The 48,273-nt window shown below is 47.9% G+C and carries 43 protein-coding genes and 2 tRNA genes (1 of these 45 running past the window's edge); 32 read left to right on the top strand and 13 right to left on the bottom strand.

What is annotated here, in order from left to right; genetic code table 11:
- The 7 genes from CVV54_09270 to CVV54_09240 form a co-directional block, all read left to right on the top strand.
- Nucleotides 1-99: hypothetical protein (locus CVV54_09270; GenBank protein PKL03874.1), on the top strand; the 99-nt coding region annotated here is incomplete at its 5' end.
- Between the two features lie 70 nt (nucleotides 100-169).
- On the top strand, nucleotides 170-319 hold the full coding sequence (rpmG, locus tag CVV54_09265) for a 50S ribosomal protein L33 (GenBank protein PKL03873.1): 150 nt from the start codon (nucleotides 170-172) through the stop codon (nucleotides 317-319).
- 21 nt (nucleotides 320-340) lie between these two features.
- Nucleotides 341-418 (top strand) — tRNA-Trp (locus CVV54_09260).
- 69 nt (nucleotides 419-487) lie between these two features.
- A complete protein-coding gene (locus CVV54_09255; protein ID PKL03872.1) occupies nucleotides 488-670 on the top strand; it encodes a preprotein translocase subunit SecE in 183 nt (60 codons plus the stop codon).
- 72 nt (nucleotides 671-742) lie between these two features.
- Nucleotides 743-1,294, top strand: coding sequence for a transcription termination/antitermination protein NusG (locus tag CVV54_09250; protein PKL03871.1), 552 nt, complete (start codon nucleotides 743-745; stop codon nucleotides 1,292-1,294).
- Nucleotides 1,295-1,401: 107 nt separating this feature from the next.
- Nucleotides 1,402-1,827, top strand: a complete 426-nt coding sequence (rplK, locus tag CVV54_09245) for a 50S ribosomal protein L11 (GenBank protein PKL03870.1) — start codon at nucleotides 1,402-1,404, stop codon at nucleotides 1,825-1,827.
- Nucleotides 1,828-1,914: 87 nt separating this feature from the next.
- On the top strand, nucleotides 1,915-2,628 hold the full coding sequence (locus CVV54_09240) for a 50S ribosomal protein L1 (GenBank protein PKL03869.1): 714 nt from the start codon (nucleotides 1,915-1,917) through the stop codon (nucleotides 2,626-2,628).
- A gap of 87 nt (nucleotides 2,629-2,715) precedes the next feature.
- Here the strand turns inward: CVV54_09240 and CVV54_09235 are convergent, their stop codons facing one another.
- The gene (locus tag CVV54_09235; protein ID PKL03868.1) at nucleotides 2,716-3,429 is read right to left on the bottom strand and encodes a hypothetical protein; all 714 of its coding nucleotides are present in this window, start codon (nucleotides 3,427-3,429) and stop codon (nucleotides 2,716-2,718) included.
- A 441-nt stretch (nucleotides 3,430-3,870) separates the two neighbouring features.
- Here CVV54_09235 and rplJ point away from each other — a divergent pair, with 441 nt between their 5' ends.
- Together rplJ and CVV54_09225 are read left to right on the top strand one after the other, a co-directional pair.
- Nucleotides 3,871-4,398, top strand: coding sequence for a 50S ribosomal protein L10 (rplJ, locus tag CVV54_09230; protein ID PKL03867.1), 528 nt, complete (start codon nucleotides 3,871-3,873; stop codon nucleotides 4,396-4,398).
- A 70-nt stretch (nucleotides 4,399-4,468) separates the two neighbouring features.
- Nucleotides 4,469-4,843 carry a 50S ribosomal protein L7/L12 gene (locus tag CVV54_09225; GenBank protein ID PKL03866.1) on the top strand — a complete coding sequence of 125 codons (375 nt, stop codon included), beginning with the start codon at nucleotides 4,469-4,471 and terminating at the stop codon, nucleotides 4,841-4,843.
- A 110-nt stretch (nucleotides 4,844-4,953) separates the two neighbouring features.
- Here CVV54_09225 and CVV54_09220 read toward each other — a convergent pair whose 3' ends face one another.
- Nucleotides 4,954-5,649, bottom strand: coding sequence for a hypothetical protein (locus CVV54_09220; GenBank protein ID PKL03885.1), 696 nt, complete (start codon nucleotides 5,647-5,649; stop codon nucleotides 4,954-4,956).
- A gap of 587 nt (nucleotides 5,650-6,236) precedes the next feature.
- Between CVV54_09220 and CVV54_09215 the strand changes: the two genes are divergently transcribed.
- The 9 genes from CVV54_09215 (at nucleotide 6,237) to CVV54_09175 (ending at nucleotide 17,556) form a co-directional block, all read left to right on the top strand.
- A tRNA-Ala gene (locus tag CVV54_09215) sits at nucleotides 6,237-6,312 on the top strand.
- Nucleotides 6,313-6,557: 245 nt separating this feature from the next.
- Nucleotides 6,558-7,445, top strand: coding sequence for a PhzF family phenazine biosynthesis protein (locus tag CVV54_09210; GenBank protein PKL03865.1), 888 nt, complete (start codon nucleotides 6,558-6,560; stop codon nucleotides 7,443-7,445).
- A 292-nt stretch (nucleotides 7,446-7,737) separates the two neighbouring features.
- Entirely contained in the window at nucleotides 7,738-11,439 is a 3,702-nt protein-coding gene (locus CVV54_09205; GenBank protein PKL03864.1) for a hypothetical protein, read from the top strand.
- Nucleotides 11,429-12,028 (top strand): bifunctional adenosylcobinamide kinase/adenosylcobinamide-phosphate guanylyltransferase, encoded by a 600-nt coding sequence (locus CVV54_09200; protein PKL03863.1) that lies wholly within the window; start codon nucleotides 11,429-11,431, stop codon nucleotides 12,026-12,028. Before CVV54_09205 ends, CVV54_09200 begins: the two co-directional genes overlap by 11 nt.
- Nucleotides 12,019-12,834, top strand: coding sequence for a hypothetical protein (locus CVV54_09195; protein ID PKL03862.1), 816 nt, complete (start codon nucleotides 12,019-12,021; stop codon nucleotides 12,832-12,834). Before CVV54_09200 ends, CVV54_09195 begins: the two co-directional genes overlap by 10 nt.
- Entirely contained in the window at nucleotides 12,831-13,652 is an 822-nt protein-coding gene (locus tag CVV54_09190) for a Cof-type HAD-IIB family hydrolase (GenBank protein PKL03861.1), read from the top strand. The genes CVV54_09195 and CVV54_09190 overlap by 4 nt, the downstream gene beginning before the upstream one ends.
- Nucleotides 13,652-14,524: a methylenetetrahydrofolate reductase [NAD(P)H] gene (metF, locus tag CVV54_09185; GenBank protein PKL03860.1), complete on the top strand. Its 873-nt coding sequence runs from the start codon at nucleotides 13,652-13,654 to the stop codon at nucleotides 14,522-14,524. The genes CVV54_09190 and metF overlap by 1 nt, the downstream gene beginning before the upstream one ends.
- Nucleotides 14,517-15,200, top strand: a complete 684-nt coding sequence (locus CVV54_09180) for a hypothetical protein (GenBank protein PKL03859.1) — start codon at nucleotides 14,517-14,519, stop codon at nucleotides 15,198-15,200. The genes metF and CVV54_09180 overlap by 8 nt, the downstream gene beginning before the upstream one ends.
- On the top strand, nucleotides 15,181-17,556 hold the full coding sequence (locus CVV54_09175) for a homocysteine methyltransferase (protein ID PKL03858.1): 2,376 nt from the start codon (nucleotides 15,181-15,183) through the stop codon (nucleotides 17,554-17,556). The genes CVV54_09180 and CVV54_09175 overlap by 20 nt, the downstream gene beginning before the upstream one ends.
- A gap of 22 nt (nucleotides 17,557-17,578) precedes the next feature.
- Here the strand turns inward: CVV54_09175 and CVV54_09170 are convergent, their stop codons facing one another.
- Nucleotides 17,579-18,841, bottom strand: coding sequence for a hypothetical protein (locus CVV54_09170; GenBank protein ID PKL03857.1), 1,263 nt, complete (start codon nucleotides 18,839-18,841; stop codon nucleotides 17,579-17,581).
- Nucleotides 18,842-18,880: 39 nt separating this feature from the next.
- Between CVV54_09170 and CVV54_09165 the strand changes: the two genes are divergently transcribed.
- From CVV54_09165 to CVV54_09145, 5 genes are all read left to right on the top strand, one after another.
- Nucleotides 18,881-19,864: a hypothetical protein gene (locus CVV54_09165; GenBank protein PKL03856.1), complete on the top strand. Its 984-nt coding sequence runs from the start codon at nucleotides 18,881-18,883 to the stop codon at nucleotides 19,862-19,864.
- An 87-nt stretch (nucleotides 19,865-19,951) separates the two neighbouring features.
- Nucleotides 19,952-20,569 (top strand): peptidylprolyl isomerase, encoded by a 618-nt coding sequence (locus tag CVV54_09160; protein PKL03855.1) that lies wholly within the window; start codon nucleotides 19,952-19,954, stop codon nucleotides 20,567-20,569.
- A gap of 267 nt (nucleotides 20,570-20,836) precedes the next feature.
- Nucleotides 20,837-22,477 (top strand): AAA family ATPase, encoded by a 1,641-nt coding sequence (locus CVV54_09155; protein PKL03854.1) that lies wholly within the window; start codon nucleotides 20,837-20,839, stop codon nucleotides 22,475-22,477.
- 25 nt (nucleotides 22,478-22,502) lie between these two features.
- Nucleotides 22,503-25,595, top strand: a complete 3,093-nt coding sequence (locus tag CVV54_09150; GenBank protein ID PKL03853.1) for an ATP-dependent helicase — start codon at nucleotides 22,503-22,505, stop codon at nucleotides 25,593-25,595.
- Nucleotides 25,596-26,555, top strand: a complete 960-nt coding sequence (locus CVV54_09145) for a hypothetical protein (GenBank protein ID PKL03852.1) — start codon at nucleotides 25,596-25,598, stop codon at nucleotides 26,553-26,555. It begins immediately after the preceding gene.
- A 69-nt stretch (nucleotides 26,556-26,624) separates the two neighbouring features.
- On the opposite strand, the gene CVV54_09140 is transcribed toward CVV54_09145, so the two are convergent.
- On the bottom strand, nucleotides 26,625-27,182 hold the full coding sequence (locus CVV54_09140; GenBank protein PKL03851.1) for a CMP deaminase: 558 nt from the start codon (nucleotides 27,180-27,182) through the stop codon (nucleotides 26,625-26,627).
- A gap of 140 nt (nucleotides 27,183-27,322) precedes the next feature.
- The gene (locus CVV54_09135; protein ID PKL03850.1) at nucleotides 27,323-28,558 is read right to left on the bottom strand and encodes an MFS transporter; all 1,236 of its coding nucleotides are present in this window, start codon (nucleotides 28,556-28,558) and stop codon (nucleotides 27,323-27,325) included.
- Between the two features lie 232 nt (nucleotides 28,559-28,790).
- On the opposite strand from CVV54_09135, the gene CVV54_09130 reads away from it, so the two are divergent.
- From CVV54_09130 to CVV54_09115, 4 genes are all read left to right on the top strand, one after another.
- The gene (locus CVV54_09130; protein PKL03849.1) at nucleotides 28,791-29,906 is read left to right on the top strand and encodes a nitronate monooxygenase; all 1,116 of its coding nucleotides are present in this window, start codon (nucleotides 28,791-28,793) and stop codon (nucleotides 29,904-29,906) included.
- A 234-nt stretch (nucleotides 29,907-30,140) separates the two neighbouring features.
- A complete protein-coding gene (locus CVV54_09125; protein PKL03848.1) occupies nucleotides 30,141-31,373 on the top strand; it encodes a dicarboxylate/amino acid:cation symporter in 1,233 nt (410 codons plus the stop codon).
- 158 nt (nucleotides 31,374-31,531) lie between these two features.
- Nucleotides 31,532-32,686, top strand: a complete 1,155-nt coding sequence (locus CVV54_09120; GenBank protein PKL03847.1) for a hypothetical protein — start codon at nucleotides 31,532-31,534, stop codon at nucleotides 32,684-32,686.
- Nucleotides 32,687-32,699: 13 nt separating this feature from the next.
- Nucleotides 32,700-33,713: an L-asparaginase 1 gene (locus CVV54_09115; GenBank protein ID PKL03846.1), complete on the top strand. Its 1,014-nt coding sequence runs from the start codon at nucleotides 32,700-32,702 to the stop codon at nucleotides 33,711-33,713.
- 49 nt (nucleotides 33,714-33,762) lie between these two features.
- Here CVV54_09115 and amrS read toward each other — a convergent pair whose 3' ends face one another.
- The 3 genes from amrS to CVV54_09100 all read right to left on the bottom strand — a co-directional run bounded on the left by amrS (nucleotide 33,763) and on the right by CVV54_09100 (nucleotide 37,302).
- Complete coding sequence (gene amrS, locus CVV54_09110; GenBank protein PKL03845.1) at nucleotides 33,763-34,584, bottom strand: AmmeMemoRadiSam system radical SAM enzyme; 822 nt, start codon at nucleotides 34,582-34,584, stop codon at nucleotides 33,763-33,765.
- A 1-nt stretch (nucleotide 34,585) separates the two neighbouring features.
- Nucleotides 34,586-35,980 carry an extradiol ring-cleavage dioxygenase gene (locus CVV54_09105; protein ID PKL03844.1) on the bottom strand — a complete coding sequence of 465 codons (1,395 nt, stop codon included), beginning with the start codon at nucleotides 35,978-35,980 and terminating at the stop codon, nucleotides 34,586-34,588.
- 155 nt (nucleotides 35,981-36,135) lie between these two features.
- Nucleotides 36,136-37,302 carry a hypothetical protein gene (locus tag CVV54_09100; GenBank protein ID PKL03843.1) on the bottom strand — a complete coding sequence of 389 codons (1,167 nt, stop codon included), beginning with the start codon at nucleotides 37,300-37,302 and terminating at the stop codon, nucleotides 36,136-36,138.
- 265 nt (nucleotides 37,303-37,567) lie between these two features.
- Here CVV54_09100 and CVV54_09095 point away from each other — a divergent pair, with 265 nt between their 5' ends.
- Both CVV54_09095 and CVV54_09090 read left to right on the top strand, forming a co-directional pair.
- On the top strand, nucleotides 37,568-37,948 hold the full coding sequence (locus tag CVV54_09095; protein ID PKL03842.1) for an enamine deaminase RidA: 381 nt from the start codon (nucleotides 37,568-37,570) through the stop codon (nucleotides 37,946-37,948).
- Entirely contained in the window at nucleotides 37,945-39,039 is a 1,095-nt protein-coding gene (locus CVV54_09090; GenBank protein PKL03841.1) for a threonine synthase, read from the top strand. Before CVV54_09095 ends, CVV54_09090 begins: the two co-directional genes overlap by 4 nt.
- Before the next feature lie 70 nt (nucleotides 39,040-39,109).
- Here the strand turns inward: CVV54_09090 and CVV54_09085 are convergent, their stop codons facing one another.
- Nucleotides 39,110-40,234 (bottom strand): hypothetical protein, encoded by a 1,125-nt coding sequence (locus CVV54_09085; protein ID PKL03840.1) that lies wholly within the window; start codon nucleotides 40,232-40,234, stop codon nucleotides 39,110-39,112.
- 268 nt (nucleotides 40,235-40,502) lie between these two features.
- Between CVV54_09085 and CVV54_09080 the strand changes: the two genes are divergently transcribed.
- From CVV54_09080 to CVV54_09070, 3 genes are all read left to right on the top strand, one after another.
- A complete protein-coding gene (locus tag CVV54_09080; GenBank protein PKL03839.1) occupies nucleotides 40,503-41,006 on the top strand; it encodes a hypothetical protein in 504 nt (167 codons plus the stop codon).
- A 98-nt stretch (nucleotides 41,007-41,104) separates the two neighbouring features.
- The gene (gene gspG, locus CVV54_09075; GenBank protein PKL03838.1) at nucleotides 41,105-41,542 is read left to right on the top strand and encodes a type II secretion system protein GspG; all 438 of its coding nucleotides are present in this window, start codon (nucleotides 41,105-41,107) and stop codon (nucleotides 41,540-41,542) included.
- Nucleotides 41,543-41,710: 168 nt separating this feature from the next.
- Nucleotides 41,711-42,982, top strand: coding sequence for a peptidase M23 (locus CVV54_09070; protein ID PKL03837.1), 1,272 nt, complete (start codon nucleotides 41,711-41,713; stop codon nucleotides 42,980-42,982).
- 4 nt (nucleotides 42,983-42,986) lie between these two features.
- On the opposite strand, the gene CVV54_09065 is transcribed toward CVV54_09070, so the two are convergent.
- From CVV54_09065 to CVV54_09050, 4 genes are all read right to left on the bottom strand, one after another.
- Nucleotides 42,987-43,976, bottom strand: coding sequence for a type II secretion system F family protein (locus CVV54_09065; GenBank protein PKL03884.1), 990 nt, complete (start codon nucleotides 43,974-43,976; stop codon nucleotides 42,987-42,989).
- A gap of 189 nt (nucleotides 43,977-44,165) precedes the next feature.
- Entirely contained in the window at nucleotides 44,166-45,650 is a 1,485-nt protein-coding gene (locus CVV54_09060; protein ID PKL03836.1) for a type II secretion system protein GspE, read from the bottom strand.
- Nucleotides 45,647-47,737, bottom strand: a complete 2,091-nt coding sequence (gspD, locus tag CVV54_09055) for a type II secretion system protein GspD (protein PKL03835.1) — start codon at nucleotides 47,735-47,737, stop codon at nucleotides 45,647-45,649. Before gspD ends, CVV54_09060 begins: the two co-directional genes overlap by 4 nt.
- Nucleotides 47,738-47,889: 152 nt before the next feature.
- Nucleotides 47,890-48,273: the 3' portion of a hypothetical protein gene (locus tag CVV54_09050; GenBank protein PKL03834.1), read on the bottom strand. The gene runs 15 nt beyond the window's last position; the window shows 384 of its 399 coding nt (coding positions 16-399); its start codon lies beyond the right edge, outside the window; its stop codon occupies nucleotides 47,890-47,892.

Raw genomic sequence — 48,273 nt, 5'->3', positions numbered from 1 at the left:
CTCATCGTACCGATCGCAATGCAGCCCGGACTGCGCTTCGCAGTACGCGAAGGCGGCCGCACAGTGGGCGCCGGCGTCGTTACTGAGATAATAGAATAACAGTCGTAAGCATGGGCGGCTCTAACCCAGCCGCCCATTAAAAAACTTTTTAGTATGGAGTGAAAGAATAATGGCGGATATCGTCGGTCTTCAGTGTACAGTATGCAAGCACCGCAATTACGTGACGCTTGTGAACAAAAAAAAGGCTACAAAAAAGCTTGAAAAAAAGAAATATTGCAAGTTCTGTGATAAACACACCTTGCATAAGGAGTGCAAGTAAGGTAGAATAACCTCCGCACGCAGGTCTGTAGCTCGAACTGGTTAGAGCACCGCACTCCAAATGCGGGGGTTGAGGGTTCGAATCCTTCCAGGCCTGCCATTTTGTTTTTTCTGGTTTATATTTAGAGTTTAAAAAATATCAAAGTTGAAGAATGAGGAGGTCGGGGTGATGGAAAAAGTCCTCGACTACATCCGGGAATCAAGAGCTGAACTGAAAAAAGTCACATGGCCTACCAAACAGCAGATGTGGTACTCCACACTTGTAGTCATTGTGGTAACTTTCATGGTTTCAGCCTATCTCGGTCTGGTAGATCTGCTTCTCACGGGAGTATTCTCCAAAATTGTCCGATAGCCTGAAACAGAAACGGCTTTCGAGTTTCGACTGTAACCTGGAGGTGAAGAGGGCTGCGGCCCTCTTTTAGGCATGAGCGAAATATTTGGGAACACACAGGAACGCAGCTGGTACATAGTCCAGACCTATTCCGGTTACGAGAATAAGGTCAAGGCGAACCTCGAGCAGAGGATCGCAACTATGGGTATGGAAGACAGGATCTTCCGTGTCCTTGTCCCCATTGAAGAGAAAGTTTATATCAAAGAGGGCAAAACGAAGCGGGTTCGCAGAAAGATATTCCCGAGCTATGTGCTCGTGGAAATGATCCTCGAGGACCAGTCCTGGTATGTAGTTCGCCACACCCCCGGAGTGACGGGATTTGTCGGATCAGGAAACCATCCTATCCCCCTTACCCCCAAAGAGGTAGAGGAGATAATGAACAAGCTAGGCAAAGAGGCCAAGCCGAAGATTGAGGTCGATTTCCAGGTAGGAGATACGATCCAGGTCAAGAGCGGACCGTTTGCAGGACAGGCAGGTCCTGTTGTAGAGATCGACGCTGACAAGGGCAAGATCAAATTCAGCGTATCAGTGTTCGGACGTGAAACCACAGTTGAAGCTGATTATACTGAACTTGAAAAGATCTGATCATAGATAGTTTTAGCTCTCGTTTCGCATTACGCACATTGACAAAAGAATAATCGCCCTAAATGGGCTTTTACATAAGCAGCAAAACCAAGGAGGTAACATGTACTATGGCAAAGAAAGTAATTGGGGAGCTTAAACTGCAGCTTCCCGCAGGAAAGGCGACACCGGCACCGCCGGTGGGACCTGCGCTCGGACAGCGCGGCATCAACATAATGGAATTCGTCAAGGCATTCAATGCCAAGACGGCAGACAAAGTAGGAATGATCATCCCGGTCGTAATAACTGTTTACGCAGACCGCAGCTTCTCTTTCATTCTTAAGACTCCTCCGGCAAGCATTCTTATCAAGAAGGCAGCCGGCAAGGAAAAGGGATCAGCAGTCCCCAACAAGGATAAAGTAGGAAAGATAACAAAGAAGCAGGTCCAGGAGATTGCTGCCCTTAAAATGCCGGATCTCAATGCGAACGACATTGAGGCGGCTATGCAGATGATCGAAGGGACAGCCCGTTCGATGGGCATCGAAGTAGTAGGTTAGAATTACCGTAAAGGGACTTCCCGGTAAAAACCGGGATGTGGGAGGAAGACTCAGACTCTTCCGACATTACCACTAGGAGGAATAAAAATGTCAAAAAAAGGTAAGCGCTATAAGGCACTGCTCGAAAAAGTCGATCTTTCAAAGCAGTATTCAATTTCAGAGGCTGTCGCAATAGCGAAGGAATGTGCAACTGCTAAATTCGACGAGAGCCTCGAACTCCATGTTCGTCTAGGCGTAGATCCCCGCCATGCAGACCAGCAGGTGCGCAGCACTATAGTCCTTCCGCACGGGACAGGACACACAAAGAAAGTGTGTGTCATTGCACTCGGCGACAAACAGAAGGAAGCTCAGGATGCAGGCGCGGACATCGTCGGAGGCGAAGATCTTGTAAAAGAGATCGCTGAAGGCAGAATGGATTTCGATGCAGTTATCGCCACACCGGACATAATGAAATCAGCCGGACGTCTCGGCAAAGTCCTCGGACCGCGTGGACTTATGCCTAGCGCAAAGGCAAACACAGTTACGTTCGATGTTGCCGGTGCTGTTAAGGAAATCAAAGCTGGCCGTATCGAGTTCCGTGTTGACAAAACAGCTATTACGCATAACGCAGTCGGGAGAGCTTCTTTCCCGGTCGAGAACCTTGATAATAATGTCAAGGCTCTTTTCAGGGCTATAATAAAGGCACGTCCGGCCGCTGTAAAAGGTACTTACGTAAAGACCGTAACGCTTGCAACGACTATGGGTGTAGGAATATCCATAGACCCTGTTCAGGCTCAGAAAGACGTAGCAGCAGCAGAATAAATTTGACCTTTACCGGTCATGCAGTTAAGGGGGACGCATCAGCGTCCCCCTTTTTTTGCCCATGTTTATAAAAACCTTGCAGGGAAATTATTTCTTAGGCACTCTTTTGGCTGTGTTTTCGACGACGTTTGTAATATGTTTTGTGAGAGTTGGAAGCGGTGTAAATAGGTCTTCAGCAGTGGTGGCATTCACGTTAACTCCGTATATCAGGGTGTTCTCCTTTGAACTGCGAAGCTCAAGTCTAACTGCTCCGACTGCGAACGTCTCATCCCATGCTGGTTTTATCTTCTGGTATCTTATCGGGACGCTCCTGGTCTCCCATTTGCCGTTGACATAAACAGAACGGTTCTCATAACGTGTATCCCAGACAAATTCCTGTGGATGGTGGAGAGTTGTGTATGCACACTTTGTAACAGTTGCAGTCATGATCGCATCCGCGTATTCCGGGGAGAGGGTAAGGGCTTTCTCCGCAGCCTTGTCCCTGCTCAATTTTTCTGTCTGCCCGGTCCCTTTGACAAAATCATCCCTTTCGATGATCTGTTCGGGGGTCTTTACAAGAAAGCTGAATCCGCTCTTTTCTTGTGATGTGAGCTCTCTCCATTTCTGCTGAACCGATTCATCAAGGAATGGTTCAGAGGGAGGTATAGTAATTTCATACATCACAGGCATAACGAGAACGGTCTTTATTGACGAATAGTCATATTCATTGTTCCGGAACTCTTCAGCAACAGGTTTTGCCATGGATGATGAAGCAAAAGAGATAATGATGCATGTGAGGATAAAGATAAACAGTCTTTTCATAGGGTAGCTCCTCCATAGTAATTTGTACGGGAATTATTCGCTGATAATTGTACATTAGAACACGCTGAAATGTAAAAAAATTTTTTGAGTTAAGCATAATTTGCCTACGCAGCACAGAATGACCGTTTTTTTTCAAAAATAGCGCCTCTGATCAGGGTATGCCAATTTTTGATATTTCTTTTGCGTTTCTTTTGTCCTTTTGTGATGGGACTTCAGTTATTTTGATGCTGTACAAAAATTATTCCTTATTGTATAATCTCACAGCTTAGACTCAAGACAGCAGGTGCGCATGCGCTTAATTTCCTGCCGAGGTCTGCGAAGGATAACCGTGTTCCTGTAACTTTATTAAGACACGTATTATGGCTTCCGGACTCCCTTGGGTGACGGAAGCCTTTTTTATTGCCGGCATCCGATCACAAAATCAACAGGAGGTGAAATTGAATGCCAACACAAGCAAAACGTGAAATGATCGATTCCCTGGTCGAACTGCTCAATAAGAGCAACGCAGTCTTCATCACCGAGTATCGTGGACTTACAGTCAAGAAGATCAGCGACTGCCGCAGACGTATCCGTGAAGCCGGCGGTGAAATGAAGGTATGCAAAAATACCCTCATGCGCATAGCTTTTACGGAGGCAGGCATTAACCACGCTTCTGAGTTCGACTCAGGCCCGAACGGTTACGTGCTTTCCTACGGTGATGTTGCATCTACCGCCAAAGCGATCCGCGACTTCTCAAAAGAGAAAGGCAACGAAGCTCTCGTAGTTAAAGCCGCGATCCTGGACGGAAAGATCCTCACCCAGGCTCAGATATTTGCACTTGCGGACCTTCCCTCAAGGGATGTTCTCATCGGTCAGGTCGTCCAGACGATCGCAGCCCCTCTCAGAGGTCTCGTCACAGTACTTTCCGGTCCGGCAAGGGGACTTGTTACATGTCTCTCGCAGATCAAGGACAAAAAAGAAGCAGCATAGTATACACCAGCGGCGAGACAGCCGCCTAGCAGCATAAAAATAAAAATAATCCTTAGGAGGATGAATTAATATGACACGTGAAGATATTATCAAGGCAATTGAAGAAATGTCAGTACTTGAGCTCTCAGAGCTCGTGAAGGAACTCGAGGACAAATTTGGCGTATCAGCAGCAGCACCCGCAATGATGATGCCCATGGGCGCAGCAGCACCCGCAGCGGCAGTCGAAGAAGAGAAGACAGAGTTCGACGTAGTTCTCGTTGAGCACGGCGCTAACAAGATCGGCGTCATCAAAGTTGTCCGCGAGATCACAGGTCTCGGACTCAAAGAAGCCAAGGAACTCGTTGACGGCGCACCCAAGACCGTGAAGGAGCAGGCTTCCAAGGATGAATCCGAAGAGATCAAGAAGAAGCTCGAAGAAGCCGGAGCAAAGGTAGAACTCAAGTAGTTCCGCTTTAAAGATCTTCTGACAAGAGTTAAGCAAAAAAAGGAGAGACCCCGCTGGTATCTGCGGGATCTCTCTTTTTTTCTTGCTATATCTGATCTGGATCAGGCTGGTCATTGCCGTACGCCTGAACCCTCCCGGAAGATCAGGACACCGTAGGGTATCGGACGTTCTGTATCATTGCTGTTGCTCGGGAGTGAAAACGTATTTCCCCTCCACCAGAGAGAACTTGATCCTCCCCCGTCAAGGTTCAGTGCAGTAGTCATTCCCAGCCATTTACAGACCTTTCTGGTCTCTTCTATCGTTGCACCCACACTGTGCATGTTGTCCCTTCCGTCTACGACAGCCCACATTACCCGTTTTCCGTCTGTTCCGACGATCGTTCTGGGGTGACGCATGTTGAGGACGTTTTCTCTTATGTTTTCTGTGTTCTCTGAATATTCTCCGTTCTTAAGCAGCAACGGCCCTGCTTGCAGCATCTCTGTATATTTGTCGAAACGCCTGTCAGAACTGATGCTGGCGACTTCTTTGCCGTCGATGAATATCGTCTCCCCATTCTCATTCCAGCCAAAAGCAGAACGTTGGGGCCAGAATTTTGCATTGTCGGTGTGTCCCTGTCTGCGAAGCACACCTATAGGCTTAGCTCCTGCAAAATACCCTCCATTGATGCCGCCTATTACGCCGTAGTTCTCCACCGCTATCGTCGCAAGGGGCGCTTTATTAGCTCCCACCATGACGGCAGTGGCTATCTGGCAGTTCACTGCATCCATGTCGACTGTTACCATCGCGGCGAAAAGCGGTTCATTCATACCTTTTTTCAGATCCCCGTTGGCCGGTCCGGCAGGGTTGCCTATCCCGTGTTTAAAGACGGTAAGCGTCGTTCCTTCAGAAGAAAATGAATCTTTCCATGAGACTTTCTTTTTGCATAAATCAAGCCAGTCTGTGAGGGTCTTAATATTCTCCTCCGCAAAAGGGCTTTCAAGATGGTCGGTCATCGCTGACGGCAGTGGCGGTGATATTTTTTTCGAAATTTCCGTGATAGAGTCCATATCACTCCACTCAGGCAGGATAGTTATCTGGTCGTAGACCGTGATAACAAAGCCCCATCCCATTGATTCCAGGGCAAGCCGTATGGCCGAGGAATTCGTCAGATTTCCCTCATGGTCCGTTAAATATTTCTTCGGTACGCTGTGTCCCAGTGATTTACAAATATGCGGCAACACCTCATCCTTTGTAATTGCGAATGATGCTTCTGAGGACATCAACGTGGCGGCCAAAATTAAGAAAGCAAATATGCAGGCATTCATTTTCCCTGTTCCACTAAGTATTTTCATAGGGTTTATGATAGTATTGACACGATTTATCCTAATCAGTATAATTGCCCATGTTCGATTTCGGGGTTTTAGCTCAGTTGGGAGAGCGCTTGAATGGCATTCAAGAGGTCAGGGGTTCGAATCCCCTAAGCTCCACCAGAATATTTCATCCCACCCTTAGGGGTGGGATTTTTTGTTCCGTAAGATTTATGTATGTTTTTTCAGTTTTTGCTCCCCTATCTTACTTGATGACATCCCGAACAAAATCCAATGTTAGCAGTATACTTTCAGCATGAGGCCAATATTTTATACATAAAACCTTTTTCGAAGTCAGATCTTTTTCTCCGGCGGCCATAAAGATATTTGTTAATTGATCAAAAATCCATTTGAAGGAGTCTTGTTTGATGAAAAAACTGGATTTCAAAAAAATCGATGCGTTTACTATGGGATCATCTTCGGGCAACCCTGCCGGATATGTCCTTTTGCAAAGGCCGGATGATCTGAGCAAAGAAGAGATGCAGAAAATCGCATCCGAACTCAAAGGTTTTGTAAACGAAGTAGGATTTGCGGTCAGGCGCGATAAAGAATTTGACTTAAAGTATTATTCCTCGGAATGCGAAGTAGCTTTCTGCGGACATGCAACGATAGCCATTATGTATGACCTTATCTCGACTGATCCTGGGCTGCTCTCCGAAAAAGAGTTAAAGATCAGGGTCCGTGCGGGAACGCTATCCGTATTCAACCATGTGAGGGACGAAGATTCGGTTTATATCATGGCCCCAATGCCTGAGTATCTGGAACGCAGTATAAGCCTTGATGAGACAGCTAAAGCACTGGGTGCGCCTATTGCGGCTTTTGATGCAGTGAGGCCGCTTCGGGTCATAGACGGCGGACTAAGAACACTGATAGTTCCCATGGCTTCACTCAAGGACTGTCTTAACTTATATCCCGACCAGGAAAAGCTCAAAGAGTTCTGTCTGGAAAAAGATTTCGATATAGTTGATGTGTTCTCAGATGATGTAAGTACAGGGAAAGCCAGATATCGTACACGCGTATTCGCGCCAAAATATGGATATTTAGAAGATCCCGCTACAGGCTCGGGAAATTCTGCCTTCGGCTATTACCTGGTGGATGAGGGAATGTGGGAAGATGATTTTGTAATAGAACAGGGGCCCTCTCTGAACGATCCAAATGTTGTAAGGATAAAGAGGTTTAAGGAAGGAGATGTCGACAGGATACTGTTCGGCGGATCCGGGACCACTAGGATAGAGGGCAAATACCACCTCAACTGAATCGATTTGATCATCTCAAAATGGATCAGGCCCGCTCTTGCAGCGGGTCTTTTTTTGAGAAAAGCGATGAAACGATCCAACCGGAGGCAAATCAAAAGAGCGAACAATATACCGGAGCAGAGGCGGCAATTCTCAAAGATGTGTAAATATTTATAATTAAGACAGGTCATATACAGTGTAATTGCATATATCCGCTGTTCAAAACATGGTAGAATTACCAGATAGTTGGGTATAGCAGCCAATTTCGTACACTGACGAAGAAGGATCTGCATCTGCAGGGGTGTAATCAATTTTGAGACGAATAACATTCAACAGCAAAATAGGAATAATTCTTACACTGACAACTGCGGTTGTCAGTATCTTGCTTGTTGTCATCACACAGTTCAGTTTTCTTGGCAATCTTGTTGTTGACCAGATAAGCGGTGCTGTACACGATGAGCTAAATGTTGAAATTCAGATGTCCCCTCTTACAGGGAACCCTGTAATGGGTTTCAAGGGAGAAGAGGTATTACTTGTCCGTTCAGGCGAAAAGCTTCTTACTATCGACAAGATCGAGATAAACCTCTCTTTGCTGAGTCTCCTTAAAAATTCACCACGTGTTTCGACCCTGGTGATCGATGGACTTTACACAGATTATGATTCAATGCTCAAGATGGTCCCGGAAAAAATAGAGGGCCAGGATCCTAAAGATATTCCCATAGATAAAATAGTACTAAACAACGTAAAAGTCTCTTCAAAATGGGGACTCCTTGAGCTTGAGGACAGTTCACTGGAACTTCGCGGACCTAGATGGTTCGCCCCTGCACTGAAGGGGAAATTCAAAGATATCCCCTTTTCGATATACGGTATAACAAAGAAAGAGTCTGGAAACTGGGTATTTGACGGTTTTTTGGCGAAACTTGACGAGGGTACCGCCAAAATTTCGGGAGCTGTCTGGCCAAAACATGATTTCAAAGCTGAAATCAAGGATGTGAATATCCAAAAAATTGCCTCGATATTCCCAGATTTTTCAAAATATGGCGTGATCGGAACTTTATCGGCAAAAATGGAAATGAAGGGCGAAGGAAAAGATATATTCACAATGGGAGAGGGTATCCTCAAAAAGTCGGTGCTGGGGAAGATATCGCTTGATGAGGTAGCGGCGAAATGGAGATACGAAGAAGGAGTTCTGGATGTAACTTTAAACGAAAGCAAGGTTTTTGAGTCTTCTATAACCGGGGTCCTCAAGCTCGATACAAGGATGCCGGGCAAATATCTTGAGCTTAAGGCTGCAGCCAAAAACCTTCGTTTTTCTGACTGGACCGACAAAATACCGAACGAGATAGCAGAAAATGCATCTCTGCTTAAGGGAAACATCACCGCAATTGAAGCTGATCTTAAAGGTCCGCTCGACGCGCTGGTGGGAAAGATCGAAATTGCTCCTTCAAACGTGTCATACAATAAGATGAAATTCACATCGTTGCAGGGAAAGGTTGTTTTTGATGGGCAACCGTCAGGCAGGGTTGATCTTACAGCCCTCAACGAAGGCAGCGAGATAGGTATTACAGGCACGGTAAGCTTTGCAGAGGGAGTACCGGTGGACCTGAAACTCAATGCAAAGTCCATCAGGCTGGAAGAGCTCAGTAAGGCTGTGGAAGAGCTGGGAAAATACGGACTTAACGGAACGGCGGATGTCTCTGCGCTTATCAGAGGCAAGATCAATGCCATGAAGGTCACAGCGAATATCAACTCTTCTTCTGCCAAGATAAAAGACATAGGAACGCTTATCAGTGTGAAATTATCGCCGGAGTATGATCTTTCAGACGGCTCCTTTACCTTGAGAAACACTTCCTTTCTGTGGAACGGGGCGCATATATCCGCTTCGGGCACTGTAAAGAAATCCAACGGTACCCAGGAGTTCTCTTTAAGCGGAACGATAAAAAACGCCTCTTTGAATAAGTTCCACGATACCGTTAAATTCTTCAAGACAATGGGTATCTCCGGCGATGCCGCCGGATCATGGACTCTCAAGGGGAAAGCCGATTCACCGGAAATACTCTTAAAGTTGAGGGCAGCAAAAGGCAGTTTCAGTGGACTTAATGTGGATAAATTTTACACAGAGATGACTTATTCCTCAGGGAAGCTAGACTTCAGCAAGATGGAAGCAAGGACCGGACGGGGAAGTGCTGACCTTAAATGCAAGGTCACCCTGCCTGTGACCGGCCAGGACGGGGTGAATTCATCTCCCCTTAAGTGGGATGTGAAGGGCAGGATCAAAGAGGTGGATCTTTCTGCCCTTAATGACCTGTTTAATGCAGGCCAGGATATGGACGGGCCATGTTCAGGTGAACTTAAGATCGCCGATGACGGGAGCGGTCTTAAGTGGAGCGCTGATATACGTTCGGATGGTGTCAGATGGCATCAGTTCGCCTCTGAAGAGGTACAGGCGAGTATCAAAGGAGATACCGGAGGAATAAAGATCGACAAAGCGACCATAAAATTTCTCAGGGGAAAGCATAACATCAGCGGCAGCATAACTAACTCAGCAGAGGGGAAACCTTTTTCTGATTCAACTTTGAATCTTATGGTTTCATCGGAAAACATAAACATGTATGAACTTCTCAGGAGGCATTTGCCGGTCGTAAGGGGCGTGCAGGGACTTATCAAGAGCGAGATCAAAGTATCGGGAACGCTCGAAAAACCTCTTTACAAGGGCAGCGGCACATTTGCTCCCTTCAGGTACAGGGGGTTTTTGCTGCCCATGGTGGATGTCGCTATTAGCGGCAGCATGACAGACGTAAATATTTCTGAGGCAAAGGCCAGACTGAAAACCGGCGAGCTCTCTGCAAAAGGCAGGGTATTCCTTAAAAACGGAGAGTGGCACGGAGTCCTTGATACCAATGGGGTAGGAATAGATCTCAAGCAAATTGGCGTCTACCTTCCGGAACAGTTCAGGGAAAGGCTTGGCGGAAATGTCAACTTCAAGTTTGCCGGGAAGGGAGAAGTCGACAATTTCGCAGGAGAGGGTTTTTTCTCCTCAGAAAGGATGAGGTTTCTCGGAATAAGGATAAAGAATGTCAATGCGCCTTTTTATATTTCGGATGGCTATGCAGTTATGGAAGACGTAAAAGCTGAGACAAACGGCGGAACTGTTTCAGGCGGACTCGCGATGGATATAAACAAGAGTACGTGGGGAGGAAACCTCACTGTTCTGAGCGCTGATGTGGCCCCAATGATAAAACAGGCTTTCCCGTCCCTTACGGGGTCTATCTCCGGAAAAGGAGATCTCAAGATCAGGGCAGGCGGAGAAACCGGAAGGATGAGTACGGTAGACGCTGCCGGTGTCCTTTTCCTGAGAAACGGAGAAATTTCAGGTTTCGAAGCTGTTGAGGCTTCAAAAAAATATACAAAGGGTAAACCATTACTTTTTAAAACGCTTCAAAGCGCATTTACCATTGATGAAGGATACCTGACGATACTTCCAGGAAGCCAGGCTGTCGCGCCTCCGGGAGATCAGGTATACCGTTATGTAATGCTTGACGGCCTGGTAAATAATAAAAAAGAGATGAGCCTCTTCGCAATGGGAAAGGTGAACATACGGGCATTGAACGCACTGCTTGGTGCGCTTCAGGGGATCATCAACGTAGGCATGGAATATACTGGAGAGCTTGACAAAAGCGCCCTGCTGCAAAACTTCCTGGGTGGAGTCCTCTCAGGATTTACCAGAACAGATTTCCGTTTTGTTACGATGAATATTAACGGCACGATGGAATCACCTCAATTCAACAACGTAAGGGTAGATAAATCTGAACAAATGACAAGCCCTAGAAATCTCATACCCAAATCTGCAAGTGATCCGAATGAGAAGGACTACTCAGCCAGGGACACCGTATTCAGGCTTAAATTTGAAATACCTGTCGGCCCGGGCGTAAGCTATCCCCAAGACAGCTTCCAGGGACAGATAATAGAACAGACGCTGGGCAACATACTGCAGGGGATAGATTTTGGGAACTAGAGACTATTCAGCACTCGGATCTGAGATAACGCTCATCCTTGGAGGGGCAAGAAGCGGGAAAAGTACCTTTGCAGAAAAACTTGCAATGGATACCCATGCTGCTGTTACATACCTTGCTGCCGCAGATGCACAGGACAGTGAGATGCAGGCACGCATCGAAATGCACAAAAAAAGAAGACCGGCCGGATGGAAGACCTTTGAAGGAGACCCATACGAGATATGTCAGGCAACAAAGACGATCAAAGGGGTGCTTCTGCTTGATTGCCTTACACTCTGGCTCACCCGCCTCTTTCTAGAGGGTGATGCTGCCGAGGATGCTTCTGAAAAAGAATGGCAGGCCAGGGAGTCGCAGATACGAGCTCTTACGGAAGATCTCTGTTCTTTACCTCCGAAGGGCACTCATCTGATAATGGTGAGCAATGAAGTTGGATTTGGCCTTGTCCCATCCTACAAGATGGGCAGGCGTTTCAGAGATCTGCAGGGAAGGATGAACCAGCTCTGTGCTTCAAAGGCAGACAGAGCTGCGCTTATTGTGGCGGGTTATCCTCTCTGGCTGAAAGGCGGTATGGAGGATCATTGTTGGAAATGAATAAAAACGGATTTCAGGATCATCTGAGAAGATTCACCGAAGAGATAAAAAGTGACAAATTCGGGTTTGACCTAAGGGACCGGTTCGTTGTTGCATGGACCCTCTTTTCCAGGATACCTATGCCCCAAAAATGGTGGCCCGCAAAAATGCCCTCCGGCAACAGGATCCTTTCTCTTGCTCCGGTCGCAGGAGGCATTCTGGGCCTGATGACAGGACTTGTAATTGGACTGTCCGATATACTGGGGATCGGGGCCCCCGGATCGCTCTGGATAGGGGTCTTCTTCTACGCAGCCGTCGGCTGGTCTCTCCATCTGGATGGGTGGGGCGATCTGTGGGACGGCGTTGGTTCAGGCAGAGAGGGCGAAGAACTGCGTTCCGTCATGAAGGACAGCAGGATCGGGGCCTATGGTGTGACAGGCTTGATACTCGCCTTTGGCCTGTGGACTTCAATGCTTGGGTCCGTTGAAAACTCAGAGGTGCTTGCGGCCTGCTCTGTCGCCGCCGCTTCAGGAAGGTTTGCCTCATGCTCTGCCGCCTATAAAGGCATATATCCATGGGAGAGCGGAATGGGAAAAGGTTGGGTGGATACATACACAGGCTATGATCTTTTCACTGCCGCGGTATCTTTGCTTATTTTCATTCCCTTTGCCCCTTTCAGATGGATCATTTCCGCAGTTGCCGCCCTTCTGATAGGTTTTGGGATGGCCGGCTGGATGAATTCGAAACTGGGCGGAGTCAACGGGGATGTGCTTGGCGCCTCTGCTGTTGCAGCGGAGATAGTCTCCCTTGCGGTCTTTGCGATATGAGCATCTTCGATCCAAAACTGATAGCCGTCGACATGGACGGCACGATCTTAAACAGTTCAAGTGAGCTTTCGACAAGGACAAGGAACGCGCTCAGATCAGCGATTTCATTGGGGATACCTGTTGTAGTTGCGACAGGAAGGATGTATCCCTCAGCCCTGCCTGTGATAAAAGAGATAGGCATCAGTACGCCATGCATTTTCTACAACGGAGCAATAGTGCGCGATCCTGTATCAGAGGAGATCCTGCTCGAAAAGGGTCTTGGAATAGAGCTGACTGCCGAGGTGGTCTCCTTTTACAGGAAAGAGGGCTGGTACATACAGATATACAGCGACGACAGGCTCTATGTAATAGACAGAAGCGATCCAAGGAGCAGATTCTACGAAACGATATCAAAAATACCGCCGGTCTCTCTGGGGGAAGGTTTCTGGGATTTTAAAGTGGATTCCACTAAACTTCTGGGTATCGCGCTTGACGAGAAAAATTTTGCTCTTATGGCAGAGAAGACGAAGTCCCATTTTGATGGCAGAATCTACACGGCAACATCGTGGGGAGCTTTTGTTGAGATAACACATCCGGATGTCAACAAGGCCAAAGGACTTGCAATTGTTGCAGAAAGACTTGGCGTCGATTCAAAAGATGTGCTGGTGATAGGTGACGGGGTCAACGATACGGAAATGATCAGGTGGGCGGGACATGGCGTAGCCATGGGCAATGCCTCTGCTCAGGTGAAGGCTGCGGCAGATGAGACAGCTCCTGGGAATGACAGCGACGGTGCGGCAATTATTGTTGAAAGATACCTGTGTCGGGGGGATCAGTGATGAGAGATTATTTTGAACAGATGAGGCCAACGATGACTTTTGAAATCTTCCCGCCTAAGGGCTCGGGGGATCTCGCTTCTATATTCGCTACTGTGGATGCCCTTGCAAGCCTGGCTCCCGACCTCATCAGCGTGACATACGGCGCAGGCGGTACCAGCCGCGAGAATACCGTTGAGATAGCCTCTCAGATACAGAACAGCTATGCCATTCCTGCCCTTGCGCACCTGACCTGCGCAGGGAACTCAAAAGATGAGGTGGATCCGGTCCTGAGGACACTTTCAGAGAACGGGGTCAAAAACATCCTTGCCCTCAGGGGAGACATTGCCGAAGGCGAGCAGCTTAAAGACTTCAGGTACGCCTCAGATCTTATCAGCTATATCAAATCAAAATATGATTTCAGGATCTTTGCTGCCTGCTACCCGGAAAAACATATAGAGGCATATTCGGTGGAGGATGATCTTCACTGCCTCAAGGAAAAAGCTGACTGCGGGGTAGATGTGTTAATTTCACAGCTTTTTTTTGACAACGAACTCTTTTACAGATTCAGGGACCAGGCAAGGTCGATAGGAATAGATACTCCGATAGTTGCCGGCATAATGCCGATAACCTCATCTTCGCAGATAAGCCGAATGGTATCGATGTGCGGCGCCACTGTTCCCGAAAAGGTTCAGAAAATAATCAGGGCCTTCGGCCACAACAGCATGGCAATGAAAGAAGCGGGTATAGCATACGCAACAGCCCAGATAGTTGACCTTCTCTCGACCGGGGTGGACGGCATCCATCTCTATACAATGAATCAGCCCGACATAGCAAAGAGGATATCAGAAAACATAAGAGGCATCCTTTATTCGCTGAGAGTAAAGCGTGGCTGATAATTTTCATGATCCTGCCATAAAAGAAGCAGCAATATTGCTGGGCATCCCTGAAGATAAAATGATTCCGGAGATCCTGAGCAGGATCGCCGTACAGTACCAAAGGATCAACGAAGCCTCGGCGCCTAAGTCGGTTTTTGCCTTTTTCGATATTGAGGTCTTTGATTCCGGCATTCTTTTCGATAAAACTTTTTTCATACACGGCAGGGATCTTGCAAATATCTGCAGGGGATGTAAAAAAGCTGTCCTTATAGCGGTTACCATCGGAAGCGGGGTCGATATGCTGCTGAGAAGATCGCAGGCTGAAGATATGTCGGAAGCGGTGATCCTTGATGCATGTGCATCAGCCGAAATAGAGAGAGTGACCGACCTGGCTGAAAGCGAGATCATCAGGTCGATATCCCCTGAAGAGCACCTTACGATGCGCTTCAGCCCCGGATACGGCGATGTCCCTCTTGAAGAGTCGCAGAAGATAATTTTGGCACTCAGCGCGGACAGAAGGATAGGTCTCAAACTTACAGGAACAGATATGCTGGTGCCCATGAAATCAGTAACAGCAGTGATCGGAATATCAGAGATAAAAACTGGCCGGAGCAAGGAATGCACTTTGTGCTCCATGAGAGAAAGCTGTGCATATAAAAAAAGAGGTGGCTCCTGTGACATTCAGAATAAATGAAAATGAAACCATAATTTTTGACGGGGCGATGGGGACCATGCTTCAGAAGCGGGGACTCAAAAGAGGCGAGATCCCTGAATTGCTCAATCTTACCTCACCCGAGATCATCAGGTCCATCCATGATGAATATTTTGACGCAGGATGCGATGTTGTCTCGGCAAATACTTTCGGTGCCAACAGATACAAGGCAGAAAAGACAGGCCGCTCTCTTGCGGATCTGGTCTCTTCTGCTGTCGAGATAGCAAAGAAAGCTGCTTCATGCCGGAAGAAAAAGTATACCGCGCTTGATATCGGACCCTGCGGCCGTGTGCTGCAGCCTACAGGAGACCTTCCCTTTGAAGAAGCAGTTGAGGTATTTTCTGAAATAGTAAGGGCAGGAAGCAAGGCGGGAGCGGATCTCATACTTCTTGAGACCTTCACCGACCTTTATGAACTTAAGGCGGCTCTTATTGCGGTGAAAGAAAATTCAAACCTTCCCGTTCTTGCTACTATGAGTTTTGAAGAAAACGGCACATCCTTCTTTGGAGCCACTGTCGAATCGATGGTACTTACTCTGCAGGCTCTCGGCGCTGATGCCCTTGGTGTGAACTGCTCTCTCGGTCCCAAGCAGCTTGTCCCGATAGTTGAAAGGCTGCTTCGAGCAAGCAGTATACCTGTTATGGTGCAGCCGAACGCCGGTTTGCCCCTCTTTGAGAATGGCGAAGCAAGATATGATGTTACCTCGGAGGAGTTTGCCGATCACATCAAGAAGTTTGTAGAAGAGGGGGCTGTCATCGTTGGCGGATGCTGTGGAACAGACCCCGGTTACATCAGGCTTGTAAAAGAGCGCCTGAAGGGGGTAACTTCGCTCAGAAAGAGGCCTCTCCTCAGAACGGGAGTATGTTCACCCTCGAGATCAGTCTTCTTCGGAGACGATACTGTAATAATAGGGGAACGGCTGAACCCCACCGGCAAAAAGGCCCTGCAGGCAGCACTGCGCGTAAAGGACATGGATCATGTGCTGAAAGAGGCGATCCGCCAGCAGGAACAGGGAGCCCATATCCTTGATGTCAATATGGGGCTTCCCGACATAGATGAACCCGAGATGCTAAAAAAAGCAGTCATTGAGATCCAGTCTGTTGTAGACCTCCCGCTGCAGCTGGATTCATCCGACCCCAATGCGCTGGAGAAGGCAGCGAGGGTCTACAATGGCAAACCTCTTATAAACTCTGTGAACGGCAAAAAAGTATCACTTCAAAAAATTCTCCCCATAGTGAAAAAATATGGAGCCGCGGTACTGGGACTGACTCTGGACGACGATGGGATACCCTCTTCTGCCGAAGGAAGGCTCAGGATAGCACGCAACATTATGGAAGAGGCCCAGAAGATAGGCATTCCCAAAGAGGACGTTCTGATCGACTGTCTTGTAATGACTGTGTCTGCGCAGCAGGAGCAGGCGGCAGAGACTCTTAAAGCTGTCAGGATGGTCCGCGAAGAGCTTGGATTGAAAACCGTGCTTGGAGTAAGCAATGTATCATTCGGACTGCCTTCACGCCCGATAATAAACAGGACCATGCTTACAATGGCTCTTATGCAGGGGCTTGATGCTCCGATAATGAATCCTGGGGACGAAGGCATGAGAGAGGCTATTGCAGCATTCAGGGTGTTGATGGGCAAAGATCCCCAGGCTGCAGGATTTATTGCTGAATATTCAGGATCACATGAAATGCAGCCTAAGAAAGAGGCCGGAACGGAGAGATCCTTTGACCTCCCGCAGGCTATAAAACACGGACTGAAGAGAGAGGCGGAAAAAGCCACAGAGTCCCTTCTGTCGAAAATGGGTCCGCTGGAAATTATCGAGAATGAGATCATCCCGTCCCTTGATTCGGTAGGCAAAGAGTACGAATCCCAGACGATCTTCCTTCCTCAGCTGATTAAGTCAGCGGAGGCGGCAAAAGCCTCCTTCGAATTGCTCAGAAGGATTATTTCCAAAGAAGGCTCGGCCGGATCGGAAGTGAGAGCAAAGATGGTCATCGCCACAGTTCAAGGCGATATCCATGATATAGGGAAAAATATAGTTAAAGTGATAATGGAAAATTACAATTTCCGGATGATAGACCTAGGGAAGGATGTTCCTCCCGAGAAGGTAGTCGAGGCAGTGAAGGAAAACAGCGCAGAGATAGTTGGGCTGAGCGCCCTTATGACTACCACCGTTTCAAGCATGAAGACCACTATTGACCTCCTGAGAAAAGAGTGCCCGTGGGTGAAAGTCATAGTAGGCGGAGCTGTCCTTACAGACTCCCTTGCAGAATACGTGGGAGCGGATCACTATGCCAAAGACGCGATGCAGGCAGTGCGAATATTAAGCTCAAAATAACTATTTTACATATACAGCCGAACTAGTTGAAAAGTTCAAGAAGGCTAAAGCCTTCAACACTGTCTATTGAAGAATCGCCCTTATGTACGCGAAGCTTCCTGTACTTCGCATCCGTGCCCTCGCTGTTGAGCCCGGCTGCGTAAAAGGTAAGCCCGCCGCCCTTGGCAAGGCAGACTACAGCTCTGCCGTCTCCCTCTTTTCTCCATTCAAGCCTGTCTGCGTTCTTGGGGAGCAGGAAATTTGTCAGTCCCAGGCCTGTTTCAGTCTTGTATTCTCCTGACCGGGCCTCTGCCTCGCGGACCTTGCCGTTGAGGAAAATTATACGCAAGCCTCTTTTTGGCATAGTTTTGCTGTAGGTCCAGATTTCTGCGTGGTCATCTGCAAGGATCGACTTACCGCCGACCTTCCTGAATTCTTTTGCCTCAGGCGATCCCAGTTTGCTCTTTACCTCTTCCTTAGTGTCTCCGATCTCAATCATTCCAATCGATTTGCCTGGTCTGATAACCAGTTTCGGGTCTGTTGGCCATCCAAGCATAGTTTTTGCTGCATTAGCCCCGTGAAGTCCCCTTCTGTCATCGGGGGCTAGCTCAGAGAACCTTTCATAGCCTTTGAGAGCCTCTTTCCATGCCCCAAGGTCCATGAGCATCTTTGAACATGTAAGCACCTGCTCAGGTTTCTTGAAAAGCTCTGTCTGCTTAACAAGAGCCTCGACAGCGGTCTCTATATTTTTAGATTTTATTGCAGCCTCGCTTACAAGGGCCCATGCATATGGATCCTTCAGTTTTGCGGCACCCTCTTTGAGAGCCGGGAGCCCCTTTTCAAAGTTGTTTTTCTGGGTATAAAGCCAGCCTGATCTTATAAGCGCTTTCCCGTCTCCGGGAAGAATTTTCAAATGTTCTTCATAATGGCTTATGGCTTCATCCGTCTTGCCGGTTTTTTCGAGGCAGAATGCCATCTGATATAAGATGTTTTTACGCTCGGGGCGAAGCCTCAGCACTTTTTCATAAAGCAGGTAGGCCTCTGAGTAGTTTTCAAGTTTGAACTGGGCAGATGCTCGCTGATAATATTTTTCAGGAAGGACGCTTGTCCTGTAATACCATAAGCTTCCTCCGAGGAAAACAACCAGTATGACGGCCGCGATAACTCCAAAAACATACCTTGGAACAGGCGGGCGATGTTCTTTTTTCAGGCCCCATTCCTGTTCTTCCTTTGTCATCCCCGTCTGTTCTTCCGGAACTATCTCAGGACATTTTTCTTGATTGTTGCCGCAGTTATCGTTTATCAAGTCGATCGATCCTTTTTTTTTATTTGAAGCTACTGCAAAATTGTAACAGATTTACGCTCTTTTGCTATTGGCAAAATCATCAGAAGGGGTTTAATCTTTAGAAGTGCGCAGAACGGAGGTAGTTATTTGTTGCTTGAGTTTCGGGATATTCAAATTGAAGACATCTCGTTTTTTGAAAATTACTGGAAAATTACAAGCCAGAGAGCATCTGATTACAGTTTCCCGATCCTTTGGGGATGGGCCGGAGACTACGGATACCAGACAGCCCGGGAAGATGATGAGGATCTTCTCTGGATAAGACAGACTGTTCCACGGGATTACGACCTTGCTCCGTTGGGGCAATGGAAACGGAATGACTGGGCGGAGATAATTCAAAAAAGATTCGGCAAAGAAGCGGAATTCTGGCTCGTGCCGGAAAAACTTCTTGATCTCTGGAAATTCCAGTTTGGAGAGAGACTTGATGCCCAGGACATGAGGGGCAGCTGGGAATATCTTTATGACATAAGGGATCTGGCAATGCTGCCCGGAAACAGGTTCATGAAAAAACGCAACAGGGTAAACCAGTTCCGCAAAAATTTTGATTATATTTTCAAACCGATAACACCGGGGATCATCCCGGAGGTAATGGAGTTCCAGCATGCATGGTGCCAGGCCAACAACGGCTGTACTGACAAAGGACTGCTTCAGGAAAACCACGGCATACTCAGGATACTCAGCAACTGGGAAAGAATCCCCCGTATCGTAGGGGGAGTCATTGAGGTTTCCGGTAATATCGCGGCCTACACGATTGGAGAATTGGCATGTCACACTATATTCGTGCACTTTGAGAAGGCAAGCCTCGAATACGGAGCGGCATATCAGGCGATAAACAAAGAATTTATGTGCCACATGATCGAAGAGCATCCCGAACTTGCTGTCGCTAACAGGGAAGAGGACATGAACGACCCGGGGCTCAGAGAGGCGAAAATGTCCTACATGCCCACTGATTTCATAAAAAAATATCGTGTAAAGATTAAATTTTGACCGCTCAGAAAAATACGTGCCAAACAAAGGGGAAATATATGTATATATTTTTTCAGCGTACTTGAGGGTGGCTGAGGAGAGATATAAATGTTAGAATTTGCGGGTCCAAAAATCAAAAAAGACGACATTGGAGGAAGAATATTGAAGATAATAGCCATACTAACATTCCTTATCGCTGTATCCGCGTTCCTGAAAGCGTTCTCTGCCAACCCAGCTTCGGCAGCGGAGGCCGAGGCTGCTGCAAAACGGCAGACTGCAGTTTTTGAAACATCCATGGGCACATTCAAAATCGAACTCTATAACGATCTTGCCCCAAACACTGTAAAAAACTTCACAGACCTGATCAAGAAAAAATACTACGACGGGATAATATTCCATCGTGTTATAGACGAGTTCATGATCCAGGGAGGCTGCCCGCAGGGTACGGGAATGGGAGGTCCGGGCTACAGTATCAAGGATGAGTTCGGCAAAGGACTGAAGCATGACAAACCCGGAAAACTCTCAATGGCGAACTCAGGACCCAACTCAGGCGGATCCCAGTTTTTCATCACACTTGCCCCATGTCCGTGGCTCGACGGGAAACATGCGATATTCGGACACGTATCAGAGGGTATGGACGTTGTTGAGAAGATAGGAAAGGTTCCAACTGACTCAATGGATCGCCCTTTGAAAAAGGTAGTAATAGAAAAGCTGACAGTAAAATAACCGATCTGCTGCAGGACATAACAGAAAAAAACAATCGGGTCCGATGAGCCAAAGCGTCGGACCCGATTGTTTTTTGCCCCAACCATCTTTTTATTTCTCAAATTCATCCTTTTTTAATACCTGCTTCTCTGCTTTTATGATAATATGTTTAGATGAACTTCTGTGTTTGGAATTATTTTAAAAACTTAGTATATTGAATTCGGTGTCGAACTTATAAGCTCCGGCAAAGATCTGAAGCTGGGACGGGCCTCACGGGGAGGATTAAGGATGAGTTTAACTATAAGTTTCAACGACATGAAAGAGATAAAAAGCGATTTTCCCATAACAGCCAGGGAGGTGCTCGCAAGGACCGATTTTTCCAAAAAAGACAGGGTCGTGGCATGCAGGGTCAACAGGGTCCAGCGCCCGCTATCATGGGAGATAGACATGGATTCCAAGCTGGAATTCATAACATACGATACTATCGAGGGAGCTGAGGTATATCTCAGGACGATCTCCTTTATGCTCACATCTGCGGCTACCAGGGTATGCGGAATTAGGCTGCATCTTCGTCAGTCGATGAATTTTTCCTACTTTTATGACAGCCCTGACGGTCCTGTCACTGATGAACAGAAAAAGTCCATCCATGCAGAAATGCACAGGATGGTCAAAGAAGGGGTCAATCTTGTCAGGGAGGAACTCTCTAATGATAAGGCCCGTGCGATAATGTACGCCCAGGGATACATTGACAAAGAGAGGCTTCTCCGCTGGGTCAATAATGATCCTGTGGTCTTGTACAGATGTGAGGGAATATATGACTTTTTCGGAGGCGCCCTCGCAGACAACGCAGCGATCGTACCGGTATTTGAGCTGCATCTCTACAAAGGCGGGATATTCATTTCAGGGCCATCTTTCGCAGATCCTTCAAAAACACAGCCATTCAAAACATCAGCAAAAACCTTTGCTCTTTTCCAGGGATATGCAAAGTGGCTTGACAATCTGAAGATAGCAACGATGGACAACATACATCATCTTGTGGCCAACGGACAATCGCGTGATTTCATAATGGTTTGCGAAGCGTTGCATACCAAGACACTCAGTGCAATATCAGCACATATTTCAGAGAGGCCGGAAGTCCGCCTGCTCTGTCTTGCGGGTCCTTCAAGCTCAGGCAAGACGACATCTTCAAGGCGTATCCGTGTACAGCTTCTGGCTTCTTGCATAAACTCGGCTACTCTTGAACTTGACAACTATTTTGTAGAGAGGTCGAAAACGCCCAGAGATCCTGATGGCAATTTTGATTTTGAGGCACTTCAAGCACTCGACCTTGACCTTATCAACGAACATCTTGCTGCGCTTCTTGCGGGCAAAGAGATCGATGTGCCGAAGTTCGATTTTATTACCGGGGAGAGGAAAAAGGGTTACAAACTGAAACTTGCTGATGATCAGCTTCTGGTGATAGAGGGCATTCACGGACTCAACGACAAACTTTCTGAAAGTATCCCACTTGACAATAAATATAGAATATTCATATGCCCTCTGACCGGAGCGGCGATAGACATGCACAACAGGATAGGGACGACAGACACCAGGCTCCTAAGGCGCATGCTCCGCGACTACAGGACGAGAGGACACTCTCCTGAAATGACCCTTATTCAGTGGCCTTCAGTAGTAAAAGGCTCACACCGTCATATTTTCCCTTATCAGGAAAATGCCGATACGCTCTTCAATACTTCGCTTGCGTATGAGCTTCCGGTACTCAAAGGTTATGTACAGCCCCTGCTGGCTTCAGTAAAAGAGGATTCCCCTGCTTATGGCGAAGCACAGAGGCTTCTTTCGATACTAAGTTTTGTTCCTGTAATACCGTCAGACGATGTCCCGAATATTTCGATACTCAGGGAGTTTATTGGCGGAAGCTGTTTTGATTAAAGATCATTGCGGTATTGAGTGAAAAATGATAGTTATACATGTTTCATACGCTGATAACAGGTTTTTTGTATGGGGGGAGTGTTCATTCGGATCCGGTGAACTGATCAGCTCACCGGCTTCTTCCGTTTCCGGGATACCAAGGCTGCCCTGGGATGCAGGGAGCCTGGCGGTACACGACATATTGAAGACAGCCGGGATACGCCACAGCAGAAGGATTCCGGCGGAGTCCTCGGCAGTTGCTTATGTTGATCTGCCTGCATACAACGGCTGTCCTATTCCTTCATCGCCCCTGCTGGGTGAACTGCCTGAAATAAGCGGAGAACCATCGGTAGAAAGATTTTCTGTCGAAGCCCTCCACATTACTCACGAGGAGCTTACCGCCCTCTTCCAGCTCATCAAGGAAAGCAGGGAAAAGCTGCCCGTTCCCGGTCTCCTATGGGGCAATGACCTGAAATATGTTCTAAAAGGTCTGGAATATGCATCATTGATGGTAACGAGGGGAACATATCTCCCGGGAATGGAATCTTCCGATGGAAGCTACTTTTCAGTATGGAGGCCTCTTCATCTGGCTAAATATCAGGATGGATACTCAGCCTACGTAAACTCCCTTCCTCCTGTGACCGGGAGTTTTTCACTGACAAGCGAGAAGATGCAGCCTGATGATCCTCAAGACACTGCAGATTCAATATTGGAAGCTTTCCTTGAGGAGATAGTAAGGAGAGCTCAGGCAGTTCCCGGAAGAAGAGGAAAGCAGGTCGACCAGACCAACCCCCATGATATATGGCTGCGTTCCCTTACCTGGCCGAGATCCGCGCTTCACAGGTGGAATGATGAAATGGGCCCGCTCTGTACTCAGATCCAGGAGTGGACCGATTCTGTGAGGGTGGTAACAAACCAGCCATGGAGACTTTTTCTGAGGCTGGAAGAGCCGTTGTCAGGCAATGCGGAAGGAACATGGACACTATCGTGGCATTTGCAGTCTGCAATGGATCAGACACTTACTGTACCTGCTGAAAAAGTATGGAGTCCGGGACCTGCTGAAAGAAAATGGTTTCGTACTTCCGGAGCAAATCCCAGAAGGTATCTGCTTCAGCTGCTTGGACAGATATCCTCCTCTGTCCCGGCTATAGCAAGAAGTCTTAATGAACCATCCCCGGTCAGCTGCACGATGTCATTTGATGAGCTGATTGTATTTCTTCATGACCATGTTCCTGAGATGCTGGAACATGGGATACAGGTTCAATTCCCATCTACTTGGGGTGCTCCGTCCGACAGGCCGAGGCTTGCAGTAAAGGGAAATATCAGGGAGGGAGAAGTTTTCTCTGCCGGAAACCGGATAGATCTGGGAGATCTGATGGATATCGACTGGTCTGTTTCTATCGGAAAAGATGTCCTGACAGAAGAAGAGCTTTCCTTGCTGAGGAAACTTAAAACACCTCTCGCGAACATCAGGGGCAAATGGGTCCTTCTTTACCGTGACGAGCTTGAAAAGGTAATGGACGGCATCAAAAAACTGCCTCGGAAGATTACAAGAAAAGATGCCCTTATCTCATCGTTCAGAGAGAGCAAAGGAGATCTCCCGCTCTCAGCCATTACCGGTTCAGTATGGCTTGATTCAGTACGGTCGATCCTTACCGGAGCTGAACAGATAAAGCAGATAAGGCAGCCTGATGGATTTTGCGGGGAACTTAGGCCATACCAGCTGAAGGGTCTTTCATGGCTTTCCTGGCTTGCAGAGATAGGTCTGGGCGGATGTCTTGCTGACGACATGGGCCTTGGAAAGACGGTACAGGCCCTGGCTCTGCTGAAAACAAGGATACATGGAGGAGAAAAAGACCCGGTCCTGCTTATATGCCCGACCTCGGTCATAGAGAACTGGCGAAGGGAGGCCGAACATTTTGTTCCTGACCTCTCTGTCCTTATTCACCACGGGACCAGGAGGCCGAGGGGTGATAAATTTGTAGAATCTGTAAGGGGGAGGGATCTTGTAATATCTTCCTACTCCCTTCTTCACAGGGACAACGAGACATTCAAAAAAGCGGACTGGTCGGGTGTTATCCTCGATGAGGCGCAGAACATTAAAAACCCTGAAACAAGGCAGTCAAAGGCTGCTCGAGCCATAAAAGCGAAATGGCATTTTGCGCTCACAGGCACCCCGGTAGAAAACCACGTGGGGGATATGTGGTCGATCATGGAATTCCTGATGCCCGGGCTGCTGCCAAACAAATCCAGATTTATCCGGGAGTTCATGCGTCCGATACAGGCGGGAGATACTAGTGCACTGCATAAGATCAAAAAAATAACCGGACCATTCATACTTAGAAGGCTGAAGACAGACAAAACCATTATTTCTGACCTGCCTGAAAAAATAGAGACAGAGGTTTTCTGTTCGTTGAACAAAGAACAGGCCTCACTCTACGGAGCTGTCCTCGACCACATGGAAGCTAATCTTACCGGGTCCAGCGGGATCAAGCGCAAAGGAGCCGTGCTTTCTGCGATAACATCCTTGAAACAGGTATGCAACCATCCCGCACTCTACCTCAAGGACAGGTCCCAGATCGCCGGACGTTCGGGAAAGCTTGCCCGTCTTACTGAGATAGCAGAGGAGATGCTGAGCGTTGGCGACAGGGCGCTGATCTTCACCCAATACGCTGAAATGGGGGCCATGCTCAAGAGCTATCTACAGGAGACATTCGGAAGGGAAGCGCTCTTTTTGCACGGAGGGGTAGAGAGACAAAAAAGGGACGAGATGGTTAGGAAGTTCCAGGAGTCGAAAGATGCCCCGCCATTTTTTGTCCTCTCACTCAAGGCGGGTGGAACCGGTCTCAACCTTACCGGTGCCAACCATGTGGTGATGTTTGACAGGTGGTGGAATCCTGCTGTCGAACAGCAGGCAGTAGACAGGGCATACAGGATAGGACAGAAAGAAAGAGTCCAGGTACATTATTTCTGCTGCAAGGGGACACTGGAAGAAAAAATCGAACAGCTTATCAGATCAAAGAAAGATATAGCGGATTCTGTGGTATCTGACGGAGAAAACTGGCTGACAGAGATGACAGACAGCGAACTGAAGCAGCTTTTCAAACTAAGCAGGGATGCTGTGGAGGATATTGGCTAAATGTATAGAAGAAGGACTTCCTGGACATATACCAAACCTCTTAGCACCAGGGGAGGAATAAAATCCCGCGTCAACAGGGGCCGCTTCCATGGATCAAACTGGTGGTCAAGACGATGGATTGAGATCCTTGAAGGGAGCATTGATTCTGCGCGCCTTGCAAGAGGAAGGAGCTATGCAAGACGGGGACAGGTAGTCGATATTGATATAGAACCCGGCCTTGTAACAGCATCAGTGCAGGGAACCAGAAAGAAACCCTACCAAATAAGGCTTGGATTTGAAATCCTCTCAGAGGAAGCGAAGGCACTTCTTCTTTTCCGTTTCAGGGAGAGATCATCGTTTGCAGCCACACTTCTGGCGGGAGAGATGCCTGAGGAAATGGAAAAAGTCTTCAAAGAGGCTGGAACCGGGCTTTTTCCGAGCAAAAGCGCCCTGCGGCGTTATAAATGCAGCTGCCCTGACGATGCTGTTCCATGTAAACATATCATAGCAGTACTTCTGCTGCTTGCCGAAGTATTTGACGATGACCCCTTCCTCCTGCTCAAGCTGAGAGGGGTCAACCGTGAGGGTCTAATCAACCTTTTGACTCTTGAAACATCCGGGGATAATGAAGAACTCAATTATGAAGAGGACGAGACATGGGAAGACGGGGATGGCTCAGTTATAAGCGGAGGATCTGACAATGCAGCTGAAAACATCACCGATACATATAAAAACGGTGAGGAGTGTCCTTCTTACTCCAAATGGTACGGGGAAGAAGTTCCAGAATTCAAATACAATATTGAAGAAAATGAAAGGCAAATCGCAGCACTTGAGATCATAAACGACTTTCCTTTCTGGAGAGGAGAACTGCCGTTCCGTCAGTCACTTAGTCAGTACTACGAGCGGGCGGCCAACTCCGCGGAAGAGATACTGACAGGGGAGAAAAAGAAGACTGTAGGACGTCCCCGCAAGCTTATATAGGTAAATGCAAAAGGAGGGAACATAAGGCGCACTCATTATTATTATTATGAAAAAAGATCCTTTAGGATACTACATCCCGGGGTAATCGAAAGCCTTCACCTCAAGAGATGAATAAATGTTTGCCAGCTCTTCGATTTTTCCCCTTAGGATCCCGGCATTGGGCTCATTTTCCGATTCGCGCTTGATGCTGTATTTCCTGAAGAAGAGGTTTTTATCCTTTGCGCCCTCTACCCCGAAGACCTCTTTGTACATCATCAGGTCCACCGGCATTTCAAAATCCTTTGCAACATCTTCATACCCGAAAAGGACCCAGATCTCCCTGAATCCCGACCATGCTATCGCTGATATACACATCGAACATGGGTCGTGGCTGGCCACAAAAATACATTCCGAAGGAAGAGGGTGGTCTTTCATCGAAAAGAAGCGCAGGATAGTATCAATTTCTCCGTGAAAAATTGGATTTCCCTGTCTGTTGTTGGTCCCGGCGACTATAGTTTTTAACGACGCTGCATCAAGGACCATTCCTCCGAAGACATGATTGCCTTCCTTCACTCCCTTTTTTGTCAGGGGCAGAAGGTCATCTTTTATTGCTGTTAGTATATTTTCGATTTTGGTCATCGTTATCATCTCCTCGTCCGGTTTTTCTGTGCTTATATGTTAAAGACCAGTCTAATGTAACACCGAAAGCCGCACTTTGTCCATTGATGTGCTCCTATGCGCCGATGCAGACGATTTATCCAGCTGCAGTAAAGATGAAGTAAGCATAATTAAACAGATCTGACTCTTGATCCTTTTTTCCATATAATGCAGATCGTTGCTGCCGCCAAAAGAAGGAAAGCACTGAAGGCGAAAAAGCTCTTTTGCATTCCGAGCATTGATCCGAAAACTCCCCACATTATCGGTCCCATAAAATATCCCATGCCCCAGAAGAGATAATAGGATCCTGAAATGGTTCCTTTAAGACTGTCGGGAGCTTTCTCGTTGAGGAATGCCATGGAGGATACGAAAAAGCCCCCCAGGGACCCCGCGGAGATACCGAGCAGCAGAGTTGCAAAAAGCTTTCCTGTGTATGGGAAAAGCGCCCATGAAAGGGCGGAACAGGTGAGCCCCAGTATCATGAAGATCTCCCTTCCATACCTGTCAGAGAGAGGACCGTAAAAAAACTGCGCACCGGCTATGAAAAGGTAATATGCAGAAAAAAGCATGCCTATGTCCATCGCGCCGTACTGTCTCGCAGTAACAAGCCATCCAGGGGCTATGCTGAAGAGGAGTCCCTGACCGCAACCGTAGAGGAAGATCCCCAGCAGCACTATCCTTACCGGAACATCGGAGAGAAGTTCGATGGCTTTTTTGATTTCAAGCGATTCCTTTTTGCTTCCGGGCTCAGGCCTCCTGTTTTTCTGGGTAAAGAAAATTATCAGGAAAGCCAGAAAGCATAATGAACTGAAAAAAAGAAAGCCTCCCCTTTCTCCGAAAATCTCAGGCATGCTCGGAACAAGGAGCGGTCCGACCGAGAGCATGATGTATACTGCTGCTGTGTATATTCCTATCATTTTCCCCTTATGGTGCGGATATGCTATTGAGATTATTGCCGGTGCCGTTGCCCAGACAGGTATCTCCCCTGCTCCCTGGACTGCACGCCCGATGAATATCGGCATGGAGGAATTGGCAAAGTAAAAAATAATGCCTGAGACTGCCGATAGTAAGTAGCCAAAGAGCAGGAAAGGCTTGAATCCGTAGCGGTCAGAGAGGTTTCCGAAAGGTACCTGAAGAAAGATGTAAGGAAGAGCGAAACTTGAAGCCAGAAGTCCGACAAGGGAGGCATCTCCCCCTGAAAGTGTTATCACTCTTGCCGGCAGTCCCGACGCGACTATGCCTACTCCCAGCATGGATATCGCTGCTGCAGAGGTAATGCCGATAAATGTTTTCAAACGGCTTTCAGACAAATGTAACGCCCCCATGTGTATACAAAAAATAATGTTTACAGAAAAGTTATACCACAAAAACCATAAGAACTGTGAAAGAGAGAAATGATTTTCAAGGCAGTTCAAGTCCAGATAGGAAATGAGGCGACAGCAGTGTTTTTACTCTGATCAAACACCGGAAAAGAGGGTAATTTGAGGCTATCGCACTTGCCAAAAACATAAAAACAGAATAACATATCCGTTATTCCACTATTAAGATCTGGCGAATAATTTTTATTTGCCAAGTTTATTTTAAGGAGTATCAGAAAATATGATCACTAAAGAAAAGGAACTCCCGATCCTAAGCATAGGAAAGCATCAACCTAAATATCCGATAGTACAGGGCGGGATGGGGGTCATGATATCAGGTCCTAAGCTTGCGGGAGCAGTCGCTGCAGAAGGTGGTATAGGAACGCTTGCCTCAGTCGGACTTGGTGTTCTTACAGAGGGATACAATGCCAAAAATTTTGCTGAACGCAACAGTGAGATGCTTAAAAAATACATAAAACAGGCAAAGGATGCGGCGATGGGCGGCGTGCTTGCAGTCAACTGCATGTGTGCGCTGTGTGATTATGAATCGCTTGTGAGGACCTCATGCGAAGCCGGTGCTGACATTATCGTCTCTGGAGCCGGACTTCCCCTTAAGCTTCCCGAACTTACGGAAGGGTTTCCGGACGTTGCACTTGTTCCTATAGTCAGCAGTGTGAAGGCCGCAAACATTATCGTAAGCCGCTGGAAAAAACATTATGATCGCTACCCCGACGGGATCGTGGTGGAGACACCGAACACAGCAGGAGGACATCTTGGCGCAAGGGACATCGAGCAGGTATCTGATCCCGCCCTCTCCCTCAAAGTCGTAGTGCCTGCTTTGGTCGATTACCTTAAAGAAAACGAAATTGACATTCCTGTCATTGCCGCCGGTGGCATCTGGGACAGCACTGACATCTCAGAGGCATTCTCTATGGGGGCAAAAGGAGTACAGCTTGGTACCCGTTTTGCAGCTACCGAAGAGGGAGATGCATCCGATAGGTACAAACAGTCATATATTGACGCCAAAGAGGAAGACGTGGTGCTTATCAACAGCCCATGCGGGCTTCCTGGACGGGCCATAAACAGTCCGATGGTAAAGCGCTACCTCGCTGGGATCCAGGAGCGGATGCCCTGCAGGACTCCCTGCCTGACCCACTGCATATGCAGGATAAAGCACGAGACTTTTTGCATAGCGGATGCGCTTGTAAACGCCTATAAGGGGGACTGGGAGAACGGGCTCTTCTTCTGTGGGAGCAACGTCTCAAGGGTCGATTCAATAATGAAGGTAAAGGACCTGATGCAGGAGCTGCTCGAAGGATTTAAAATTCCGGAGATCGCCCTTCCATCAATCTCCTGATAAATTAAATATTTATGAAGCGCTCCGGACATTCGGAGCGCTTCTTTTTTCAGAAATTATATTGATAGAAATTTCCAAAATGTAGATCTAAATAGAAGTTTGTGGATATGATTTGAATATAGGTGTATTATTGCGCAAAAACCTTAATTAAGTTCCTTATTTGACATCATAGCAGAAAAAATGTAAACTTTGTATACAGTTTATCATTATACTTTTATAGGGGGAATAATAGTCATGACCGAAAAAACAGCCAAAAAAGAAATCGGCCTGCCATTGAAGATCCTCATCGCAATGGTGCTCGGCGCAGCGCTCGGCTTTGTCATTGGTGAGAAGGCAACGTACATCCAGTTCATCGGAGATGTATTCATCCGTCTGCTCAAGATGTGCATCTATCCCCTTATCTTTGTCAGCATAATCAACGGCATCTCACAGGTTGCGGACATGTCCCGCCTCAAGAAAGTCGGAGGCTACTTCCTGGTTTACTGGGCAATCGCATCGACGCTTGCTGCTGCCACAGGGTTAATATGGGCCTTTATAATCAAGCCTGGCATCGGCATCAAACTTGGTGCGAAGGAGATCCCCGAAGTTGACGTAGATCTTCTGCAGTCACTTGTCAACTGGGTCCCGAACAACCCCTTCGCTGCCTTCTCTGAGGGCAATATCCTTCAGATAATCGTCTTTGCGCTTATATGCGGGTTTATCCTTGCAAGCTTCAAGGATACGGCACATGGCAAGAGGATCTTTGACATGTTCGATTCCCTCAACGAGTTCTTCACACGCATAGTCGGCTGGGTCATCGGCCTGGCTCCCTACGGTGTCTTCGCCCTTGTCGCCAACATAACCGGTACCCTTGGTTCCACAGTACTCTACGGACTCGGCAAGATGCTTATGACACAGTATCTCGCATATGGGACAGTCATACTCATCATCTACCCGATAATCCTGGCAACAATAGCCAAGGTCAACCCACTTCAGCACTTCAGGAACATATATCCCGCGATGCTCCTTGCATTCTCGACCTGCTCATCCAGCGCCACCCTTCCTCTCACGATGAAGTCGACCAAAGAGAGAGCCGGGGTCCCGGAAGACATGGTCAATCTGATAGCCCCTCCTGCGGCGACTATCAATATGCATGCCTGTGCTGCTGAAATGCCTATCTATGCAGTATTCGCAGCTCAGATCTACGGAGTGGACCTTCCCTTAACGAGCCTTTTGGTCATAATTGCACTTGGGATAATCATGGCAGCTGGTGTTGCAGGTGTTCCCGGAGGCGGTATCATTATGTCGGCTGTTCTGCTTCAGGTAATGGGACTTCCGCTTGATATAGTCCCTTGGATCGCCGGTATCTACTACCTGATAGACATGCCTAACACAATGATAAATGTTACGGGGGACACTGTGGGAATGGTAACTGTCGCCTCATTGATGCACGAATTGGATCTGGATGTCTTCAACGCTAAAAAGTAGCATTTTCAAAAAATAGCATTTTCGATTTCTCCCGCCGGCGTAAACATATGAACTATGCCGGCGGGTTTTTGTTATATTATGAGTGATTTTTCGAGTTCATTTAAATCCTCTGAAAATTTAAGCAGTGAATGATAATGAAGGAAGAGGAGAGGAATATTATGAGGGAAGAACTTGCATTATCGTACGAGAAGCATGGGATTGTCGGGCTTACAGGGCATGTAGGAATAGCGCATGCACACGGTGCCAACAACTACCAACAGGATGACGGAGGAGGTTTCTGCGCGGTCGGGACTATCGTATCAAGGGCACTTAATGTTGACACCAGGGTCAGAGAGATATCCTGCACCACAGAAAAGATAACTGTCAAACTGATGGGCGGTGGAAGTGCATCCACAATGCCCAGAAGAAGGGTCACACCGCAGGAAGCCGCCATGATGAAAAAGGCGGAGGGCAGGGATGCCTTATTTTCCCAAGGTGTAGCGGCAGATATATTCGGCCGTGTCTACGGACAGGGAGTTGCAGAGACAGCGGCATGCTTCCAGGCTGCACTTGCCCTTTCGGTATTGGATTCGTTCAAAAAAGCTGACCCTGATAAAGTTTTTGTTGTGCCCGAGAGCGAAGAAAATGCCGGAGCTATATTGGGAACGGTAGTCGACTATGACGGGATACCGGTCTCTGTAGTAATGCCTGTAAACTTTACAGGAGGCGGTCTTGGACCGGACGAAGACTACGAGGGCAACTTCATGCACGGCATGAAGGGTGAAATGATGAAAAAGATAGGTTATCCCCTCCCCACGATAGTTGCGGAGAGCAAAGTCTTCAGCGCCCTTTCCGAGGAGTGCGGCCACGATAGGTTTCTTATCCGCTATTCCGAGGACAAGGGAGATCCCTCTGTGGCAAGAGCCTTGGAGGAGTCATGCAAAGAGCTCGCTGCCCCATATTTTGTGAGGAATGACCTTCTCAATTATGATGCGGACTCATTTCAGGCGCTCTCTTCAAAATTTGCGGAGAAGCTTGAGAAGATAGCGTCAGAACTGAGGGAGACGGAAATATCCTCTGTAAAGGTGAGGCTGGTCGGTGAGCTGGCGAAGCTGGTATCTGAAGACGCTGCCGGTTTCACATACATGAGCAAGTCGGTCTTTGCAGAATCATCGAGCCCCGGACTTCACCCGGGAACTTCAGCGGTACTGTCGATGATCGTTGGCAAAAATTACATCAAGGATCATGTTATCCCAGTAATGACAGAGTCTGACAGAGACGATTACGTTAAAGTGATCCTCTCCTCTCTCAAAAAGATCGCTCAAAGGACATAAAGGGGAGAGATCAATGAAAATACTGCTGATATCTACTGGAGGCACAATAGCCTCGCAGCAAAGCGCCGAGGGTCTGGTGCCGATGGATCAGGGGGAAGCCCTGGCGGCCCGGGTACCCGGTATTTACCAAATTGCTGATATAGATATTGCAAACGTTTTTTCAAAGGACAGCTCCAACATAAATCCGGCGGACTGGGCAGCGATAATCAGATGCATAAGGGAAAATCAATCATACGATGGATATGTTGTTACCCACGGCACCGACACAATGGCATATACCTCAGCCGCCCTCTCATATGTAATTAGGGATATTGAAAAGCCTGTAGTGCTGACAGGGTCCATGATCCCGATGTCTGAGCCTGGAACTGACGCCAAAAGGAACCTTGAAGATGCGTTCAGGTTTATGGAAGCACTTCTTGCAAAAGGACAGCCGGGAATATCAGTAACATTTGCAGGAAGGCTGATACATGGCCCCAGGGCGAAAAAAATGTCAGGGAAGAGGCTTGAGGCATTCAAGTCTGTTTACTATGATGAACTTGGACTTTCGGAGGGCAAAAAAGTCACCATTTTGAAAGCCCCGTTCATCGACAGGGAGACGCTTTGCAAGCAGGGGGCCTTGGCCAATGAGATCCATTTTTCGAACGAGGTGATGCCGGTAAAGCTGTTCCCCGGGTTCAGGGCCGATTACTTTGACAGGATCGTTGAAATGAGGCCCAAAGCTATAGTAGTCGAGTGCTTTGGATTGGGTGGCCTGCCCTATATCGGAGAGGACCTTCTCCCGGGCATCAAAAAAGCCGTTGACCTCGGCATACTGCCGGTCATAACGACACAGTGCCCAGAGGGCGGAGTTGACCTTTCAACATACGACGTAGGCCAGAAAACGCTCAAAACAGGCGCAGTAAGCGCTCTTGATATGGGGTTCGAGGCAATTCTGACCAAACTTATGTGGCTTATCCCTCAGATGCCGGTCAGTGAAGCTGCAAAATATCTGACCCGTAATCTTTGCGATGAAGTAGGATCCAAGTAACCTTCTCTGTTAAATTTCAAACTGAGAGCCGGGCGGCATTGCCGTCCGGCTACACGTTTCCTATAAAAACATTGTCGAGGTTTTTCTTTGCGGTGTCAAAAAGGCGCCCCAGCAGGTCGATATCGGTAGGCATGCAGTCAGACATCTTTCTTTGTGGAAAAAACCTTGTAATGTGAAGGGGAATAGATCTTTCTATCCCGGCTATCCATCCTGAAAGAGCTTTTATTTCTTCTTCGGATTCATTCATTCCGGGTACGATCAGGGTGGTTATTTCTACATGCGATCCCTTTGCCGCGCGGGTTATAAAATCTTTTACGGTCTCTAAATCTCCGCCCAGCTTTCTGTATGTCTCTTCCGAAAAACTTTTCAGGTCGATATTGAAGGCATCGACCCAGGGCAGGACCTGCTCAAGGATATTCGGAAGAACGCATCCGTTCGTTACCACGACGTTTTTCATCCCCATTTTTTTTGTCTCGACAGAAACATCCCTTACGTATTCATATCCGATCATAGGCTCGTTGTAAGTGAAAGCAACGCCGATATTCCCTTTATCCTTCATTTCCCCCGCAAGGCGGGCAAGTTCGGAGGGTGAAACGTACCTTGTCCTTACATCCTCCTCTGAGGCAGCCGCGATCGAATGGTTCTGGCAGAAGAGGCAGTCCATGTTGCAGCCGAAGGTGCCGACGGAGAGGATCTTACTTCCGGGGTGAAATCTCGCCAGAGGTTTTTTTTCGATCGGGTCCAATGCGATAGATACAAGTTTGCCGTAATTAACTGAGACGCTCCTGCCGCTTTCGTTCTTCCTTGCCCGGCAAAAACCGATCTTTCCCTCTTCAAGAGTGCACCCTCGCGGGCAGACATCGCATCTCATATCAGTGGTGCCTCACGACTTCGAACCGCTGCAATTTGATTTTTTCACCTTTCCTGATCCCGGCCTTCTGCATGGCTATGGATATCTGATCTTCAACATCATCGATTCCTTCGAGGTTTGGCAGGAGCAGTCCGCGTCTGTACCCGCTGGATACTATCACCCCATATTTTTTTACATCGAGATCTTCAGGCGAATCTATATCCTCGGTTTCGCCCAGGACATCGACGCTGTAGACAAGGTCCTTGAGTTCTATGGATGTGACAGGCGGGAACCTTGGATCTCTCACCGCGGCGCTTATCGCATTCTGGATTATCTCTTTTGCGATGTTGTCTTCAATTGCTGATATGGTGCCGATGCATCCCCGAAGCTGACCGAATTTTTTCAGCGAGACGAAGGTCCCCGCCCTTCTTGTCAGAGCCTCTTCCGGGAGATATTCCGGAACAGCAATTCTCTTTCCGGTCGATACATATCTTTCCACCGTCTCTCTGGCAAGGCGCACATAGGGACTCTCCTGCTTTTTCAACTGATCCATTTTCTTCTTGCTCTCCATTTCCTTTGTTAAAAGAAATTTTCTGGCTTGGTCGGGTTCCCCGGGAATAAAGGTGCAGACTCCGTAACCGACACCGAAAGGGCCTTCGTATGAGAGCATCTTAGATTTAACAGAGACTCCGTCGAAGCATCCGGCCATTATCGTAAATGACCTGTGCCCGCATTCTGCCGCCCTTTCACAGAAGGCATCACTGAAATCAAAGAGCTCCCCGAAAACACCCCTCGACATCGCATCCATGATCCTTTTGTCATACTCAGGGCCTTCTGCCCTGTATCCGTAAGGTCCGTCCTTTTTCAGGACATGTGACAGATCCCCGCTTGCAATGACGCAGATATTTCTGCCAAGTTCTTCTGCAGTCTTTTTGATCAGGGTCCCGAACCTGTAGTGTTCTTCAAGCGGCATCCCGGAAAGCCCGATCCTTACTATTTTGCATGGGATCATCCCGCCGTAGGCTTTTTTTAAAAAATAGAGGGGCACTGTAGTTGCGTGATCCAGCCTTTTTTCACGTTCCCCCATTGTGCCGGCCTCTATGTTTTCCCTGAGGGCTCTTTTTTCAAGCTCGGAGACGAATTCAGAGTCGCAGCTGACATCGAAGCTCACCCGGCCTGCCCCGAATTTAGCCAGGTCTCCGGATGCCGAATTCCCCGGAGAAATGTGGAAATAGTCCGAATAGAAGGCGCTGTGCGGAGAGAGGATCACAATTGTTTCCGGCTCCAGCCGGGCAATGAGTTCCGCGGCCTTTGTAAAGCCTGCTGTAGTCTCTTTGATTTTTTCTTCCTCACCCCTGCCGACCTCAGGAATGATCAGCGGGGGATGCGGGACCATTACAGCAGCAAGAATACCCATTGATACCGCCTCCTTTTTCAGCATGGCAAGCTGTGTATTTATTAGAATTTTACCTCTTTATTATAATACCGAAGCATTAAAAAGACATGGGCCGTTCTCATTGTGAAAGACGGCCCATGCAGTGTGATCAGGTTATGCTGTAATTACCAAAAAGGTCATTCCAGTTCGTAGGCAAGCCAGTCGGGGATCCCCTTTTTTGATTTCTCATCCTTTACCGCGTAGTAAAGCTGTTTTATCGAGTATGCTCTCGTTCCGTCTGCGATGTTGGGCTCACATTTCACGTAGTACCATATAGTGATCGAGTTCTTCTCCTTTTGTCCGTCTTCGTAGTATCCACGGAGTTTTACCACGTGACCCTCCTGGTCATTATAATAATATTCCCATTTTGGTTTAAGTATGAATTTGTTTATTACCTCGCCCCATGGAAGTCCGTCTTTGGCATACCTCATTTTGCCCACCATCTCTATTGCAATTGCAGGCTCAATGGGATCCTTGGTCATCTTTTCGGTGAGGATCGTCTTAGCTTCTTCATTTCCGGCCAAGGCAGATTTTTTATACCAATCCCTTGCTATTGCGTCATCCTGTGTTACGCCGTTTCCCTTGTCATAAAGTTTACCCATGTTGAGCATGGAATATGGCAGCTCCTTTTCCGCTGCCTTTCTGAACCAGGAAGCGGCTTCGAAGTAGTCCTGTTTGACTCCTATGCCGTATTTGTACATAGTCCCCAGAACTTCCATTGCGTCGGGGTTCTTGTATTCCGCTGACTGCTTCAGCGGGGCAAGCGCGTCCTTCGGTTTGTTTTTTACGAAGGCCTTTCCCGCTTTGACGTAGTCAGTGTCGTCTTTTGTATAGCCCGCCATCTGTTCACCCATGACCTCAGTCATGTCATTCATGGGATATCTGGCGTAATTTGGGTCAGACCACCCGGACTCCACAAGTGTTTCGAAATAGATCCTTGCCTTGACGAGATCTTTTTCAACACCATAACCCCCGGTCTTGTAGATCTGTCCCAGTTCGTGCATGGCAAAATCTTTTTTTACAAAGGGGAACTGCAGATAGTTCTTGTACCATTTGGCGCTTTCAGCGTACATGGTATCGAAGTTTGCCTGGTTTTTGTAAATATAGCCGAGCATCCACATTGCATCGGGATCAGGCGTGTTTTCGACGATTTTTTTAAAGAGCGGGGCGGCAGCGGCAGCTCCCTGATTCTGATAGACCGCGTAAGCCTGGTCATACTCGGGGCTCCCCGCATATACCGGACCGGGTGAGACTAAAAGGAATAGGAATAGAGAAAGAAAGAAAAACAAAACAGTTTTTTTCATAAAAGAACACCTCCCCAAAATATCAAGACAATGACATTATAATTTGGTAAAGTCACCTTGTCATTACTAATTTTTAATAATTTTTATTTCGGCTCGGCATTAGAAACGGCAGATATTCATCCCGAATACGGCTGAGATATCAGGATGTTCTCATCCCTGCCCTTTCCCGTTTATAATATTATTGTAAATGATAAAAATCGTAATTTTGATAGAAGCGGACAGCTTGCATAGTTGACGGCTGTTGATCGATAGGGAGGGTAAAGCGATGAAAAAGATCGTTCCTGAATACAAAAAAGAGAATAAAGGGCATTACAGCCCCGGGATATTGTCGAACGGCATGCTCTATATCTCGGGACAGCTGTCAAGGGATCCGGATACAGGTGAGGTCGTCTCCGGAGGGGCCCGCGAACATGCGGCACTTGCGCTTGCCAACATGGAGAGGGTGTTGCATGAAGCCGGATTGACTAAAGAAAACGTTGTACAGTGCCGGATATACCTCTCAGACATAGATATGTGGGATGAAGTAAATGAAGTTTATTCATTATTTTTTGCAGAGCATAAGCCGTCAAGGTGTGTTGTGCCGTGCGGAAAGCTCCATTTTGGCTGTCTTGTCGAGATAGAGGCGGTCGCGGAGGTACCAAGATGAATTTTGTCTGCGGTAAATGCGGCACTATTGAGAGCACGAGGACCCGAAAGCCGAAGTGCGAGTGCGGCGGGCTATGGAAACTTGATTTTGACGCGCCACGATACGATCCATCCAGTATAGACAAAAGCATCTGGGGGATGTTCCGCTACAGGGAGTTCATGGCGCTTGAGGACGATACCTGGCGCGAAGTGACACTGGGAGAGGGAATGACCCCTGTCATCAGGTTCAGTGATGATGTGCTCCTCAAAATGGATTATTTCATGCCGACCCTCTCCTTCAAGGATAGGGGCGCTGCGGTCCTTATAGCTCACTGCAAAGCGATAGGTGTGGATTCTGTTGTACAGGACAGCAGCGGCAACGCCGGAAACAGCGTGGCGGCATACTGCGGAAGATGCGGCATAGACTGTGAGATCTTTGTGCCTGAGGGGACGTCTCCCAAAAAAATAGACATGATAAAGGCGCACGGAGCGCGTGTGAACATTGTGCCGGGATCGCGCGACAACTGCGCCGATTCATGCAGGTCTAAGGTGGAAAAAGAGGGTAAATATTACGCCAACCATGTCTATAATCCCTTCTTCTACGAAGGGACCAAGACCTACATCTACGAAGTTTACGAACAGCTGAGCAGAATTCCCGAGAACATTTTCATCCCACTTGGCAACGGGACTCTATTTATAGGTGTGATCAAAGGACTTGAAGAACTTCTGGCAAGCGGCGCGATCGACAGGATGCCCAACATAGTGGCGATCCAGAGCGAGAACTGTGATCCGTTTGTGAAGGCTGTTGAGGCCGGTGAAAAAATGCCGGCAAAAGTGTTCCCCAAGGTCACTCTTGCTGAAGGCATAGCTATAGGCCGTCCGGCACGCGGAGAGGAGATACTTGAGTACATTTACAGGTATGATGTCAGGCTTATAAGGGCCCCTGAAGATAAAATACTTGACGCAAGATCCGTCTTGGCAGAAAAGGGCATCTACTGTGAACACACGACCGCCGCAAATTACGCCGCATACCTTAAATACTGCGAGGTGCAGGGAAAAACACCCGACAGCCTGCTTACGATGTGCGGAGCAGGACTCAAATCAGATCACTGAAAAAAACAAGGTCCTCCTGCCGAATGCTTTTGCAGCGCCCGACAGGAGGGCCGCATTCATATAGGACCGATCACTTAATTTTCCTTATAATAGGCTGGGTGGCACACCTCAGCGAGCCGCCCTGCCCGTTGTGGGTCCCGAAAAATACCCTGTGGACTCTGATATACCTCGTCTCAAGCTCGGACTGCAGATATCTGTTGTCGTTGTGCTCATTGTAGGAGATAATGTAATTTTTGCTGTCGACCGGTATCCCGTTTATCGCAAGCCTCTGCACGCTCTCAATGCTTACCTTGATCAGGTCCCATCCTTTTATATAGTCGGGCAGTCCGTCAACAAAAGCCTCTTCACAGACTATCGCGAGGCCTTCGCGCGGAACAGATAGAACGCAGTCAAGATGGAGGACGTCCTCCCTCAGGGGGATCCGTACAACATCGTAGGAGCTTCCCAGAATGTTTTTAAGCCATCTGAAGCCCGCTTCGTTTGATCCCACGCTTGGATTCCTGGTGTTGCCGACAAGGATAGTCCTGTCCAATACAATAACGTCTCCGCCTTCCAGAAGCGGAGTATCAGGGTCTGGAGGGGCAAGCAATTCCGTATGAGGCATGGAAAACCATCTGACATCACCCTTTGTACACTTGTCTGTCAGCACTTCTTTGAACCCGGATATGTCAACTTTTCTGAGTGGTGTCCGAAGATTGAGCTCAATCAGGTTGTTTCCGATCACTGCGATGTTATCCCTGGGAAAATCCTGACTGAATCCGTTCAGCAGGATGTCGGAGCCATAATTTTTCTTTATGAAATCAACAGTTATCTCTTTAGGACGAAATACTTTGACTCCAAGGGAATTTAAAATGTTGATCAGCGCAAGGTTTTCTTCTTCCAGCATCTCTGTCTCGCTTTTGCCGGTTTTGGGGTCGATCATATCAGTCCACAGCATCCCCGCTGTTTTTCTTGCGTACTCGGCTTCGTCAGGAGGCAAAACCTTCATTGCGTTTTCGAACCATGGCGCGCTGAGTGATGGCGACATCCCGTATGGAAGGCCGACGATCACTTCCTTGAGGTCTCCGTACTCATAGTCGACATAGACAGATGGTCCAGATGCTTCTGCTGTTAAAAGATCAAATGATAAACAGAAGCTTATTATAATGACCGTAACCAGTATCAACATTCCTACTTTCATTCGTGATCCCTCCATGAGATGGACAGATGATAGGGCCCTTTAAATACTATAGAGAATATGGTATACGGCAGTTTCAAGCAACATGAGACCATTTACTTCAATTACTCCAATGTAAGTATAAGATTGAAAGATGGATGATGCCATAGCAAATCTTCCAAACTTTGAAAAATATGATCGATCAGGAAATAAGAAACATAATAATCCACGAAAAAAGCGGTGATATAATGGACAAGCAGCAAGCCCGACCGATAGGGCAACGCCTTTTCGCAGAGAGTGGAATGGTATGGACAAATTTTCAGATCGCTTCTCATATGATAAAACATCAAACAGGGACAGGGCGGAAGATGTTTCTCCCTTCAGGGTCGTTTTTGATAAAAGAGCTATCCTTCAAACGCTTGTTATTACCGCATTTACACTATTACTGCTGACGGCTGTTGCCCTTGTGTGGCCATGGGATGACCTGCCGCACAGAAGACCGTTTGACATCGTTTTGAAGCTGATGATCTCCGGGTTTGCCGCAGCGGTGGCAGAGGAAATTTTTTTCAGGGGCTGGATGCAGCCGGCATTGAGGAGGAGATATTCAGCGGCAGTTTCAATAGTGGCTGTAAACCTTGTATTCGCACCCCTGCACCTTATCGCTGCGCCCTATCTCATTTCGCTTCTTACCTTCTTCCCCGGCCTTATAATGGGGTGGCTGCGCGAGAGATATGGAAATATCCTGCCCTCAATAATTTTTCATTTTCTGGGAAACGTCTGGGCGATCTGGTTTTTCCCCTCACCTTTTTAAAGTTATAGGATATTATGGCAGCGATGTGTAAAAATAAATGGTAATATATTAAAATAAGATCACAAAACTTACAGAACAAAGGGGACAGGCAGATTCTTATGAAAACGAAAAAATTCATTGATAAACGGCGTGGCTTTACTCTGATAGAAATAATGGTCGTCGTTGTGATCATTGGCCTCCTTTCGGCTCTTGTCGGTCCCAGACTGATCGGACAGAGTGAAGAGGCAAAGATAAAGACTACAAGGACTCAGATAGCACAGCTGGAGCAGGTTTTGGGCCTTTTTCATCTGGACAACGGTTTTTACCCGACGACAGACCAGGGCCTGGCTGCGCTTGTGAAACCTCCGACCACTCCTCCGGAACCGCTCAATTACAAAAAGAACGGTTATATGAAAAAGGTCCCCAAAGACGCCTGGGGCAGAGAGTTTATTTATGAATCTCCGGGCCGGAACGGGGACTTTGATCTCTTTTCATACGGGGCGGACGGCCAGGAAGGCGGAGAAGATTCAAACTCAGATATAACTAACTGGGAGTAGCGAAAAGGCGCAGCTTGATCAGGCTGCGCCTGCGTTTATCCCATCTTTCCGTGTTACATCAGGCTGCTGACAGACTTATGCAGCGTACTGTTCACACCCCTGATCATTTTGTGTTGCCTGAGTCAGTTCAAAAGGACCTTATCATTTTCTGAAAGGGACAGGGCAAGGATGGAAAAGGCAGCCGCAATAATTAGAAAGTATAAGAAAGCAATAATGCTCTTTTCTTCATTCATTATCATGGCAGCCGCAGCGGTATCGTTGTCTGTGGCAGGTGAGCTGTACCTTCATGACCCAAGGAGCGCTTCTGGTGAAGATGTGATCTCAATAGGAGGAAGGGACCTGCTGAACATGTCCAACCTTACGCCGCCCGAGAGAGAACTTTACCGCACGCTGTCCCAAAACGGGGGGGTAGTAACTGATAAGCTGATCTCCTCTATGTGCGACAACAGACATTGGGACGAGTTCATTCTTAAAAAGGACGAATCTGTGGAATCTGCTGCTGCAAAATATCATATTACGGCAGAGGACCTTCTTCGAATAAACGGCATTGACAGAAGAATAAAGAGAGAAGGGGATCTGGTGATCTACGTGCCGAGAGACAGGGAGCACATGGATGAGACCTCATTCTTCGTTAAAGAAATGAAAAGAAGGGAAGCAGAATTTTTAAGGCAGAAAAAGCTGGTCTCTGTTACGGCATACATAGTAAAAGAGGGAGATACCCTCTGGTCGATAGCTGAAAAGTTCGATCTCGGTGCGGATACGATAATAGGATCAAACAGCCCGGAAAAAATTAACAGCCTTTTACAGGGTACAGTGTTGCGGATACCCGACCGGGAAGGGATCTTTGTCAAAGTTTCGGAGGGGGAAAGCGTCGAAAGACTTTCATCTCTCTATGGTACGAAAAGAGATCAAATCTATGCCGCAAACGGTATAGACATCGGCTCGCCGCTCTCTTCTGCCAGAGAGGTCTTTTTGCCGGGTGCAAATTATGCCTCAGTCATACAGACAGAAAGCGGAATGATTAAAATAGCATCCGGAAGAGAGTATCTGTTGCGAAATACCCTAATGTGGCCGGTCAGAGGAAGAGTTTCGAGCCTGTTTGGCTGGAGGAGCCGCTCTTACGCCTCAGCAGGCAGTTTCCACTCAGGACTGGATATAATGGCTCCATATGGGAGAGCGATAGTTTCAGCGATGGATGGCGTAGTTGTCTATTCAGGTTGGATGGGAGGGTACGGCAAGACTGTTGTTATCGATCACACAGACGGTATCACGACCCTCTACGGACACTGCAGCGATCTGGCAGTCCAAAAAGGCGATCAGGTCTATTCCGGTCAGTTGATATCCTATGTTGGGAGCACCGGAAGGTCGACCGGCAATCATCTTCACTTTGAGGTCAGAAAGAACAGTTTCCCGGTCGATCCCTTAAGCGCTCTCAGATAATTTTCTATCTGGTAGCAAGTGTCGAAAGGTCAAAAATAGGCAGAAGCACTGCTATCACCACGAACCCTACAAGAAAACCCATTACAAGTATTATCAAAGGCTCTGCAAGAGTAGCGTATTTTTGCATCGATGACTGCGCGATATCCCAACAGTTGTTGCCCAGCCGGATCAGTCCGTCAGGAAGATCCCTCCCGTTTTCGCTGACCCTTACCACAGAGACTATCTCCTCTGGGAAGGAGCCCTCTTTTTCGAGCCCCTGTGAAAATCTGTAACCTTTTCTTATATGGTCCTGCACAATTTGGAGCCTTCCCTTGACAGGGTCGAGAGGTTCTGTGAGTTTAAGTGCCTGAATAAGCGGGAGGCCGGATTTCAGAAGCGTCCCGGTCTGTGAAAATATCATTGAGAATGCAATGTTTTCCTTTATCTCCCTGAATATCGGGATGGTAATGCTCCTGCCGCTTCTGCGGAGGAATATGAAAACGATCAAAAGAGCGATCAGGAGAGGTATGAAGCCCATCGTTACAGCATCAGAGATAAAGATCAAAAGACGGGTCACAAATGGAAGTTCCGCTCCTGAATCAATTACGAGCGCTGTCAGCCTTGGGACCACAAACGTAAGGAGGAAGACTACCACTGCCATTCCAACCACGAACATCAGGAGCGGATAGGTAAGCGAAGAACGAAGCTTCCTTCGGAGATGGACCTCGTTGTGTATCAGTTCCGCGGCTTTCTCCAGAATATCAGGAAGCGAGGCGGATCTTTCCCCTGATTCGACCATGCCGACCAGGCTCTCCCTAAAAACCCCTGCGACACGCATTGAAGCCGCAAGTGAACGGCCGCCCTCGACAGATTCCCTCAGCTCAGTGTAGATAGGTCTTAGGAGCTTATTTCTGGTCTGTCTCTGGAGCAGCCTAAGCACTTCAGTTATGGAAAGTCCGCTTTTGATGTAGGAAGAGAGTGTTATGCAGAAGAGATGCTGATCTTCCAAGCTGATCTGCCTGGCTCTCTTCCTGTGCCCGGAGAAAGGGTTGAGCTTTCTGCTGCTTTCTTCTTTTATGCTTACTACTGTCAGTCCATCGGACACAAGTTCCCTGAGCAGCTCATTCTCATTCGCCGCTTCTTTACGGAGCTCTTTTTGACGGCCGTCTGCCGTGTAAACTTCAGCTTTAAAAAGGGGCAAGTCTTATACCTCTCCGACCACCCGCAGCATTTCTTCGGGGGTTGTCTCGCCGTTTGCAACTGCCTTTATGCCCAGTTCGAGAAGGGTGCAGAAACCATTTTTTCGTGCCAGTCTTCGCAGTTCGGAAGAAGGGGCTTTCTCCGCTATGGCTGCCTGTATCTCCGGTGTGACGTCAAATTGCTCATAAAGGCCGAAACGTCCGATATACCCGGTTCCTCTGCATTTTTCGCATCCTTTTCCCCGCCATGCCATATCTATTCCATGCTGAAGGATCACTCCTGATGCAGGGACCTCTTCTCTGCAATGGGGGCAGATCCTCCTTACAAGTCTCTGTGCGACTACTCCGAGCAAAGAGCCTGAAACGAGGTACGGTTCGATCCCCATATCGATAAGTCTTGTTACTGCGCTGATCGAATCGTTAGTGTGCAGCGTTGAAAGCACCAGGTGTCCGGTAAGCGAAGACTGTATGCCTATGTGGGCCGTGTCAAAGTCGCGCATTTCTCCTATCATTATGATGTCGGGGTCCTGACGGAGTATCGACCTGAGTGAAGAAGAAAATGTAAGTCCTGCCTTGTCGTTTACCTGGACCTGTCCGACGCCCGGGAGGTCGTACTCAATGGGATCTTCCACAGTTATAATGTTCACTTGGGGCCTTGCCAGAGCCTGGAGGATCGCATAAAGGCTCGTACTTTTACCTGAACCGGTCGGTCCCGTGAAAAGTATCATGCCGTTAGGGCGCCTAATGAGTTCTTCCAGCCTTTTTCTCTCATCGGGCTTCATGCCAAGCTCCTCAAGCGACAGCAGTCCTCTTGCTTTGTCCAGAAGCCTCATGACCAGCCTTTCTCCGTGCTGCGTGGGGAGTGAACTGACCCTTATGTCGACCATTCGCTCTCCGAGGCTTATCCCGATCCTTCCGTCCTGAGGGACGAACCTCTCTGCTATATCAAGGTTTGCCATAACTTTGATCCTGCTTGTTACAGGGGCCTGATGTCCCTTGGAGAGGCTGTATTTGTCTAGAAGCACGCCGTCTACCCTGTACCTCACTGTGACCCTGTCTTCATAAGGTTCTATATGTATGTCTGTAGCTCTTTCTTTGAGTGATTCTACGATTATTCCGTTTACAAGCCGTATTACAGGGGCGTCTACGGTATCGCTCATCACTTCCTGGCGGACCAGCTCTGAGAGGTCGTTTACCTCTTCTATTGAGCTGAGCGTATCCTGGACTATACCGCTTTTTATATCGTAAAGGCTCCTTATGAGATGCTGTATATCAGATGCCGGATATATTTCAGTTTCGCATGACATTCCTGCCTTTGATGCTATCAGCTGTGCTTCTGTGAAAGCAGAGAGGTCGGAAAGGGCGACCGACATGATCCCCTCTGACTTTCTGAGAGGAACGATCCCTTTATCGCGAAGAGTATCAAGACTCACCCCGGAAGGGATAAGTTCCAGGATCTCTTCAGGTGAGGGCATGGGTTTCAGCGTCATTTTCCCTTATCTTTCTCTTTTGTTTCCATCTCTTTCACAAGTTCGTTGTATTTTGACTTCCAGTCGCTCTTCTTCTCTTCCTGCTTGTCCCCGCTCAGGATTTTGTTAGGATCGAGCATCTCCTTTGTTACTCCCTCGTTCTTGATCGATTTTTCGTAATCCTCCTGATTCTTCATCAGTGTTCCGATCTCAGCCGGGCTAAGCTGCTGTCCGTCGCTGATTATGCTGTGGGTCATCCTCGAGGCAGCCTTGGGATCTTCCAGTATGTAAGGAGTCAGGAATATCATGAGGTCGACCTTTTCCCTCTGTTTTTCGCTGGATTTGAAGAGGTTCCCTATAAGGGGGATGTATGAGAAGAAAGGCACCCTGTGCTTAAGGACCTTTTCAGCCTCCCTTATCAGTCCTCCGATTATTATCGTGTCTCCGTTGGCAACCAGGACGTTTGTCTTTACTTCACGCTTGGATGTGACAGGTGTCGGCGATCCCATCGTGGTGAGGAGGTCCTCCACCCTCTGTTCTATCTCAAGGGCGACAAGGTTTCCACTCCTTACATGCGGGGTGACCGACAAAATGAGGCCCACGTCCTTATACTCGTATGTGTTCTGAACAGCCCTCGGGTTGGTCGTATCTGTAAGGGTCCCCTTCAGCTGCGGGATGACCTGGCCAACCTGCAGATGGCTTGGTAGGTTGTCGGTGCACATCAGGCGGGGCATGGAGAGCACGTTGATAGCGTCATACTTGTTCAGCATCTTTACATATGTATATATGAGAGCTTTGCCCTCTGTGTTTGTCTTTGTGTATATGTTTCCGTTTACCGGGTCTGTATATATTTCCTCTTTTGTTATCAGCTTGTCGTAAAGGTCGATTATCTGACCCGGGATAGAGGAGCTTCCCATCTGTACGTTGCCCGCAATCACAGCGTCACCTGCTATGCCGCCTCCCCAGGCTGCCCAGTCTATGCCGGCGCTGTTGAGCTTGTTGAGGTTGACTTCTGCTATCAGGCCGCGCAACAGCACCTGCTTTGGCTGGATATCCAGCTGGACCAGTATCTCCTTGAGCGAACCAAACTGTTCATGTGAGGCTGCGAAGACAAGACTGTTTGTAGGAAGGTCCGGGACCACCGAGGAAGGTATTGCTCCTTTGGGATCGGGGGAAAGTTTGGCTGCTGTTGCGAGGATGCTGTTCATCTGCTCAGCCACGACTTTTGCATCTGCGTTCTGCAGGCGGTAAACGTGGAAGCTTTCAGCGCGCGAAGGTACGTCCAGTATTTTAAGTAGCCGGTCAGCTTCCCTAAGAGCCTGACCGCTTCCAATAAGCACGACACGCCTTGTCCTCTCGTCCCCTACTGCAAGAATACCCGAAAGTTTGGATGAAGTGTCTTTTGACATAACGTTGAGCTGAGATTCCACGATCTTTGGATTAGCATGTGTCAGTGTGAAAGCCTTAATGCTCCTTACGCTGTCCTGGGCGTCAAGGGCCCTTATCACGCTTACAGAACGGTTCAAAGCCGATGCCTTCCCTGTAAGCAGGACCGCATTTCCATTTTCAAGGGGTGTGACGCTTATGTCCGGTACTGCGGATTTGAGCGGTTCCATTATGTATCCTGCTTTTACATGGCGCAGAGGTACTACCTGGACGGTCAGGGATTCACCGGGAGCTATGCTGCGGTCGCCCTTGAAAACGGTGTTGTTCAGTGTCGGTCCGGAGCTTGCAGGCAATACCTTTGAATACCCGCCCATGTTCTGTATTGAAAGGTTGTTCATCTCAAGCACGGAGAGCATTACCTCCCTTGCCTCCCTTAACGAGATGGACTTTGGCGAAACGACAGAGACTTTTCCTCCGACAGCGGGATCCACTACGATATTTTCATTCAGAAGTTCTGACATGAACCTAAGGAACTTGCTGATCTCAAGGTTGCTGAAATTAAGCTGTACATTGTTTGACTGTCGCATCTGGCGGGCTGCTGCTGCAAGATTCTGTTCTTCGTCCAGATTTTCCTGTGTCTGGGCATATGTGCATCCGGCTGATGAAGAGAGTATTAATAAAAGGATAAAGATGGAGGCTAATAATTTTGTTTTTTTGAACATGTCAGATCTCTCCCCGGCTGCTAGTATGAATAATGTGTAAATATCATATGGTTGGTTTGATGCTGTGATTTGTTTTGTTCTTCCTTCTGCATCTTCCTTTTTTTACAAACTGTCTGTAAAGGCTGTCCAATAGCGGCGATAATTATCCAGTATCAGTCATATGGCATATATATGACGATATTACGGTCTTCTTTCGTGTTGCTGACCTTAATCTTTTTCCATCTCATATCTTCTTTGATAACGATCATTTCTGTCTGTTCGGGACCGGAAAAATCAAGTTTCCCGAAATCCTCGCCGAACATTTCCCTTGTCCCTTCGGAGGTTTCCCATATTATATCGCCGCTCCTGCCTGACGTCTCTATTGTTTCCAGCATTATACCTGTCCTGATAGCTTTTGCCTCTTGTGTCAGCGTGATCTCGGCCTTTGCTCCTCTGAGTCCTTCCTGTCCAAGCATAACAAGCCTTATCGCTGCGGTTGCAGTCAGGGACAGTATGACCACAGCCACCATAACTTCAACTAATGTGAAAGCGCGTTT

The sequence above is a fragment of the Synergistetes bacterium HGW-Synergistetes-1 genome (assembly GCA_002839185.1).
Classification (GTDB): domain Bacteria; phylum Synergistota; class Synergistia; order Synergistales; family Synergistaceae; genus Caenicola.
Note: the sequence above shows the minus strand (reverse complement) of the source record. Positions and strands in the feature narration are given on the sequence as shown.

What these genes read in the sequence shown, in the direction of transcription:
- CVV54_09085 (PKL03840.1), bottom strand. Translation starts at nt 40,234, where the DNA reads ATGGAGGGATCACGAATGAAAGTAGGAATGTTGATACTGGTTACGGTC.
- CVV54_09150 (PKL03853.1), top strand. Translation starts at nt 22,503, where the DNA reads ATGATAGTTATACATGTTTCATACGCTGATAACAGGTTTTTTGTATGG.
- CVV54_09240 (PKL03869.1), top strand. Translation starts at nt 1,915, where the DNA reads ATGTCAAAAAAAGGTAAGCGCTATAAGGCACTGCTCGAAAAAGTCGAT.
- CVV54_09070 (PKL03837.1), top strand. Translation starts at nt 41,711, where the DNA reads ATGGAAAAGGCAGCCGCAATAATTAGAAAGTATAAGAAAGCAATAATG.
- CVV54_09250 (PKL03871.1), top strand. Translation starts at nt 743, where the DNA reads ATGAGCGAAATATTTGGGAACACACAGGAACGCAGCTGGTACATAGTC.
- CVV54_09090 (PKL03841.1), top strand. Translation starts at nt 37,945, where the DNA reads ATGAATTTTGTCTGCGGTAAATGCGGCACTATTGAGAGCACGAGGACC.
- CVV54_09160 (PKL03855.1), top strand. Translation starts at nt 19,952, where the DNA reads ATGTTAGAATTTGCGGGTCCAAAAATCAAAAAAGACGACATTGGAGGA.
- CVV54_09190 (PKL03861.1), top strand. Translation starts at nt 12,831, where the DNA reads ATGAGCATCTTCGATCCAAAACTGATAGCCGTCGACATGGACGGCACG.
- CVV54_09220 (PKL03885.1), bottom strand. Translation starts at nt 5,649, where the DNA reads ATGAATGAACCGCTTTTCGCCGCGATGGTAACAGTCGACATGGATGCA.
- CVV54_09100 (PKL03843.1), bottom strand. Translation starts at nt 37,302, where the DNA reads ATGAAAAAAACTGTTTTGTTTTTCTTTCTTTCTCTATTCCTATTCCTT.
- CVV54_09235 (PKL03868.1), bottom strand. Translation starts at nt 3,429, where the DNA reads ATGAAAAGACTGTTTATCTTTATCCTCACATGCATCATTATCTCTTTT.
- rplK (PKL03870.1), top strand. Translation starts at nt 1,402, where the DNA reads ATGGCAAAGAAAGTAATTGGGGAGCTTAAACTGCAGCTTCCCGCAGGA.
- CVV54_09080 (PKL03839.1), top strand. Translation starts at nt 40,503, where the DNA reads ATGGACAAATTTTCAGATCGCTTCTCATATGATAAAACATCAAACAGG.
- CVV54_09105 (PKL03844.1), bottom strand. Translation starts at nt 35,980, where the DNA reads ATGGGTATTCTTGCTGCTGTAATGGTCCCGCATCCCCCGCTGATCATT.
- rpmG (PKL03873.1), top strand. Translation starts at nt 170, where the DNA reads ATGGCGGATATCGTCGGTCTTCAGTGTACAGTATGCAAGCACCGCAAT.
- CVV54_09155 (PKL03854.1), top strand. Translation starts at nt 20,837, where the DNA reads ATGAGTTTAACTATAAGTTTCAACGACATGAAAGAGATAAAAAGCGAT.
- CVV54_09095 (PKL03842.1), top strand. Translation starts at nt 37,568, where the DNA reads ATGAAAAAGATCGTTCCTGAATACAAAAAAGAGAATAAAGGGCATTAC.
- gspG (PKL03838.1), top strand. Translation starts at nt 41,105, where the DNA reads ATGAAAACGAAAAAATTCATTGATAAACGGCGTGGCTTTACTCTGATA.
- CVV54_09140 (PKL03851.1), bottom strand. Translation starts at nt 27,182, where the DNA reads ATGATAACGATGACCAAAATCGAAAATATACTAACAGCAATAAAAGAT.
- gspD (PKL03835.1), bottom strand. Translation starts at nt 47,737, where the DNA reads ATGTTCAAAAAAACAAAATTATTAGCCTCCATCTTTATCCTTTTATTA.
- CVV54_09120 (PKL03847.1), top strand. Translation starts at nt 31,532, where the DNA reads ATGAGGGAAGAACTTGCATTATCGTACGAGAAGCATGGGATTGTCGGG.
- CVV54_09115 (PKL03846.1), top strand. Translation starts at nt 32,700, where the DNA reads ATGAAAATACTGCTGATATCTACTGGAGGCACAATAGCCTCGCAGCAA.
- CVV54_09125 (PKL03848.1), top strand. Translation starts at nt 30,141, where the DNA reads ATGACCGAAAAAACAGCCAAAAAAGAAATCGGCCTGCCATTGAAGATC.
- CVV54_09255 (PKL03872.1), top strand. Translation starts at nt 488, where the DNA reads ATGGAAAAAGTCCTCGACTACATCCGGGAATCAAGAGCTGAACTGAAA.
- metF (PKL03860.1), top strand. Translation starts at nt 13,652, where the DNA reads ATGAGAGATTATTTTGAACAGATGAGGCCAACGATGACTTTTGAAATC.
- amrS (PKL03845.1), bottom strand. Translation starts at nt 34,584, where the DNA reads ATGAGATGCGATGTCTGCCCGCGAGGGTGCACTCTTGAAGAGGGAAAG.
- CVV54_09060 (PKL03836.1), bottom strand. Translation starts at nt 45,650, where the DNA reads ATGACGCTGAAACCCATGCCCTCACCTGAAGAGATCCTGGAACTTATC.
- CVV54_09145 (PKL03852.1), top strand. Translation starts at nt 25,596, where the DNA reads ATGTATAGAAGAAGGACTTCCTGGACATATACCAAACCTCTTAGCACC.
- CVV54_09225 (PKL03866.1), top strand. Translation starts at nt 4,469, where the DNA reads ATGACACGTGAAGATATTATCAAGGCAATTGAAGAAATGTCAGTACTT.
- rplJ (PKL03867.1), top strand. Translation starts at nt 3,871, where the DNA reads ATGCCAACACAAGCAAAACGTGAAATGATCGATTCCCTGGTCGAACTG.
- CVV54_09210 (PKL03865.1), top strand. Translation starts at nt 6,558, where the DNA reads ATGAAAAAACTGGATTTCAAAAAAATCGATGCGTTTACTATGGGATCA.
- CVV54_09130 (PKL03849.1), top strand. Translation starts at nt 28,791, where the DNA reads ATGATCACTAAAGAAAAGGAACTCCCGATCCTAAGCATAGGAAAGCAT.